Origin of the sequence: Paracoccus sediminicola, from assembly GCF_027912835.1 — a bacterium.
GTDB classification, from domain to species: Bacteria; Pseudomonadota; Alphaproteobacteria; order Rhodobacterales; family Rhodobacteraceae; genus Paracoccus; species Paracoccus sediminicola.
The window spans coordinates 3,040,047-3,095,142 of the sequence record NZ_CP115768.1 but is presented as its reverse complement, the minus strand read 5'-3'; the positions used below and the strand labels follow the sequence as shown (position 1 = coordinate 3,095,142).

Sequence of the window (55,096 nt, the reverse complement as noted above, 5' to 3'; positions counted from 1 at the left end):
GTTCCCCTACCCGTCGGGGCGCATCCATATGGGCCATGTCCGCAACTATGCGATGGGCGACGTGGTGGCGCGGTTCAAGCGCGCGCAGGGTTTTTCGGTGCTGCACCCGATGGGCTGGGACGCGTTCGGGATGCCGGCGGAAAACGCCGCGATGGAACAGGGCGGCCATCCGCGCGACTGGACCTATGGCAATATCGCAGCGATGAAGGACCAGTTGAAGCCGCTGGGTCTGTCGATCGACTGGTCCCGCGAATTCGCCACCTGCGATGACGATTACGTCGCGCAGCAACAGGCGCTGTTCCTCGATTTCCTCGAAGCCGGGCTGATCACACGCAAATCCGCTCAGGTGAACTGGGACCCGGTCGACATGACCGTGCTGGCCAATGAACAGGTGATCGACGGCAAGGGCTGGCGCTCGGGCGCGCCGGTCGAGCGGAAAGAGCTGACGCAGTGGTTCTTCCGCATCTCGGATTACTCCGAAGAGCTGCTCTCGGCGATTGACGGGCTGGAGGGCTGGCCGGAAAAGGTTCGGCTGATGCAGCGCAACTGGATCGGCAAATCGCGCGGCCTGCAATTCCGCTTCCACACCGTCGATGCGCCCGAGGATTTCGACGAGATCGAGGTCTACACCACCCGCCCCGACACGCTGATGGGCGCAAGCTTCATCGCGCTGTCGCCGGATCACCCGATGGCCCGCCATCTGGCCGAGGGCAATGCCGAGATCCGGGCCTTCATCGAGGACTGCCGCCGCATCGGCACCACCGAGGAAGCCATTGAAACCGCGCCGAAAATGGGCTTCGACACCGGGCTGAGCGTCGCCCATCCGCTTGATCCCGACTGGAAACTGCCGATCTGGATCGCGAATTTCGTGCTGATGGATTATGGCACCGGCGCGATTTTCGGTTCGCCCGCGCATGACGAGCGCGACCATGAATTCGCGACCAAATACGGCCTGCCGATTCGCGCCACCTTTGGCGAGAAGGGCATGGATCTCGCCGCCGCCGATGCGATGGTGGCAAAGGGCCCCTATGTGCCGCTGAAATCCGAAACCGTCAGCTATGTGCGCGGCTTCTCGGGCGCGGCGGAGCAGACCGGCGAGGAGGCCGTGACCGCCGCCATCGCCCATGCCGAGGAACAGGGCTATGGCGAGGGCGTCACCAAATATCGCCTGCGCGACTGGGGCATCTCGCGCCAGCGTTACTGGGGATGCCCGATCCCGGTCGTGCATTGCGCCAAATGCGGCACCGTCCCCGAGGCGAAAGAGAACCTGCCCGTCCTGCTGCCGCAGGATGTCAGCTTCGATCAGCCCGGCAACCCGCTGGACCGTCACCCCACATGGCGTCAGGCGACCTGCCCGCAATGCGGCGGCGCGGCCACGCGCGAAACCGACACGATGGACACGTTCGTCGATTCGAGCTGGTATTACGCGCGTTTCACTTCGCCCCACGCCTCGACACCGACCGACCGCGCCGATGCGGATTACTGGATGAATGTCGACCAGTATATCGGCGGGATCGAGCATGCGATTCTGCATCTGCTCTATTCCCGCTTCTTCGCCCGCGCGATGGTCAAGACCGGCCATTTGCCCCAACACGCGAAGGAACCCTTCGACGCGCTGTTCACGCAGGGCATGGTCACGCATGAGATCTACAAGACCGCCGACGCCAGGGGCCGCCCGGTCTATCACCTGCCCGAGGATGTGACCGACGGCAAGCTGGCCGATGGCACCGAGGTCGAGATCATCCCCTCGGCCAAGATGTCCAAATCCAAGAAGAACGTCGTCGATCCGGTGGATATCGTTGCCAATTTCGGCGCCGACACGGCGCGTTGGTTCATGCTGTCCGATTCACCGCCCGAACGCGACGTGGAATGGACAAGCGCCGGGGCCGAGGCGGCGTATAAATTCCTTGCCCGCGTCTGGCGGCTGGCCGATGAGGCACCCGAGGGCGGGGACGATCCCGACCTGACCCGCGCCGCGCATCGCGCCATTGCCGATGTGACGAAATCCATCGAAAGCTTTGCGTTCAACAAGGCCGTGGCGAAGCTCTATGAACTCGCCAACGCCATCGGCAAATCCAAAGCCGGTGGAGAGGCTCGTCGCGAGGTGCTGCGCATCATGGCGCAGCTGATGGCCCCGATGGTCCCGCATCTGGCCGAAGAAATCTGGGCCAGATCCGGCGGCACCGGCATGGTGGTGGATGCAGGCTGGCCCAAGGCCGACCCCGCTTTGCTGGTCGATGACACGGTGACCATGCCGATCCAGATCAACGGCAAGCGCCGGGCTGAGATCAGCGTTGCCAAGGACATGCCCAAGGAAGACATCGAATCGCTCGTCCTTGCAGATGAGACCGTGCAGAAATTCCTCGATGGGGCATCGCCGAAGAAGCTGATCGTTGTTCCGGGACGGATCGTCAATGTCGTGGCCTGACCCCCTCCGCCGCCTCGTGTCACGCGTCGCGGTGCTGGCCGGGATCGCGGCGCTCGCGGCCTGTGCGCTGACCCCGGCTTACGGCCCCGGCGGCAGCGGCACAGCCCTGCAGGGCCGCGTCGCCCTGCAAGAGGCCAACGACATCGACAGCTTCGCGTTGAACCGCCGGCTTTCGGAACGGCTCGGCCCCGAACAGGCGGCACGATACGAGCTGCAATACCGGCTGACCACGGCGGTCGTCGCACAGGCGATCAACGCCTCCGAGGTGGCGACGCGCTATTCTCTCAACGGGACCGCCGATTTCGTGCTGACCGACAGCGCCACCGGGGCGGCGATCACGCGCGGCCGGGCGTCCAGTTTCACCTCCTATTCCGCGACCGGCACCACCATCGCCACCACCACAGCGGAGCGCGACGCGCGCGAGCGTCTGATGGTGATGCTGGCCGACCAGATCGTGACCCGGCTGCTGGCCGGCTTCCCGCGCCAGCAATGATCCTGAAAGGCGCCGAGATCGGCCGCTATCTGGCCAAGCCGGACCCGACCCGTCCGGCATTGCTGATCTATGGGCAGGATGCCATGCGGGTGGCGCTGAAACGGGCCGAGGCCGTGGCCGCGCTGACCGGCCCCAACGCCGATGAGGAAATGCGGCTGACACGGCTCGCCGGCGGCGATCTGCGCAAGGATGCGGCGGCGCTGATGGATGCCGTCAAGGCGGTGGGATTCTTCCCCGGTCAGCGCGTGGTGCTGGTCGAGGACACGCCCGACGCCGCCGCCCCGGCCATTGCCGCGGCGCTCGAGGATTGGGCGCATGGCGACGCGGCGATCGTGGTGACGGCAGGCGGATTGGCGAAATCTTCGGCGCTGCGCAAGCTGTTCGAGCCGCATAAACAGGCGGTGGTCGCCCCGATCTATGACGATCCGCCCGGCGAAGAGGAGGTCTCGCGCTGGCTCAGGGAGGCCGGTCTGACCGAGATCGAACGCGAGGCGATGCGCGATCTGATGACGCTGTCACGCGCGCTGGATCCCGGCGATTTCCGGCAGACGGTCGAGAAGATCGGGCTTTACAAGCATGGCGACGACAGCGCGCTGACCAGCGCAGAGGTCGCGCTGATGGCGCCCTCCACCATCGACGCCGAGGTCGATGAGCTGATCGACGTGGTGGCCGAAGGCAATTCCGACCGCTTCGGGCAGATCATGCGCCGGATCGAAGGTCAGGGCATTGCGCCGGTCACGATCTGCATCGCCGCGCTGCGCCATTTCCGCGCCCTGCATGCCGCCAGCGCCGATCCGGGCGGCCCGCAGGCCGGCCTGTCCCGGCTGCGCCCGCCGGTCTTCGGGCCGCGCCGCGACCGCATGGCGCGGCAGGTGCAAAGCTGGGGGATGCGCAATCTCGAAGATGCGGTGCATCATCTGCTGGACACCGACCTGCAACTTCGCAGCTCGACCCGCGCGCCGCAGATGGCGCTGATGGAACGCGCGCTGATCCGGCTCGCGATGATGCCGCGCGGCGCGCGGTGAGGGCGACGGAATGAAGGGCGCGCTGGTCATCGGTGCGGGACCGGCAGGGCTGATGGCCGCCGAAGAGCTAGCCCGCGCCGGTCATCCCGTCACCGTGGCCGAAGCGATGCCGACTCCGGCGCGCAAATTTCTCATGGCCGGGAAATCCGGTCTGAACCTGACCCGCGACGAATCGTCGGATCGGTTCGCAGGCAACATCGCCCTCGGCGCCGGGGGCTGCCTGCCCCCGCACCCCCGGGGATATTTCGGTCAGGATGAACCGGAATTCGGCCCCGCCGACGCCATGCGCTGGGCGCGGGAGCTCGGGATCGAGCTGTTCACCGGCTCGACGGGGCGGGTCTTTCCGGTCGGTATGAAGGCCTCGCCACTGCTGCGCGCCTGGCTCGCCCGACTGCGCGCCATGGGTGTCGAGCTGCGCAGCCGCTGGCGCTGGCAAGGATTCGACGGCGATTCTCTGATTTTCGACACGGCGGAGGGGCGTCGGCTTCTGCGGCCCGAGGTGACGGTGCTGGCGCTCGGCGGGGCGAGCTGGCCCCGGCTCGGCTCGGATGGCGCCTGGACCGGCTGGCTGGCCGCGAAGGGTGTGGCAATCGCGCCATTCCGCCCGGCGAATATGGGGTTGCGGGTGAGCTGGTCTGATCAGATGCAGCGCCATTTCGGCCAGCCGGTAAAGGGCAGCGCGATCCGGGGGGGCGAGGCGATGAGCCGCGGTGAATGGGTGATTTCGCGCCACGGCATCGAGGGCGGCGGGATCTATGCCGTGGCCGCCGCGATCCGGGACGGCGCCGAGGCGCGGCTGGATCTCGCGCCCGACCTCGCAGCGGACCCGCTTGCCGCGCGTCTTGCGAAACCGCGCGGGAAGCTCTCCGTCGGCAACTGGCTGCGCCGGGTGCTGGGCGATCCGGTCAAGGTCGCGCTGCTGCTTGAATGGGGACGGCCCTTGCCAGAGAATGCGTCGGAGCTGGCCGCTCTCGTCAAGTCGCTGCCGATTCGCCATGAAGGGCCGATGGGTCTGGACCGGGCGATTTCCTCGGCCGGGGGGATCCGGCTCGATGCGCTGCACCCGTCCTTGCAGATCAGGGCGCTGCCCGGCATCTTCGCGGCGGGCGAGATGCTGGACTGGGAGGCGCCGACCGGCGGCTATCTGATCACCCATTGCCTCGGGAGCGGACGCCGTGCCGGGCGCGGGGCGGCGGCCTATCTGTCGCGGGCGGCCTGAAATGCGGGCCGCGCATGAAGCCGCGCCTGGTAATCGGTCAGCCAGCTTTCGGCGATGGGAAACTTCGCCGCATTCGCCCAGAACAGGCAATGGGTCAGGATGATGTCCGGCACGGTCATCACCTCGCCCATCAGATAGGGCCCGTCCCCGATGCGCTGGCTGAGCGTCTTCTGGCTGCGCTGAAACTCCCATCGCAGCGAATCCTTGATCCCTGAAACCCGCAGCTCGGCGGGGAGAACAAAGCTGTGCCGCGCCGCCGTCCACAGCACCGCGTCGAATTCATCCAGCAGGAATTGCGTCAGGCTGTCCTGCCGGGCGCGATCCCGGCTGCCTGCGGGGTGGGTCATCGCGCCGTGCCGGTCGGCGAGATACTGGATGATTGCCGTCGAATCGGTGATGGGGAGCCCGTCATCGACCAGAACGGGCACTTTCCCTGCCGGGTTGAAGGCCACCACACCCTCCGATCGCGGCGGCGCCGGATCGTGCTCGTAATCCTGTCCCAGCTCTTCCAGCATCCAGATTACCCGGAATGCTCTCGTGTCGGCGGCACCGATGACGCGATACATGCGCACCTCCCTGATTCACGCCACGCTAGGCGCATGTGTCCCCGGCGGCAAGGCGAGCCGGCGAAATCCGACAGATCTTGACGCCACGCCTCGCCCGCGCCAATCCTGCCGGGTCCGCCGGAGATCCGACATGTCCCAGTCATCCCACAAGCTCGTCACGCCGATTCTCATCGGCGGCTGCATCATCCTGCTGATCAATTTCTCGTTGCGCGCCAGCTTCGGCGTGTTCCAGATCCCGGTGCAGGAAAGCTATGGCTGGCTGCGGGCGGATTTTTCGCTGGCTATCGCCATCCAGAACCTCGCCTGGGGGATCGGACAGCCGATTTTTGGCGCGCTGGCTGAAAGATGGGGAGACCGCTGGGCCATCATCCTCGGCTCGGCGCTATATGCGATCGGCCTTGCCATGTCGGCGGTCGTCACAACGCCCGAGGCGATGCAGATGTGGGAAATCGCCGTCGGCTTCGGCATCGCCGGGACCGGCTTCGGCGTGATCCTGGCCGTGGTGGGACGCGCCGCCAGCGACGAGCACCGCAGCATGGCGCTGGGCATCGCGACCGCTGCCGGATCAGCCGGTCAGGTCGTCGGCGCCCCGCTGGCCGAAGCGCTTCTGTCGCTGATGGCATGGCAGAGCGTGTTCCTGACCTTTGCCGGCCTGTCGCTGACCATGATGCTGTTCCTGCCGTTGCTGGGGTCGGGCAAACCCGCCGCGCCGACCGAGCTGGAAGAAAGCATGGGCTCGGTGCTCAAGCGCGCCTTCCGCGATCCGTCCTATCTGATGATCTTCGCCGGGTTCTTCTCTTGCGGATATCAGCTTGCCTTCATCACCGCGCATTTCCCCGCGCTAGTGACCGAGATGTGCGGCCCGATCGCGCCCGGCTCGATGCTGCATTCCATCGGCATCACCACCACTTCGGCGCTGGGCGCATGGTCGATCTCGCTGATCGGGGCGGCGAATATCGCAGGCACCATCTTCGCAGGCTGGTTGGGCAATCGCTATTCGCGCAAATACCTGCTGGCCGGAATTTACACGCTGCGCACCCTGATCGCCGCTGCGTTCATCCTGACGCCGATCACACCCGGCACGGTGCTTCTGTTCAGCGTCGGCATGGGATCGCTCTGGCTGGCCACCGTGCCGCTGACCTCTGGTCTGGTCGCCTATATCTACGGGCTGCGCTATATGGGTACGCTTTACGGTTTCGTTTTCCTGTCTCACCAGCTCGGCTCGTTTCTCGGCGTCTGGCTGGGCGGCACGCTCTATGACCAGACCGGCGGCTATACGGTGGTCTGGTGGGTCGGCGTCGGCGTCGGCGCGTTCTCGGCGCTGATCCACCTGCCCGTGCGCGAGGCCCCCGCGCGCCTTCCCGCCACCGCCTGAGCGATCCGCTTCCTGCGACGCGGTTTCCGGAGCGCTCAGCCCGCCGGTTCCTTCCACTGGATCGTCATCTGAGTCTGCGTCACCCGCGCCGCCACCTTGCCATCCCCGCGCGTCACGACCACCTCCCAGATCTGGGTCGTCCCGCCGATATGCACTGGCGTCGCGGTCGCCCGCGCCGTGTCCCCGATGCGGATCGGGCGCAGGAAATTTACCTTGGATTCAAGGGTTACCGTGTTCTCGCCCTTCTTCAGATTCAGCGATGCCGCGGTCCCGCCGACATTATCCGTCAGCCCCAGAATCGCCCCGCCATGCATCACGCCGTTGCGATTCGACAGCGCCTTGGTCACCGGCAGAGCCATTACCACGCGGTCAAGCTCGGCCTCGACCATCTCCATTCCCAGCAATTTCGTGAATTCCGGCTGCCTTTCGGCGATCTGCGCAATGCGCTCAGCGTCGGTCATTTTCTGTCCTTACAATCACTTAGATAAGCGCATCCGGCCCATCGGACCCGCCGCAGAGACGCGCGGATCTTCCGCCGCCGGGGCCGGAATGGCAAGCGCGTATCCCCCTCGCCAAGGACGCCTGGCCGCGTTAATCAACGCAAATGCTCTGGGACACACTCGCACATATCCCCGCGACACAGTTCGCCACGTTCATCACCGGAGGTTTGCTTCTGAACCTCGCACCGGGCCAGGACGTGTTCTTCGCCTCTGCCTGCGGCATAAAGGGCGGCCCCCGTGCCGGAGCGGTGGCCGGGCTTGGTGTCGGCATCGGCGTGCTGTTCCACCTGACGCTGGCCACGATCGGTCTTGGCGCAGTGGTTGCAGCAAATCCCGGCCTGCTGGCTGCGATCAAATATATCGGCGCCGCCTACCTGTTGTTCCTCGCCTGGCAAAGCTGGAACGCCGCCGCGCAGGAACCGTCGCAACATGCCCCGGAAAACCTGTGGCGCATCCTGCGTCGCGGGGCGCTGTCGAACATCCTCAACCCCAAACCGGTGCTGTTCCTGCTGGCCTTCCTGCCGCAATTCACCCGCATCGAATACGGCCCCATCTGGCAGCAGATCCTCGGGCTGGGCCTGATCTTCGCCGCCACCGGCACGCTGGTCACCATCGGTTACGGCGTCGTCGCGGGCTGGCTCGGCCTGCGGCTTGGGCGGCGGCTCAGGCTCATGAACCGCATCGCGGCGGTGATCTTTGCCGGCCTCGCGCTGCGCATGGTCACCAAGTGAGCTTCACCTACGCGCCACCGGCCGATCCGCCCGAGATCCTGCATGACGATCACGAAATTCTCGTCGTCAACAAGCAGGCCGGACTGCTCTCGGTGCCGGGGCGCGGCCCCGACAAGGCCGACTGCCTGATCGAGCGGCTCCGCGGCGCCTTCCCGACCGTGCTGCTGGTGCACCGACTGGACATGGACACATCGGGGGTGATGGTTTTCGCGCTCACCCCGCATGCGCAGCGGCATTTGTCGCAACAGTTCGAGACGCGCCGGGTCAAGAAAACCTATATCGCCCGCGTGTGCGGCGAAGTCGGCGACAAGACCGGCACTGTCGAGCTGCCGCTGATCGTGGACTGGCCCAATCGCCCCCGGCAGAAGGTCGATTTCGAGGCCGGCCGTCCCGCACGAACCGACTGGCGCGTGGTCAAGGCGACGCCTGCCGAGACGCGGATCCGGCTCATGCCGGTGACCGGGCGCAGCCACCAGCTTCGCGTGCATATGGCCGAGACGGGCCATCCGATCCTGGGAGACCCGCTCTATGCGACGGGAGCGGCGGCGGACCATCCGCGGCTGATGCTCCATGCCGAGACCTTGCGCCTGCGCCATCCCGACAGCGGCGTGCAGCAGAGCTTTTCCGCCAAGCCGCCCTTCTGACGGGGCGAGCGCGAAATTCAGAACCGACCTGTGCACCGCCCGAGCCTCGGTCACGCGGGCCGGACGGGCCTCTGCCTCTGCCAGAATGTCGCGTATCCCCCGCATAGCTTGACTTTCCTGCCCCCCGGCACCATTCAGCCGAAGGATCACAGACCGAAGGGCGCAACATGGCGAAAGCGGAAAAGAAGGACGGGATCTGGGAAACGGTCAAGACCATTTTCTGGGCGCTCGTCATCGCGGGGATCTTCCGCACTCTGTTCTTCCAGCCCTTCTATATCCCCTCCGGCAGCATGAAGGACACGCTGCTGATCGGGGATTTCCTCTTCGTCAACAAGATGGCCTATGGCTATTCGCAATATTCCTGCCCCTTCTCGATGTGTCCGATCGAAGGCCGTATCCTCGGCTCTCAGCCCGAGCGGGGCGATGTGGTGGTGTTCCGTCACCCGACCCGTGGGGTGGACTATATCAAGCGCGTCGTCGGGCTGCCCGGCGATACGGTGCAGATGACCGAGGGCCGGCTGATCATTAATGGAGAGCCAGCGGAATATGAGAAAATGCCCGATTTCGTGGAGCCGCGCACCGCGCAGCGTGGCGGCACGGATCTGCCGCTCTGCACCGATCTTTCAACCCCGGAAGGCGGCCCCTGCCATAAGGAGCGTTTCACCGAAACCCTGCCCGGCGGCGAAGGCCACAGCGTACTGAACGCGATCGACGGGCTGACGCAGGACGACACGAAGCTGTTCACCGTCCCCGAGGGCGAATATTTCTTCGTCGGCGACAATCGCGACAACTCGCTGGATTCCCGCTTCAGCAAGTCGCGGGGCGGGCTCGGCTTCGTCGCCGATGAATATCTGATCGGGCGCGCGGACCGGGTGCTGTTCTCATCGGCGGGAAGATCGCTTCTCTACGTCTGGACCTGGCGTCCGGACCGCTTCTTCAAGGCAATTCGGTGAAGGTCTCGACCGAACTGCGCGAGTTCATGGCCCGGCTGGGGCATGACTTTGCGCGGCCCGAGCTGCTGATTCAGGCGCTGACCCACGGCTCGGTCGCCTCGCCGACACGGCCGCATAACCAGCGGCTCGAATTTCTCGGGGACCGGGTGCTGGGCCTGACCATGGCCGAGGCGCTTTATGCCGCCGACAGCGCCGCCAGCGAAGGCCAGCTCGCCCCGCGCTACAACGCGCTTGTCCGGGGCGAGACCTGCGCCGAGGTCGCCCGCCAGATCGGGCTGGGCGATGTGCTCAAGCTGGGCCGTTCGGAAATGATGTCGGGCGGACGCCGGAAAGAAGCACTGCTCGCCGACGCGATGGAGGCGGTGCTGGCGGCGATCTATCTCGATGCCGGGTTCGAAACCGCCCGCGCGGTGATCCTGCGCCACTGGTCGGACCGGCTCGACAGCGTCGAGGACGACGCCCGCGATGCCAAGACCGCGCTTCAGGAATGGGCGCAGGCCAATGGCATGTCCCCGCCCCACTACGAGGTCACGGGCCGCAAGGGCCCCGACCACGCCCCGGAATTCGAAATCACCGTGACGCTGGATGATGGACGCCACGCCGTATCGCGCGGCAAAGGCACCAAGCGCAGCATCGAACAGGAAGCCGCGCAGGCAATGCTGATGGAGATCGGGGGTTGAAAGGGCTGCGCTGCGGTGCACCAAAGCGCATCCTGCGACGTCCACTACCCCACCCGCACACCACAAAAATCCGTAGGGTGGGATTCCGCCAACCAACCCAACCGCTGCCTAACCCACACCCCCAAGCCGCCTATCGTCGCGGCGTCACCTCCGCAGGACACCAGCCATGACCGAACACCCCGCGACCCGCGCAGGCTTCATCGCCCTGATCGGCGAACCCAATGCCGGGAAATCCACCCTCCTGAACCGCATGGTCGGGGCCAAGGTCTCGATCGTCACCCACAAGGTGCAGACCACCCGCGCCCGCATCCGCGGCATCGCGATGGAGGGCGACGCGCAGCTTGTCTTCGTCGACACCCCCGGCATCTTCCGTCCGCGCCGCCGGCTCGACCGCTCGATGGTTGCTGCCGCATGGGGCGGGGTCTCGGACGCCGATGTCATCGTGCTGCTGATCGAGGCGCATCGCGGGCTGACCGATGGCGTGCAGCAGATCCTCGACCATCTGCGCGAAACGGCGGGCGACCGCCCCGTCGCGCTTGCCATCAACAAGATCGACCGGGTGAACCCCGAGGTGCTGCTGGCCCTGACACAGAAGATGAACGAGGCCTATGATTTCGCGCAGACCTTCATGATCTCGGCCCAGAAAGGGCGTGGCACCGACGATCTGCGCAAATGGCTGTCCGACGCCGTGCCCCCCGGCCCGTGGCTCTATCCCGAGGACCAGCTTGCCGATCTGCCGATGCGCATGATCGCCGCCGAGATCACCCGCGAAAAGCTGACACTCCGGCTGCATGAGGAACTGCCCTATCAGCTTACCGTGGAAACCGAAGCCTGGGAGGACCGCAAGGACGGCAGCGCAAAGATCGACCAGATCATCTATGTCGCCCGCGCCGGTCACAAGGGAATCGTGCTGGGCCACAAGGGCGAGACGATCAGCGCCGTCGGCAAGGCCGCCCGCGAGGAGCTGACCGAATTCCTGGGCCGCAAGGTGCATCTGTTCCTGACCGTGAAGGTCCGCGAGAACTGGCTGAACGAGGCCGAGCGTTTCACCGAGATGGGCCTTGATTTCGGCGATGGCTGAACGGCTCGCCGCGCATGTCTGGGTCGGGGCCTATCTGACCCGGCTGGGCCTCGCCGACATTCCCGCCTATGTGCTGCGCCACGGCGACGACACGGCGGGCGCGGTCATGGTCAAATGCGCGACGCTGGACGGCAATGCGACGCTCTGGCGGCGGGAATGGGATTTCGAGACCGACACCCGTCCCTGGACCCGCATCGCCACCGGCCCCGAGCCGGAAATCGATGCCACGATACACCGCGAAACCGGCTTCGACCCCGATCTCTGGGTGATCGAGATCGAAAGCCGCAACGGCCGTACCCTGTTGGACGAGCCCGGCCTTGGCTGAGGCCGGGCTTGCACCGTCCCGCGAGAGGCAGGCATGGGCTTTGCCGCCCGCATCGCCTAGGCTCCGGCCATGACCGGCAAGAACAGATCCGCCCAATCCCTCGGCATCGCCGCCATGTGCGCGGCGATGTTCATGCTGCCGATGGGCGACGCGCTGACCAAGCTCATCACCCGCGTGCTGCATCCAACCGATGTGACCGCGATCCGCTCGGTGATCCAGCTTGCCGCGCTGGGGCTTGCCGCGCTGGCGCTGCGGAAATTGCTGTCGGGGCGGTCCCTGTCCTGGCTGTCGCTTGCCTCGGGGCTGCTGAATGCGGTGATCTCGCTTTCGCTGATTACCGCGTTCAAGTTCATGCCCATCGCCACCGCCATCGCCATCTTCTTTGTCGAGCCGCTGCTGCTGACCATTCTCGCCGGTCCCTTTCTGGGCGAGCGTCCCGGCCCGCGCCGCTATGTCGCGGTGGCGGTCGGCATGATCGGCACGCTCATCATCCTGCGCCCGAATTTCTCCGAGTTCGGCTGGGTGGTGGCACTGCCGCTGATCGCCGCGCTCGCATTTGCCTTCAACATGATCGTCACCCGCAAGGCCACGCGGCACTCCTCGCCGCTGAGCTTCCAGATCGGCGCATCCCTGTTCGGCGCATCGGCGCTGGTCGCGATCTCGCTGCTGCAACCCGCAGAGGCGGTCGGCCCGCTCGCGGCGCTGTCCGCGGCGCCGGGATGGGTGCTGATCGGGCTGGTCGCCTCTGGCGCGCTTGCCGCGCTCTCTTTCCTGACTCTGACTTATGCCTTCGCGCAGGCCGAGGCGAGCGTGCTGGCGCCGTTCCAGTATCTGGAAATCCTCGGCGCGACACTTGTCGGCTATGTCGTCTTCGGAGACGGGCTGGACGGGCTGACCCTGCTCGGCACGCTGATCGTGCTTGGCTCGGGGCTTTACGTGATCCACCGAGAGCGCCGCGCCGAGCAGGACATCCGCATCACCCCCGCCCGCGCCGACCGCTGAGAGCGCGACGTTCAGCCAGAGGGAGAGCAGTGAGAGACCCCGCCCCCGTTGTTCCTCTCAGCGTGTCGGGATCGCCTTAAAATGTGACAAGTCAGCGCCTTTAGGCCCAAGGGGATACTGCATATCGTTCAGATATTAGCGACCGCGCCGCCCCCGGCAACTAACCCGCAATATCGCCAAGCGCCGCCGACCCCAGCGCAGCTGCACCAGCCCATGAAAAAGGCCGCCGAGGCGCATCGCCCCGGCGGCCCCTTTCGGCCATCGGTGGGCTTACTGCTGCTGAGAAACCTGCTCGCCCGCCTGCTCGACCAGCGAGGCAAGCTGCGCACACAGCGCGGCCTCGTCGGAGCCCTGCGCGGCGGCGGCGTCGGCGAGGGTCTGCTCAACGCCCATCGCGCTGACCGTGCCCTCCTGCCCCTTGGCATAGGCGGCATCGACCGCGTCCTGATCGGTAGCGGCGGGCATCATCGTGATCAGCTCGTTCTGGGTCTCGACGGCGGCGCCGTCGATATGCCCCTCGGCAACGCAATATTCCAGCACGCCGAGCTGGTTCTGGGCGGCGGACACCGCCATATCCGGGTCCTGCTGCGGCGCGGTCTCCTGCGCGGCGGCCAGCCCGGCGGTGAGCGCAAAGCCCAGTGCGAGAGCGGATGTCTTGAACATATCTTAACCTCTGCATTTCGGCGGCATCTGTGCCGTCGCGGTCATAGGTGCGCATTGCCGCCACAACATCAACCGCGCGCCGGTTCCTGAGTGATTTCCTGCCGATTTGCCGAAGCCTCATCGGCAAGACTCCCCCTGCCCTTTCCCGAGTGGCCGGGATAACAAGATCGTCATGGAACGCCGCCCTCAATATGCCGATTCGCCGAAAGGCTTCGCCTTCGCGCTTGCCGCCTACGGGATCTGGGGCTTCCTGCCGCTTTATATGAAGCTGCTTTCCGATATTCCGCCGGTCGAGGTCATCGCCCATCGGATCATCTGGTCGCTGCCGGTGGCCGGCGCAGTCCTTCTGGCGCAGCGGCGCACCGACGATATCCGCGCGGCCATTGCCAGGCCCCGGCTGCTTCTCATGGCGGCGCTGACGGCCTCGCTGGTGACGGTCAACTGGCTGATCTATGTCTGGTCGATCATCAACGATCACGCCCTCGAGGCAGCGCTCGGCTATTACATCAACCCGCTCTTTTCGGTGACGCTGGCCGCGTTGCTGCTTGGCGAAAGGCTCAGCCCGCTGCAACTGGCAGCGGTGGGTCTTGCGGCGCTGGCTGTCACCATCCTGACAGCCGAAACCGGCAGCCTCCCACTCGTTGCCGTCGGGCTGACCTTTTCCTGGGGCTTCTATGCGTTCTTCAAGCGATCCCTGCCGCTCGGACCCAATCAGGGTTTTACGCTAGAAGTGATGCTGCTCTGCCTGCCCGCCCTTGGCTATCTGGTCTGGCTGCATCTGAACGGCGGAGGCCATTTCGGCCGCTCCTGGAGCGCGTCGCTCCTGCTGATCGGCACCGGCCCGCTCACCGCGATCCCGCTGATGTGCTATGCGAATGGCGCCAAGCTGCTGCGCCTCTCGACCATCGGGATTATGCAATACATCACCCCGACAATGATCTTTTTCATCGCTGTCTGGCTGTTCGACGAACCGTTCGAGGGCGCCCAGCTGATCGCCTTCCCGCTGATCTGGGCGGCCCTGCTGATCTATTGCTATACGCTCATGCAATCGGCCCGCGCCCGTCGCCGCGCCGCGCAGTCCGAGGCTTCTCTGCGCCCCGAATAGGGCGAAGGGACATGGGCCTCAGGGCGTGAACCCGCCCGACACGGTCAGCACCGTCCCGGTCACGAAGGATGCCCTGTCCGAGGCCAGCCATAGCGCCGCCTCGGCCACGTCTTTCGGGCTGGCGATGCGGCCCAGAGGCGTCTGCGCCGCGACCTGTTTCGGGCGGTCTGGGTTGCCGCTGCGCTCGTGGATCGAGGTCTCTGCCGTGCCGACCCGGATCGCGTTGACCCGAATGCCTTCCGGACCCAGCTCCTTGCCAGCGCCGATGCTCAGCGATTCGACTGCCGCCTTGGTCGCGGCGTAGTGGACATATGTCCCCGGACTGCCCAGCACCGCCGCGATCGAGCCCATATTCACGATAGCCCCGCCCGCACCGCCCTGCGCGGTGGACATGCGCGGGATCGCCGCCTGCGTGCAGAAGATCACGCCATAGACATTGGCACGGAACGTGGCCTCCAGCGTCGCGGCGGGCAGATCCTCCAGCCGTCCGGTCTGCCCGATGATCCCGGCATTGTTGATCAGCGCGCGGGGCCGCCCAAGCTCGGCCTCGCAATGCGCGAACAGAGCCTCGGCGCTGGCCTCCTGCCCGATATCTCCCTGCACGGCGATGGCCCGCGCGCCCTGCGCCTTGCAATCCGCCACGACCTGCGCCGCGCCGGCCTCGTCGGAAAGATAGCTGATGCAGATGTCATGGCCCTCTGCCGCAAAGAGCCGCGCCGTCTCGGCGCCGATCCCCTTGCTGCCGCCTGTGATGATCGCGATCTGCCGCATGGCGCTGCCTCCTCATCTTCGCCGGGTCGCTGACCGCGATCATCGCGCGAACCCGCCGCGATGGCCAGAGCCACGCCGGTCTACGTCCAGTGTGCAGTCTGTGTACGCGCCGTGCGCAAGCTTCAGCCCGGTTCCGGCAGAGCCTCGATCAGCACGAAAGCCTGCGCCCAGGGGTGATCGTCGGTCAGGGTGACATGCACCACCGCCCGGTGCCCCGGTGGGGTCATCTTCGCCAGACGCGCCTCGGCCCAGCCCGTCAGATGCATGATCGGCTGGCCCGTGCGCAGATTGCTGACCGACATGTCCCGCCACGCAATCCCCATCGCCAGCCCGGTGCCAAGCGCCTTGGAACAGGCCTCCTTCGCCGCCCAACGCTTTGCCAGCGTCCCGGCCTCATCCTTTCGCCGCGCGGCCTTGGCCAGTTCGCGCTCGGTAAATACCCGGTTGCGGAAACGGTCGCCATGACGGTCCAGAACGCCCTGAATACGCTCGATATTCGCGAGATCGGTCCCGATGCCGAGGATCACGGAGCGGTCACCTCTGCCGTCACATCGCCGGTGGACTGGTTGATCGTCACGTTCAACGTGGCGGGCGCGCCCATGCCGGTTTCGGGACGGAATGTTTCAACCGGGATGTCCAGCACCAACCCGCGCGCCGGATCGTAATCGGCGCTGCGCCCCGCGAAATCGATATTGAAGAACCCGCTCGCCGCGCCACCCTCCGCGCGCGACAGCGAGACCAGCCGGCACTGACGGTCCCCGATCTCACTCAACGGCGGCGATAGCACCATCAGATGCACGGCAGCCGCCGCGGGTTCCAGCGTGTCGATCACCGCCACCCGCACATCTCCGTTGGCATAGACGGCCGTGTGATCCTCCCACGGCTCGGGCAGGCTCCGCGCGCTCACACGCGCGTCGCAGTCACCGACGCTCTGAGCGACAGCTGGCGAAGCCAGCAGCAGAAAAGCCAGCAGAATCCGCATCATGCGCGGGCCTCATTCATGCGGCGGCGCATTTCCCGGATCGCTTCGGGAAGGCCGATAAAGATGGATTCCGAGATCAGGAAATGTCCGATATTCAATTCCTTGATCTGCGGGATCGCAGCGATGGGGCCGACGGTGTCGAAGGTCAGCCCGTGACCGGCATGAACCTCCAGCCCGAGGCTCTCTGCAAGCGCCGCGCCATCGCGCAGGCCGTCCAACTCGGCGTCACGCTCGGCGATCCGGCCCTCGGTGTCGTAATCGCAATAGGCACCCGTATGCAGCTCGACCACCGCCGCCCCGATCCGCGCCGCGGCCCTGATCTGCGCCGGCTCATGGCCGATGAACAGCGACACCCGGCACCCCGCATCGCGCAGCGGCTCGATATAATGGCCGAGGGCGTTGTCATTGCCGGCCACATCCAGCCCGCCCTCGGTCGTGCGCTCTTCGCGTTTTTCGGGCACCAGACAGATCGCATGGGGCTTGTGGCGCAGCGCGATGGTCTGCATCTCGGCGGTCGCGGCCATTTCGAGGTTCAGCGGCAGGCGCAGCCCCTCCATCAGCGCGTCGATATCGGCGTCCGAGATATGCCGCCGATCCTCGCGCAGATGCGCGGTGATGCCGTCGGCGCCTGCCTCTTCGACCATCTGCGCGGCGCGCAGCGGGTCGGGCCAGGGCGTGCCACGCGCGTTGCGCACCGTAGCGACGTGGTCGATATTGACGCCAAGTCTCAGCATATCCGGCACCTCCTGCAGGGAATCTAGACCGGCACGGGCGGCGATGCGAGTCTCGTCGCCGTGATCCACCAGCTTTCATGCGCCGCGCCGATCCGATAGGCGGCCAGCCCGGCCGCCGCTGCATCCAGGAAGATCCCAAAGCAGCTTGCGCCAGAACCGGACATGCGGGCCAGCAGAGCCCCCTCGTCGCGCAATGCGCGCAGCACTGTAGCGATGCTGGGGCAAATTGCGATGGCGGGGTCTTGCAGATCGTTGCGGCAGGTCTCGAGATAGGCGATCAGACCCGCGAGATCGAAGCTGTCCGGCACGGGCGGCATGGGCGGATTGTCCCTCCGGTCCAGTGCCTTATAGACCTGCGGGGTCGAGACGGACTGCCGGGGATTCACCACGACCAGATGAAGCTCGGGCAGCGCGGGCAATGGGTCCAGCATCTCTCCGATGCCGCGCATCCGCGCGGGCCGTCCTGCAAGACAGACCGGCAGATCGGCACCAAGCCGCTCAGGCGCTTCCGGCAATGCCGCGCCCATCCGCGCCAGCCCGCGCAGAACCGCCGCCGCATCCGCAGAGCCGCCCCCAAGGCCAGAGGCCACGGGCAGGTTCTTGGTCAGCGTGATCGCGGCTTCGCGTCCCGCCATGCGCGCGGCACGCAGGCAGAGATTATCATCGTCCGAAAGACCCTTTGCAAAAGCCCCCTCGACGCTGAGCGAAAGCGGGCCGCCGGTTAGGGTTACAACGTCCCCGGCAGTGACAAAGATGACCAGCGAATCCAGCAGGTGATAGCCATCCGCGCGCTGACCTGTGACATGCAGGGTCAGGTTCAGCTTGGCCGGCGCGAATTCGGTTACGCTCATTCCTCTTCGGCCGTTGCCTCACCCTCTTCCCGGGCGTCCGGCGGCGGAGGCAGCGTGCCGCCATTGGCCGCTTCTTCATTCAGCACCGCATCCAGCCCGCGATCAAGCTTGGCGCGGATGCGGTGGGCATCGGCTTCGGTTTCCGGGTCGAGGCTGAGCGCGCGCTGCCACTGGATCTCGGCCTCGCGCTTGCGTCCGACCTTCCAGTAGATGTCCCCGAGATGGTCGTTGACCAGCGAGTCGTTGCTCATCATCGCGACGGCGCGTTCCTGCGGCGCCACGGCCTCCTGATAGCGGCCGAGCCGATACAGCACCCAGCCAAGCGAATCGAGGATATAGCCATCATCGGGCGACAGCTCGACAGCGCGTTCGATCAGACGCAGCGCCTCGTCCATGTTCTCGCCGCGATCGACGAAGGAATAGCCCAGGTAATTCAGCATCTGCGCATTATCTGGGCGGATTTCGAGCGCCGCGCGCAAATCCGCTTCGGCGCGATCGAACTGGTCGAGCCGCTCCAGCGCGATGGCGCGGGCATAAAGCGCGAACCAGACATCATCGGGGTTGTCGGTGCCGATCAGGGCGATGGCCTTGTCATAGGCGGGCAGCGCCTGGGCCCATTTCTCCTGCTGGCGCATCAGATCGCCGAGCGCGATCCAGCCCTCGGCCAGATCCGGTTGCGCGGCCGTCAGGGCAAGCGCGGCCTTTTCTGCATCGGCCACCCGATCGGCGCGGGCGAGGGCATCAATGCGCACCAACTCGGCGGTGGGACGCATCTCGCCCTGCTCGCGCAGCGCGTCGAATTCCGTCTCGGCGGCGTCATACTGGCCGAGCGATTGCAGCATCTGGGCGACCATAAGCCGGGCATCGGCCATGTCCGGCGCGATATAGCTGGCCAGCCTCGCATGGATCAGCGCCAGCGGGTTCGGATCGACATCGTTCGACAGCAGCGTGGCGAAGGTCAGAAACACCTGCGCGATACCGTCGCTCGGGGAGGAGACCACATCGAAGCGAATGTCTTCGCCATCGCGGAGCCGGGCTGCCAGATCGTCGACCACGCCATCGATCCCCATTCCCTCGAGCGGCTCCAGCACGGCAAGCGCATCGTCTCGACGGTCGAGCTGCGCCAGCACCTGCGCCTCAACGATGGCGGCCATGACATTGCTGTCCGGCCCATCGCTTTGAAGCAATTCGGCAGCGGTCTCGAAATCACCGACAAGAGCTTTTGCCAGGGCCATGTGGTAATCGACCAGGGCGGCGGTTCCGGGGATCTGCCGGATCCGTTCGAACGCCGCATCGGCATCCGAGGCACGCCCATCGCCGAGAAGCGCCCAGGCCCGCAGCATGCCGTCCAGCAACTGCTCGGAGCCATCGTCTTCCGAGGCGGCGCTACTGTCGAGCGCGTCGAGAAGCCCGGCCCAGTCCTCTTCTCCGGCGGCACGGGCCCGCTCGACCAGCTCGACGAGGCGCGAGCTCATGCCGGTGCCAGAGCTGTCGATCACCTCGTCGGCGACCTGAATGGCACGGTCGATCTGGCCCGATGCCATCAGCGACACGAGCGTGCTGTCATTGAGGTAAGGCGATTGCGGGTCCTGACGCAGCGCGCGCAGATAGTACTCGGCGGCGGCGTCGAAATCATTCTCGATGGCGGCGGTCCGGGCGGCCAGATACGGGCCGACCAGATCCTGTGTCAGCGGCGCGGGCGGCGTTTCCGGCTCTGCCTCCGGCGCGGTCATCGCCGGTGCGTCGCCGCCGCTATCCTGCGTTGCGCCCTCACCGTCCTGCACCCGGTCCGGCCGCGGCGGCGGCGGCGCGTCATCCTGTGCGAATGCGGGCTGCGCCGACGCCGTGGTGACCGGCAGGGCGATGAGGCAGGCAAGTGCCAGCGAGTGGATCAGTTTCATCAGCGCAGGTCCGATTTTGCGTGTCGGCCCGACCCTATAGAGGCCACCTCCGACACGCAACGCCACGCCCGCCAGCCGGCGGAGCCTTGCGATCACATATTCGGGTAGTTCGGCCCGTCTCCGCCCTGCGGCGTTGTCCAGACGATGTTCTGGCTGGGATCCTTGATGTCGCAGGTCTTGCAATGCACGCAGTTCTGGAAATTGATCTGGAACCGCGCATCGCCGCCTTCGCCGACCACCTCATACACGCCCGCGGGACAATAACGCTGCGCAGGCTCGGCATATTGCGGCAGGTTCACCTCGATCGGAATCGAAGGATCCTTCAGCTTGAGATGCGAGGGCTGCTGTTCCTCGTGATTGGTGAAGCTGAAGCTGACATTAGTCAACCGGTCGAAGCTCAGCTTGCCGTCGGGCTTCGGATAGTCGATTTTGGGGAAGTCCTCGGCCTTACCGGTTGCCTCGGCGTCGGTCTTGCCGTGTTTCCAGGTCCCCAGAGGGTTCCAGCCGGTCAGATTGGCCACCCACATGTCGAAACCGCCGAGCGAGAGCGAAGCCCACAGCCCCATTTTCGACCAAAGCGGCTTGACGTTGCGCACCTTCTTCAGATCGTCCGCGACCGGGCCCGAGCGGATATCTTCTTCATAGGCGGTCAGCTCATCGCCCTCACGGCCCTCGGCGATGGCGGCAGCGGCGGCATTTGCAGCCGCGATGCCCGACAGCATGGCATTATGGTTGCCCTTGATCCGCGGCACGTTCACCATCCCCGCCGAACATCCCAGCAACACACCGCCCGGGAAGGTCAGCTTGGGCAGGGATTGCCAGCCGCCTTCGGTAATGGCCCGCGCGCCATAGGCCACGCGTTTCCCGCCCTCCAGTAATTCAGCCACCATGGGATGATGCTTGAAACGCTGAAACTCCATATAGGGGTAGAGATGCGGGTTCTCGTAGTTCAGATGCACGACGAAGCCGATCAGCACCTGGTTATCCTCGAAATGATAGATGAACGAGCCGCCGCCCGCATTCTTGCCGAGCGGCCAGCCCATCGTGTGGGTGACGGTGCCGGCCTTGAATTTTTCGGGATCGACCTCCCAGATCTCTTTCATGCCGAGCCCGTATTTCTGCGGCTCATGTCCGTCCGACAGACCGTATTTCGCGATGGCCTGCTTCGAGAGCGAGCCGCGCACGCCTTCGGCCAGCATCACGTATTTGCCGCGAAGCTCCATGCCGGGTTCGTATTGCGGGCCGGGCGTGCCATCGGCGTTCAGCCCCATCTCGCCCGCGACCACCCCTGCCACACGCTCGCCATCCATCACGAAAGCAGAACAGGCCATGCCGGGGAAAACCTCTACGCCGAGTTCTTCCGCCTGTTCGGCCAGCCAGCGGGTCACATTGCCCATCGAGACGATATAATTGCCGTGATTGTTCATCAGCGGCGGCATCGGCCAGTTCGGCACCCGCATCTGACCGGATTCGCCGAGGATATAGAAATTATCCTTGGTTACCTCCTGCTTGACCGGCGCGCCCTTCTCTCTCCAGTCCGGGATGAGCGCATCCAACCCGGATGGGTCCAGCACCGCACCGGACAGGATATGCGCACCGATCTCGGAGCCTTTTTCCAGCACCACGACATTCAGCTCGGCGTCGATCTGCTTGAGCCGGATCGCCGCAGAGAGACCGGCCGGACCGCCCCCCACGATAACCACGTCGAAATCCATCGACTCGCGTTCGATCGTGCTGTCCTGTTCGGTCATTGGCTTGCCTCCGCTCGCATTATCCCAAGCATTTCTAGACGCTGCCGCCTGCCCCGGCAATCGTTACGCGACGGTGCAGCGGGATGTTAACGCAATCTTTGCAAAACTTGCGCCATGTTAAGCGAATGAGTCGGCGTTTTCAGCGACAGCCCGCCAGATCCCGCTTGTGTGACTTGCAATGCGGCGGAGGATGGGTGAACGCTGGAGCCAACGGAACCCCGCGCCCCTGCCATTTGTTTGGCGGGGGCGTTGTCCAACTTACCCGCGCGATCGCCGCGCACACGCATGAGAAGCAGGATAGACGATGGAAAAGATCCCGATGACCCGCGCCGGATACCAGCAACTCGACACCGAGCTGCGTGATCTCAAGGGCAATGAGCGCCCGGCGATCATCGCCGCCATCTCGGAAGCGCGCGAACATGGCGATCTGTCGGAGAATGCCGAATATCACTCGGCCCGCGAAAAGCAGAGCTTTATCGAAGGCCGCATTTCTGAGCTGGAGGGCGTTCTGTCGCGCGCCGAGGTGATCGACCCGGCCAGGCTGTCGGGCGGCATCAAATTCGGCGCGACAGTTGACCTGGTCGATGAGGATACCGACGAGGAAAAGACCTTTCAGATCGTCGGCGAGCACGAAGCCAATCTGGAGAAGGGGCTTCTGAACATGCGCTCTCCGCTGGCCCGTGCGCTGATTGGCAAGGAGGAAGGCGACAGCGTCGATGTGCAGACCCCGGGCGGGCTGCGCAGCTATGAAATTCTGAAGGTCCGCTTCGTGTGATGCCTGTTTGGCGCGGATATGGGAACGTTTCGGGCCGCGCGACGCTGATCGGTGCCGGGCTGACGGTGCTGTGGCTTTTCATGCTGCTGATCTTTTGGCTGACCGCCGGAGACGCCGGCAGCGGGCCGGGCCGTTGGGTTTCGGTGGTTGCCGCGCTGATGCCGCTGGGGCTGATCTGGCTGGCGGTCGGTCTGGCGCGCGCTGTCGATGAGCTGAGGGAGGAAGCCGTCTCGCTGCGGGCCGCGCTTGAGCACAGTGTTCTGCGCAAGGAGCCGCCGCGCAACGCAGCCGCGCAGGGGGTTTCTGCGCCCGCAGCCTCGCCCATGCCGCGCCCGGCCCAGACCGCACCCGCCCGGACCGTACCGCATCCGAGCCTGCCGCGCGCTGCTGCAACCGCCGCCGCGTCCGAGCCCGATCTGCGCCAGACGAGCCTCGGATTCGACGCCCCCGAGCCGGTCGAGCTGCCGACCCAGACGGTGATCCGTGCGCTGAATTTCCCCGATGGGCCGAATGACCGCGAGGCCGTTGCCGCGCTGCGCGACGCGCTGCGCGACCCCGATCATGCGCGACTGATCCGCAGCGCCCAGGATGTGGTCACCCTGCTGGCCGAGCGTGGGATCTATACCGACGATCTCGCGCCCGAGCCGACCGATGCCCGCGCCTGGCGCCGCTTTGCCGAGGGGCAGCGCGGTCAAGCCGTCTCGGGCGTCGGCACGGTACGCGACCCCGAGATCATCGAGGCCGCGACCGCAGCGATGCGGGCCGATGACGTCTTCCGCGACGCGGTGCATCACTTCCTCCGGCTCTTCGACCGGAGCGCGACGGCCCTGCTGCCAAGACTTTCCGATGACGAGATTTTCTGGATGGCCGACACCCGCTCGGCGCGGGCGTTCATGCTCATGGCACGAGCGTCGGGGCTGTTCGGGCAGGATGGCTGAGCGGCGCGGCGCAGGCAGGAAAACTCCGCGAAACCTATCGACTTGAACCCGGCGGCGGCGCGCTTATGGTGCGGGGGTAATCAGCACCCTGGCAACCCCATGACCGATGCCCCATCCCAACCCTCCCGCCGCGACCGCGCGCTGGAGGAATCCCGCGCCCGTGCGCTGGCGCGCAACCCGATGCAAAGCCTGCGGCATGGCGCGCTGCAATCCGCGCCCTTCATGCTGGTGCTTGGTCCGTTCGGGCTGCTGTTCGGGGTCGTGGCGACCGCTTCGGGGTTCGATCTGGCGCAGGTCATGGCCTTTACCATGCTGGTCCTGGCAGGCGCGGCGCAGTTCACCGCAGTGCAGCTTCTGACCGAGAACGCGCCGGTCTGGCTGGTGATCCTGTCCTCGCTGGCGGTCAATCTGCGCATGGCGATGTATTCCGCCTCGCTGGTGCCATGGCTGGGCAAGGCCTCACCGCTCAGCCGGGCTGCGGTGGCCTATGCGATCATCGACCAGAGCTATGTCCTGTCCATCGACCTCTATCAGCGCGTGCCAGGGCTGAGCGTCGCGCAGAGGCTCGGCTATTTCTTCGGCGTGGCCGCGGTGATGGTGCCGACATGGTTTCTGTGCACGCTGATCGGCGCGACGGCGGGGCGCGCCATCCCGGACAGCATTCCACTGGACTTTGCCGTGCCGATCACCTTCATAGCCATGATCGCACCCGCGCTGCGCAGCATTGCCCATGTGGCAGCGGCGGTTGTCGCGGTGGTCGTCTCGCTGGCGCTGACCGGGCTGCCCGCAGGGGTCGGGCCGATGATCGCCGCAGTTCTGGCGATGACCACCGGCGCGCTTGTCGAGACATGGATGATCCGCCGCAACGGAGGCCCGCATGGTTAACGATGCCGAAATCTGGTTTGTGATCCTCGTTGTGGGCGGCGGCACCTTCCTGCTGCGCTTCAGCTTTCTCGGCGCGATCGGAGATCGCCCGATGCCGGTCTGGGTGCTCCGGGTGCTGCGCTATACGGCGGTGGCGGTACTTCCCGCGCTTGCAGCGCCGCTGGTCATCTGGCCCGTCGCCACGGGCGGGCAGACCGATCCGGCGCGGCTGGCAGCGGGGGTGACGACGCTACTGATCGGCGTCACCACCCGCAATATCCTCGCCGCCATCATCGGCGGCGCGGCAGTGCTCAGCCTTGGGCTTTACCTGTCATAAGCCTCGATCGAGCCATCCTTCATGCGCAGAAGGTCGCCATGGACGAGGCGCGGATCGTTGTCGCGGAACTCCGTCGATTGGACACGCGGAAGGGTCCGGAACCATTCCCGCAGGCGGATCGGGCTGAACCCGCCCGGCGCGCCCTGAAAGCCGGGGACCGAGCCGAGCACATTCGACACGCCCACCGCGCAGAACGCCTTGTTCACCGCACCGTTGTTTTCTGCCGCGCGGATCGCCGCATCGGCCACCTCGCGCGTGACCGGCACCGTGTCGAGCGCGACATAGTAACGCTCACCGGGCAGGTCGCGGGCGTGATAATCGATGTAAACATTCCGCATCTCGGGCGTGATGCCATAGAGGACGTCATAACGCTCCGGCGCGCGGGGATGTTCGAAACTGCCGGCGGGATCGAAGATGATCTGCTGGCTGCCATTGATGAGCAGCGCCGAATGCCCGCCCTCGCCCCGATTGAGGCCGATCACCGTCATCAGCGAAATCGAGGGTTGCTCGGTCGAGCGATACTGGACCGCGCGCACGGCCTCGTCGCTGGCGAATTTGTTATCGGCACCGCACGCGGCCAGAAACAGCGGCAGCGCAAGCGCAATCAGAATGCGGCGCAGCATCAGACGTTCGTGAGCGCCAGGAAGATCAGCACCGCGATGGCCAGCACGCAGACCCAGGTCGAGAAGCGCACGAAGGCCCCGAACATCTTCTGATGTTCACGAATGTCCATCGTGCCATGTTCGTGATCGGTAACTTCGTTCTGTGCCATGGCCTGTGTCCCTCAACGCTGCCGGTTTGCGCCCTCCATAACCCATCGAAAGCGGGCTGTCACGCGGCAGAGCGCCACAGCACAGCACCGTGATCGTCGGTGCCGGCGCGCGTGATTCGCCCCGCTGCGGCGAGCCGGTTGAGATGGGCAACCGCCTCGACAAGGGCCAGCCCGAACTCGCCCGGACCGATGGGCCGCTTGAACAGGATCGGGAAGCAGCCGACAGCGGAAAGTGGGGTCTCGCGCAGCGCCTGCGTGATACGATCGAGGGCAGAGACATGGTTCTCGCGCATCTGTCCAAGCCTTAGCGGCAGCCCGGTAAAGGGCAGCTTGTGGCCGGGCAGCACGAGATGCCGGTCCTCGGCCAGTTCGGAAAAGCGCGCGCAGCTTTCCAGCCATTCGCCCACCGGATCGGCCTCGGGCTCGGTCGGATAGACGCCGAGATTGGGCGAGATACCGGGCAAGAGCTGATCGCCGCCAATGACCAGATCATCTTCCAGCGACCAGAAAGTCGCATGTTCGGGCGCATGGCCGTCACCGGTCACGACCCGCCAGCGGCGCTGTCCGAAGCTCAGTTCTTCGCCATGCTGAAGCCGCCGGTAGCCGAGCGGGATCGGGTGGACGACATCGGCGAAGTTGAACGGCCGTTCGGCCGCGCGCTGCGCCAGCATCTCGGGCGGCATCCCCGCAGCGCGCCAGAAGGAAAGCGATTGCGTCGGCGGGGCCTCCTGCTCATCCAGAACCAGCATCCGCGCCATGAGCCAGGCCGTGCGCGTCGTCCACAGCGCCGCGCCGTGATCGACGAACCAGCCCGCGAGGCCGAGATGATCGGGGTGATGATGCGTCGCGATCAGCCGCGTCACCGGCCGTCCGGCCAGCGGGCCATCGAGCAAGGTCTGCCAGATCGCGCGGCTGCGGCCCGTATCGAAGCCGGTATCCACCACGGTCCAGCCATCGCCGTCATCAAGCGCGTAGACATTGACATGATCCAGCTTCATCGGCAGCGGCAGCCGCATCCACAGCACGCCCGGCGCGACCTCGGTGGCGCTGCCAGTTGCAGGCGGATCGGCCCACGGATGCGCGACACCCGCCTTGATGCCAGCCGTCACCCCGCGCCTCACGCCAGACCGAGCGCCGTGTCGCTGATCGCCTTCAGATCGCCGAACCCGGCCTCTGCCTCTTCCAGATCGGCGCGGTAGCGGGGCAGGATGCGGTCGACATAGATCTTGGCCATAAGCCGCTCATCCTCACCCCCGCTCACCGCGGCCTTGAGGTGGTAATAGGCACCGAGAACCCGTGCGAAGGCCGAGAGATAGGGCACGGCGGCGGCGAAGCGGTCCTCCATATCCATCTCGACAAGCTGCGCGGTCGCCTCGGACAGGGTCTCGGCCGCGCCCCAGAGGCTTTCGATGCGGATCGGGCAGACCTTGCTGTTGGCGCGGGCCTCGTCCTGGATCTGTTCCAGCAGAGCCTGAGCGGCGGCGCCGCCATCCATCATCTTGCGCCCGACCAGGTCCATAGCCTGGATGCCGTTCGTGCCTTCATAGATCGGCGTGATGCGCACATCGCGCAGATATTGCGCAGCGCCGGTTTCCTCGACATAGCCCATCCCGCCATGCACCTGCACCGCCGTATCGGCCACGCGGCAACCGACATCGGTGCCGTAGGTCTTGGCGATCGGGGTCAGAAGTGCCGCGCGGGCGGCCCATTCCGCGTCGCCCGTCGCTTCGGCCATGTCCAGCGCAGTGGCGCAGGCGAGGCAGATCGCGCGGGCGGCAAAGATCTCGGCCCGCGAGGTGGCGAGCATCCTGCGCACATCTGGGTGGCGGATGATCGGGCCGAACTGTTCACGCTCGGCGGCATAGGCGACGGCCTTTTGCAACGCCGCCTCGGCGACGCCGACGCCTTGCACGCCGACGCCCAGACGAGCCGCGTTCATCATGGTGAACATGGCTGCCATACCGCCATGCTCCTTGCCGATCAGCCAACCCTTGGCGCCGGAATATTCCATCACGCAGGTCGGCGAGCCGTGAATGCCCAGCTTGTGTTCCAGGCTGACCACCTTGACGTTATTGGCCTTGCCCGGCTTGCCGTTTTCGTCGGGCAGGAATTTCGGCACCATGAACAGGCTGATACCCTTGGTGCCGTCGACCCCGTCGGGCAGACGCGCCAGGACGGCGTGGCAGGTGTTTTCGTTCACATCGCTGTCGCCCCAGGTGATATAGATCTTCTGCCCGGTGATCGAATAGCTGCCATCGCCATTCGGCTCGGCCTTGGTCTTGAGCGCACCGACATCGGAACCCGCCTGCGGCTCGGTCAGGTTCATGGTTCCGTTCCACTCGCCCGAGATCAGCTTGGGCAGATACAGCGCCTTCATTTCGTCATCGGCGTGATGTTCAAGCGCCTCGATCTGGCCCTGAGTCAGCAGCGGGTTGAGTTGCAGCGACAGGCAGGCCCCGGCCATGAATTCGCCGACCGCCATGTTCAGCGCCTGCGGCAGCCCGGCGCCGCCATATTCGGGATCAGCCGACAGCCCGATCCAGCCACCCTCGGCAATGGCGTTGAAGCCCTTGTCGAAGCCCGGAGACGAGCGCAGCACACCGTTTTCCAGCCGCGCCGGATGGGCGTCCCCCGCCTCGTTCAGCGGCGCAAGCACCTCTGACGCCATGCGACCTGCCTCGTTCAGGATCGCATCGACCATGTCGGGAGATGCCTCGGCATAGGTCTCGGTCGCCGCCACCTCGTTGAAGGGCACGACATTATTCAGAATGAAACGGATTTGATCGACGGGTGCGCGGTAAGCCATCTTCTACTCCGTCGCCGGCTTGCCGGCTTGGCATGCGGCGTCTATGCAAGGGTTTCGGTCGCACCAGATTACAAGGCGCGGCAATACCGGCAACCCGTCACCCTGAAAAACCCTGCGTAACAGCCTCGCCCGCCCCGTCATGAGCCCCGAAACCCGCCTGCTTGCCCCCGAGGCCGAACAGATTGCCTACGCGGCGATGATGCTGGCGCAAGGCCGACTGGTCGCCATGCCGACCGAAACGGTTTACGGGCTCGCAGCGGATGCCCGCAATGGGCAGGCCGTGGCCGGGATCTATGCGGCGAAGGGACGGCCCAGCTTCAACCCACTGATCGTCCATGCGCCCGACCTGGCAACCGCTGAGCGGATCGGGATCTTCGACGACGCGGCGCGGCGGCTGGCGGCGGCATTCTGGCCCGGAGCGCTGACGCTGGTGGTTCCGCTGCGCGGCGGTTCGGGCATCGCCTCGATCGTCACGGCCGGGCTCGATACGGTGGCGATCAGGGTGCCGGCGCATCCTGTGGCGCAGGACCTGCTGTATGCTTTTGGCGGTGTCGTCGCGGCCCCCTCGGCCAATCCCTCGGGGCGGATCAGCCCGACCACGGCGCAGCATGTGATGGACGGGCTCGGCGACAGGCTGGCAGCGATCATCGATGCCGGCCCCTGCCAGGTCGGGGTCGAATCGACGATCATCGGCCGGCAGGGCGGAAAGCATGTCCTGCTCCGACCCGGAGGGCTTCCAGCCGAAACCATCGCGGATTGTCTGGGCGAACCGCTCGCCTCACCGGCGGCGAATGCCGACCCGCAGCGTCCCGAGGCGCCGGGGATGCTCAGCAGCCATTACGCACCGGGCGCGCCTCTGCGCCTGAATGCCCGAGAGGCGGAGTCGGGCGAGTTCCTTATCGGTTTCGGGGATATTCCCGGCGACACCAGCCTCTCGGCCTCAGGCGATCTGGTCGAGGCCGCGTCAAGGCTGTTCGACGCGCTTCACCGCGCCGATGCGACAGGCCGTCCCATCGCGATGGCGCCGGTGCCGGATCACGGGCTGGGCCGGGCGATCAACGACAGGCTGCGCCGCGCGGCCGCGCCGCGCTGAGCGCCGCGCTCAGGCGCGTCCCGCCGCACCGGAAAGCGACAGCGGATCGACACCCAGCGACTGCAAAGCCCGCATCCAGATCTGGTCGGTCTCGCCAAAGGCATAATCCGGGTCCATCTCGCCGGTAAGCCAGCCATTCGCAAGGATTTCTTCATCGAGCTGCCCCGGCCCCCACCCGGCATAGCCAAGCGCCAACATCGCGCGCTCGGGGCCGCGCCCCTCGGCCAGCTCGACCAGAATGTCACGCGTTGTCGTCATCGCCAGACCGGAACCGATATCCATCGTGCCCTCACGCTCGGCCCCGGTCTGCGGGTGGATGAGAAAACCGCGCACCGGCTCGACCGGGCCACCGATGCGGACCGGCAGGTTCGGGGCAGGCGTTTCCGCTTCGATACCCAGCATCTCGAGCAGCTTGGCGAATTTCATATCCTGCATCGGCTTGTTCAGCACCACGCCCATCGCCCCATCTTCGGCATGTGCGCATATGAGCACCACGGAATGCGCGAATCGCGGATCGCCCATATCCGGCATCGCAATGAGGATCTTGCCGGTCAGCTCGCTGTCAGATGTCATGGATCCAGGCCTCCTGTCCCTCAAGATCGCCACCCGCCCCGGCTTTCGCAACCCCGTCTCGAAAAGGTGATTTAAGCGCCCCCTCAGGCTGCGCTAGACGGGGCGCATGAGAAAGCTACTTATGCTGAGCCTGCTGACAGCCCTGCCCGCGACCCTGGCCGCCGAGGATCTGCCGCAGGGGCTGAAATCCGCGGTCTTCCTGCCCGGCTGGATGGATCAGAACGGCAATCGCATCGCCGCGCTGGAACTGGTAATGGCGCCCGGCTGGAAGACCTATTGGCGCCAACCGGGCGAGACGGGGCTGCCGCCCGAATTCGACTGGCGCGGCAACAATATCGGCGCGGTCGAATTCCACTGGCCCGCGCCGGAGGTCATTCAATCGGACGGGACCCGGACACTCGGCTATCACGACCGGCTCGTGCTGCCCTTCACCGTCACACCCGAAACCCCGGGACGAGAAATCGGGATCTCGGCCGATATCCTTCTTGGGCTATGCGAAAATATCTGCATCCCGGCAGAATTATCGCTCAGCGCTCCTGCCGCAGATGAGGCGCCCGATCCGGTGATCCAGACGGCGCTGGCACAACAGCCCGACCCGTCGCCGGTTCAGCCGCCCTGCGTCATCGGCGAAATCGAGGACGGGATGACGCTGACCATGACCGTGCCGGAATGGGGCGCGGATCTGGCGGTCGAATATGCCGCGGATCGCGATGTCTGGGCCTCGACACCCGAATACAATGCCGAGGGCACAGAGATTTCCGTCGATTTCGTCGCTCCGAGCGGCAAGCCCTTTGCGTTCGAGCCCGGCGCGGTGATTACCACCATGCTCGGAGAAGATGGCGCGACCGAGTTCCGCGGCTGCGCCGCCGGACGAGGCTGAGCGCAGCGACGCCGCGCTACGCCGCCCTTTCAGACCCCCAGGCACCACCGCATGACCGCCTTCTGGGCGTGCAGACGGTTTTCCGCCTCGTCGAAGATCACCGAATGGGGGCCGTCCATCACCGCGCTCGTCGCCTCGTCATTGCGATGGGCGGGCAGGCAATGCATGAACAGCGCGTCGGGCTTGGCCTTCGACATCAGATCTTCATTGACCTGATAACCGCGAAGCTGGTTGTGCCGACGCTCCTTGGCGGATTCGGGGTCGTGCATGCTCACCCAGGTGTCGGTGACCACAAGATCGGCCCCGGCGACCGCCTTGTGCGGATCACGCTCGATCTCGGCCTTCACACCCTGGGCACGGGCGAATTCGAGCCATTCCGGCTCGGGGTCGAGCGGCTTCGGCCCGGTGAAGGTGAAATCGAAACCGAACTGTCCTGCCGCGTGCAGAAAGCTCGCGCAGACATTGTTGCCATCGCCCGACCACACCACCTTGCGCCCCGCAATCGGGCCGCGATGTTCCTCATAGGTCAGCACATCGGCCATGATCTGACAGGGATGGGTGCGATTGGTCAGCCCGTTGATGACCGGCACGGTGGCGTATTCGGCCATCTCCAGAAGCGTCGCCTCCTCGAAGGTGCGGATCACGATAAGATCGACATAGCGCGACAATACGCGGGCGGTGTCGGCGATGGTTTCGCCATGACCGAGCTGCATTTCCTTACCCGAGAGCAGCATGGTCTGCCCGCCCATCTGGCGCACGCCCACATCGAAGCTGACGCGGGTGCGGGTCGAAGGCTTCTCGAAGATCAGCGCCACCATGCGCCCGTTCAATGGCAGATCGTCATCGACGGTGCCCTTGGGGCGGCCGTTGCGGGCGGTCTTCATCGCCTGGGCATTGTCGATGATGGCGCGGAGATCATCCTTGCCGGTGCTATGGATATCGAGGAAGTGGTTCATCTGGCTGTCTTTCGGCGTCTCGGGCCAGCAAGCCCGGATCGGATCGCGGGGTCAAGAGGGGTTCTACCCCCCCCGCCACGCCCGCGGCGCGGCCCCCAAAGGATATGTGAGCACGAAGGATGGCGTTATCGTCGCCGAGTCATGACGCGCACGCAATTGCCTTCGGCATCGGGGCGAATTACGTCGCCCGTGAAGCCGGCATGCTGATAAGCGCCGATGGCGCGGCTGTTTTCCGGGGTCGGGTCGATGGCCAATGTCGAGACACGGCGCAACAGCATATCGCCCAGTTGCCGCAGCCAGCGGCCGCCATGTCCGAAGCCCTGCGGACCGCTGAAGAGATCGATCGCCACGCTGTCCGGCGGCAGCCCCGCAAAATGCGGCGCGGGCCAGCGTGCGGCGGGATAATGCTGCACATAGGCGATGGGCGCATCAGCGGCGGTGACGATTCGCAGGGCGATCCCGGGATCGGAGATATGTTCACGGATCTCGGCGATCTGCATATCGGCATTCTTCCACCAGCGGCTGACGGCCTCCTGACGCAACCAGTCCGCCAGCATGGGAAGATCGTCTTCCGCGACAACCTGAAACCCGTACTCAGCCATTCAGCGAGGCCGCGGCTTTATCGAGCCGGCTGACCGCTTCGGCGATGTCCTCATCGGTGATGTTCAGCGGTGGCAGCAGGCGAAGCGTATTATCCGCCGCCGCCACGGTCAGGATCTGCTGGCCATAGCCTGCCGCGACCAGCTCGCCCGGCGGCCGCTTGCATTTGAGACCCAGCATCAGCCCCTGTCCCCGCACCTCCTCGAAGATGTCCGGATAAGTGGCGACGAGCCCTTCCAGCTTCTGCCGCAACAGCGATGCCTTGCGGTTCACCTCGGCGAGGAAGGCTTGGTCCGACACGATCTCCATCACCTTCGCCCCGACGGCACAGCCCAGCGGATTGCCGCCATAGGTGGACCCGTGGGTGCCTGCGACCATCCCCGCCGCCGCCTCGCGGGTGGCGAGCACCGCGCCAAGAGGAAAGCCGCCGCCGATCCCCTTTGCCACCATCATGATATCGGGCGCGATTCCGGCATATTCATGGGCAAAGAGCCGCCCGGTCCGGCCCATGCCGCATTGCACCTCGTCAAGGATCAGCAATGTGCCGGTTTCGTCGCAGAGTTGCCGTATTTTGCGCAGTTCGGCATCGCCTAAAGGCCGGATGCCGCCTTCGCCCTGAATCGGTTCCAGCATGACGGCACATGTCTTGTCAGTGATCGCCGCTGCAAGTGCCTCGCTATCGCCCCAGGGAAGCTGGCAGAAACCGGGCATGAGCGGGCCAAATCCCGCCACCATCTTTTCCGACCCCGCCGCGGCGATGGCGCCTGTCGAGCGGCCGTGAAAGGCGCCGTCGAATGTCAGGATCTCGAAACGGTCCGGCTGGCCCTGATGGTCCCAGTATTTCCGCGCCATCTTGATGGCCAGCTCGGCGGCTTCGGTGCCGGAATTGGTGAAGAACACCGTATCGGCAAAGCTGTTCTCAACCAGCAGATCCGCCAGCCGCTCCTGCTCGGGGATGTGATAGAGATTCGAGACATGCCAGATCCGCTGCGCCTGTTCGGTCAGCGTGGCGACCAGCTCGGGATGGGCATGGCCGAGCACATTGACCGCGATCCCCGCGCCGAGATCCAGGTATCGCGTCCCGTCCTGTGCAACGGCCCAGGAACCCTCACCACGCTCGAACGAGAGCGGCGCGCGGTTATAGGTCGGCAGAACATGCGGGAATTCGGACATGGGATGGCTCCTTCGATTGGCCATGAACGCATTAGCAGATGGGATTTGCCCGTGTCACCGCCGGACATGCGGGATCGCGCCTCAGCGGCGTCGGGGACGGGCGTGATATGCGGTCCGGTCGATCATGCCCGTTTGAATGCGGCAAAACTGACCCGGCGGCAAGCGCTAATTTCGAAGCCAAGCCTACGGTGCCCGGCGATAGCGCCCTATCGCGGCCTCAGGGCTTCATCCGATAGCCGCTGCGCAGCAGGCAAAGCGCCAGCCCGCAAACCGCGAGCACCGAGCCGGCACAGACCGCGAAGCCCAGAACCGGGCTCGAATCGCTGACGCCGGTGAAGCCATAACGCGCGCCGTCAATAAGGTAGAAGATCGGGTTGGCGTGGCTGATTGCCCGGAACAGCGGCGGCAACGCCTCGATCGAGTAGAAGGTCCCGGAAAGAAAGCTCAGCGGGGTGACGATGAAATTCGTGATCGCCGCCATCTGATCGAATTTCTGCGCCATGATGCCGCCGATCATCCCCAGCCCGCCCATCAGCAGCGCACCGAGCAGGATGAACAGCGCCGCAACGACAGGATGATCGGGAAGCTGGCCGATCAACAACGCCATCCCTGACCCGATCACCAGCGAGACCAGCGCGGCGCGCGCAACGGCACCGGTAAGATAGCCCGCCAGGATCTCTCCGGCAGAGAGCGGCGGCATCAGCGTATCGATGATATTGCCCTGCATCTTCGAGGCAATGATGCTCGACGAAGTGTTCGCAAAGCTGTTCTGGATCACCGTCATCATCAGGATGCCGGGGCCAAGGAACACCAGATAGGGCAGTCCCATCACCTCACGGTCGCCGCGCCCGAGCGCAACGGAAAACACCACCACGAACAGCCCCGCCGTCATCAGCGGCGCAAAGATCGTCTGCTGCCAGACCGACATGAAGCGGCTGATCTCGCGCCCCGCCAGCGTGCGAAGCCCCAGCCAGTTGATCCGGCCGAAACGGCGGGCACCCATCGGGCGGCGGATGATCTGATCGATTTCTGTCATGGCTCGCTTCTTGAATTGACAGGCGTGGCGGGATATTTCTCGGTATTCCCGGTGTGACCGGGCATGTCTGGAATTGCAAGATGGGGCGGGCGACCGCCGGAAAGGCCTGAAATGTCCTGGACCGACGAGCGTGTCGAAACCCTCAAGCGGATGTGGTCCGAGGGCCAGTCCGCGAGCCAGATCGCGAAGGAGCTGGGCGGCGTCACGCGCAACGCGGTGATCGGCAAGGTTCACCGGCTGGGTCTGTCCAACCGTGACGAAGGCGAAGCCGAGGCGGCGCCCGCCGCCGAAGCCGCTGCGAAGGCCGGTGCCAAGCCGAAAGCCGCGCCGAAGGCCAAGGCGAAGCGCACGCCAGAGGCCGCGGCGCCCAAAACCAAGGCCAAGCCTGCGCCCGCCGCAGCACCCGAGCCCGAGCCCGAGGAAGAGCCCGCGACCCAATCCGCCGAGCCGCCTGCACAACCCAGCTTCAGCCCGCGCCGCCCGATCGTCCCGGCGGGCCAGCCCTTGCCGCCTCAGCCCTCGGCCAATGAGATCAGCCCCGAAGCGCTCGCGAATGTGCGCGAGGTCGAAAAGAAGGCACGGAAGCTTTCGCTGATGGAGCTGACCGAGCGAACCTGCAAATGGCCCATCGGCGATCCGGCGACCGAAAAGTTCTGGTTCTGCGGTCTGCCAAGCCAGGCCGGAAAACCCTATTGCGAGGCTCATGTCGGCGTCGCCTTCCAGCCGATGAGCTCTCGCCGAGACCGTCGCCGTTGATGCTCGGCTGGCTGGATCACGCAGAAACCGGAGGCGGCGCCGCCGCCCATGCGCTGATGCGGGATCTGGCGGCCCGGCTGTCGGCTTCTGGCGTGGCCGTGCGTGGCGCGCTCCAGACCAGCGAGACCGCCGCGGATGACTGCCATTGCGAGATGACCCTGCATATCTTGGGCGATGACGGGCCCGATGTGGTGATCTCTCAGGATCTCGGCGCAGAGGCGCGGGGTTGCCGGCTGGATAGCGGCGCGCTTGAACTCGCGGCGCAGAGGGTGCTCGACACCTTGCCGGATGCGGAGCTGCTGATCCTCAATAAATTCGGCAAGCAGGAGATTTTCGGGCGCGGGATGGTCGCGGTGATCGCCGCCGCGATGGATCGCGATTTGCCGGTGCTGATCTCGGTAGCGCCCCAACAGAAGGCGGAGTTTGCAGAATTTGCAGGCGAGCTTGCGACGAAAGTAAAGCCTGGCGATCTTGCCGCCTGGGCCGCGCGCGCGACTCAGCCTCGCGCGGCATGACCGGGCCGCGATGACCGAAATCGACGCGCGCGGACTGCTGTGCCCACTGCCGGTGCTGCGGCTGCGCAAGATGCTGTCCTCGCTTCCTGAAGGTGCGAAGGTAACGCTGATCGCAACGGACCGGATGGCGACAGTCGATGTGCCGCATTTCTGCGCCGAAGCAGGTCACACGCTGATCTCTGCCGAGGCGCAGCCCGATGGCAGCATCCGATTCGAGGTGCAGCGCGGCGCGGTCATGTCCTGCCGCGCCGGCACCTGAACATTCGCGCTATTGCGCATCGCCCCGGTCACGAGCCCGTCACCATGCCCATGCGCCAGCATCAGAGAGGCGAAGATATGGCGGTCCCGAATGGCGCGCTTGTGGGCGTCGTCGCGGTCGACGCTTTTTCGCTGAGGCCGCACATAAAGAACGTCCGAGTGGGCATCGAGATGGCGGGTAGTACCAGCGCTGACCGGCTTGACCTCGCGAACGGCATCGCCGAGCCCGGCCTCTTCCAGCCTGCGTCGCACATCATCCTCGGGGTCGACCATACTGGACGCGCCCACGCCGCCTCGCTGCCGGGCGACGGCTGCGCGCAGCACGCGCGGATCATCGCCCTCGGCGGAGATCATGCGGGGCTGCAACGTAGGGCCATAGGTCACGGCGACCGGATTGCCCTTTGTCGTTAGTCCTCGGGGGTCTCGGGCCGCCCGGCGATGGCCTGCACGGGCACCGCGACGCCGGGGCCGCAGGCGAGCGACGGATCGCGCTGCGTGGCCATCGGGGGCGAGGGCGCCACGTCGAATGTCTGCGGACGTGGTTCGGGGCGATAGTGCGGTGCCTCTGACGGCGCGGTGCGGTAGGTGATGGGTTGCTGGTCGCTCACCGGTCCTCCGGCCTTGCGTCCCGCCTTCCTGGGCGCGCGTCGGCGGGCGCTCAATCAGTTCGCGTCGCCCTGTGCCGGAGGCTGCACGCGATACACGGCGCAGTAAAGCGCCGGGACGAACAGCAAGGTGATGAGCGTCCCGACGATGATCCCGCCCATCATCGAAAACGCCATCGGCCCCCAAAAGACCTGCCGCGAAATCGGGATCAACGCCAGGCTCGCCGCCGCCGCGGTCAGCAGAATGGGCCGGGCGCGGCTGTCCGAGGCGTTGAACACCGCGTCCCACCGGCTCTGCCCCTTGGCGAGCAGGCTTTGCACCTCGTGGACAAGGATGATCGAGTTGCGGATCAGGATGCCGGCAAGTGCGAGGATCCCGAGGATCGCCACGAAACCCATTGGCACGCCAAAGCCCACCAGTACGATCACGACCCCGATCAGCCCCAGAGGCGCGGCGGAAAACACGATGGCCGACAGACGGAAGCTCTGCATCTGGGCCATGATCAGCACAGCCATGCTCAGCAGCATCAGCGGCACGACGGCGGCAATCGGCTCCTGGCTTTCGGCAGAGCTTTCGACAGTGCCGCCGATCTCGATGCCGATGGTTGGCGGAATGGTCTCCTGAAAGGCTGCGACACGTGGGGCCAGTTCCGACACCAGCGTTGCAGGTTGATCATCACCCGAGATGGCCGCCTTCACCGTCACCGTCGGCAAACCGTTGCGCTGCATGATAAGCGGCTGTTCAGTGCTGTATTCCAGCCTGGCGAGGCTGGCGAGCGGGATCGGCGTGCCGGTCGAGGTCGCGAATTGCAGATTGCGAAGCGTGTCGATCGAGCTTCGCTCATCCTCGGCGGCACGGATCACGACGTCGATCAGGAATTCGCCGTCCCGAAGCTGAGTCACCCTGCGGCCAGAAAACATCATCGCGAGCGCCTCGGCGATTCCCGCCGAACTGACACCGAGCCGCCGCGCCTGATCCTGAAGCACATGCAGCCGCACCACGCGGGCTGGCTCGTTCCAGTCCAGCACGATGCCCCGCAACCGGTTATCCTCGGCCAGAACCGCCGCAAGTTGCCGCGCGGCATCGCGGGTATCCTCGATATCCGGGCCGCTGACCCGATACTGGACTGGCTTGCCGACCGGCGGGCCGACCTCGAGATTCTTCACATAGATATTGGTCCCGGCGAATTCGGTCCGCGCCAGTTCCCGGATCCGCGCCTTGACCCGGTCGCGCGCATCCAGATCCGGCGTCTGGATGACCAGTTGACCCATATGCGGCCCCGCCGTGGGAATATCGAGCGCCAGCACGAAGCGCGGCGCGCCCATGCCCACATAGGACGTCCAGTCGCTGACATCCTCGTTATCGGCGAGATGCGCTTCCAGACGGTCCATCATGTCACGCGTCGCCGAAATCGAGGCGTTGTGGCGCAGCTCGATATCGACAAGCACTTCGGTCCGGTCCGAGCTTGGAAAGAATTGCTGCTCGACGAAGCGCATCCCCCAGATCGAGACTCCGAATGCCACAAGGGTAATCCCGATGGTCAACCACCTGAACCGCATCGCCCCCCGCAGCGCGCGATGAAACATTCGGCGCAGCCGACCCGGCGTACCGTCGTGGTGTTTCAGCTTCTTGGGAAGGAAGGCCACTCCCAGGATCGGTGCAAACAGCACCGCGACGACCCAGCTCACCACCAGCGAGACCGCGATCACCACGAAGAGCGAAAAGGTGAACTCACCCGCATCCGAGTTGTTCAGCCCGATGGGGATGAACCCGGCCACGGTCACCAACGTGCCGGTCAGCATCGGGAAGGCGATGGAGGTCCATGCGTAAGATGCGGCATCGCTCAGCGTCTCACCGATTTCCAGCCGCGAGATCATCGTCTCGATGGCGATCATCGCATCATCGACCAGCAGTCCGAGCGCGATGATGAGCGCGCCCAGAGAGACCCTCTGAAGCGTGATCCCGTAATACTCCATGACCACGAAGGTGATCGCCAGAACCAGAGGAATGGACATGGTCACCACCATCCCCGCGCGGAAGCCCAGGCTGATAAAGCTCACCAGCAGAACGATGCCCACCGCCTCTGCCAGGGCCTGCACGAAATGGCCGACCGCCTCTTCGACGACATGGGGCTGATCGGCGAATTTGGCCATTTCGATCCCGATGGGAAGATCCGCTGCCACATTCGCCATCAGCGTATCGACCTGATCGCCGAATTCGAGAATATTGCCGCCCTCTTTCATGCCGATCTGAAGCCCGACGGCGGGCTGGCCGTTATAGCGGAACAAGGATGAGGGCGGATCCTCGTAATCGCGTCGCACGCTGGCGACGTCGGCGAGGTTGAAGAAGCGGTCTCCGATGCGGAAATTCACGTCGGCGATGGCGCTGGAATCCATGAACTCGCCGTCGACCCGCACGAGGATCCGCTCTTCCCCGGACATGATCACGCCAGAAGGCGCGATGGCGTTCTGCCGGTTGACCGTGCTCATCACCTGCTCCTGGGTGAGCCCGAGCGCAGCCAGCCGCGACGGCGAGAATTCCAGATATATCTCCTCATCCTGTTCGCCGAGCAATTCGACCTTTCCGGCCAGTGGCAGCGCCCGCACCTGATCCCCGATCCGGTCCACGCGGTCGCGCAGCTCGCGCGGGGTGAAACCGTCCGCGGTGAAAGCGTAGATATTGCCGTAGACGTCGCCGAAATTGTCGTCGAAGCGGAAACCGGCGAATTCCTCGGGAAAATCCGGCCGGATATCGGCCATCATGTGCCGGACCCGCTTCCAGACCTCTGGCACATCGGGGCCCTTTGTCTCGGGGCCGAGCTCCACATAGACCACCGCCTGACCCGGCATGGTCACCGAGCGCGTAAACTTGAGTTCGTCCAGCTCCTCGAGCTTCTTCTCGATCCGCTTGGTGACCTGATCCAGCGTCTCATCTATCGAAGCGCCGGGCAAAGCGGCGCCGATCACCATCACCTTGATGGTGAAGTTGGGGTCTTCCTCGCGGCCAAGATTGCTGTAGGACAGCGCGCCGGCCAGCATCGACACGACCAGCAGGAACCAGACGAAGCTGCGATGCTTCAGCGCCCAGTCCGACAGGTTGAAGCCGCGCCGCCGCATCATGGGCGCACCGGCCGCCCAACGGCCTGACCGTCCGTCAGCGAGTTGACGCCGCGGATCACCACCTCTTCGCCGGGGATGAGACCCGATGTGATCTCGACATAACCGCTCATGCGGATGCCGGTCTCGACCGCGCGCCTGCTCACTGTCGCCATATCGCCGCTGCGCGACACCACCCAGACCGCCACATCTTCGCCATCTCCCGAAAGCGCGGTGACCGGCACCGACAGAAGCGTGCCCGCCTGCCCTGCGCGCTGCGCCCGGATCAGCGCGTTCAGCCGGAAATCCGCCTCATCCGCGATCTTCAGATGCAAACGCCTGGTGCGTGTGGCGGCATCGGCCATCGGGTCGATGCGCGTGACGGTCGCGGTGCTGCGCCGCTCGGGATCGGATTCGAGCCAGATCGTCATTTCGGTCCCTTTCGGCAACGCGCTCAGCGCCACCTCGGGCAGGTCGATCACCGCCTCGCGCGAGTCTATGTCAGAGAGCGTCAGCACCGGCGTTCCCGCATCGACCACCGCGCCTGCGTTTTCGAAGACGGCTGAAACCACCCCGTCAAACGGCGCGGTCAGCCGCGCAAATTCCTCGGCATCCTGCGCGCGGGCCAGCTCCGAACGCGCCTCCCGCAGCCTCGCCTCTGCGGATTTGAGACCCCGCTCAGCCTGTTCAAGCTGTGCGGTGGAAGCAACATTGCGCTGCGCCAGGTCGCGGGTCCGCGTGGCCGTGATCTGCGCGGTTTGCAGCGTCACCGTCGCGGTCTCGACAGCGGCCTCGGCGGCGCGGACATTATCCTGAAGGTCGTCCGGGGTCAGCTCTGCCAGAATATCCCCGGCGTCCACCCTGTCGCCGACATCTACGGGCCGCCCAGAAAGTCGCCCGAGCGTCTGAAACCCAAGGTCCACATCCGACACGGCTATGACGACACCCGGAAAGCTGCGCCGCTGAGAGGGCAGGTCCTCGACCACCACCGACACGACCGGCCGCGGCGGCTCGTCCTCATGCGTCGCTGCGTCGTCGTCATCGCCCTGCCCCCAATGCAGATCGAGGGCGCTTACCGGGGCGGAGGCAGCGAAAATCGCCGCCAGCAGGGCGAGGGCACGGATCACGGCGCGACCTCCGCCGCGACGACCCGCCGGCCCGGAAAGAGAAGCTGAGAGCCGTCGCCCACGACGATATCCCCCGCCGCGAGCCCCGCCGACAACAGCACTGTGCCATTGTCGAAACGCTCTACCTCGACCGGGGTAAGCGTTGCGATACCGTCTTCACCGACGCGCCAGACCGCCGGCGCGTCGCCGTCCGAATTCAGCGCCGTCCAGGGAATCTCGATGGCTGTCTCGCCGCTCAGATTAAGTGTGCCGCGCACCGAGGCACCGAGCAGGGAGAGATTTTCGGGCGCATCTTCAACGCTCGCGCGGATCAGGACCGATCCGGTGGCCGTATCCACCAGCGGGGCGATCTCGGTGATCCGGGCCATCATAGGGGCGGCCTCGAAATCGAGCATGCGCAGCGCGACGCTCTTGCCCATCGCTTCGTCCAGATGCGCCGCGTCCGGGGTCAGAAACACCGCCTCGATCCCGCGATCCGAGGCGAGCGACAGGATAGGCTGCGCCGCGCCCACAACCTGCCCCGCCTCACCCAGCTTGGCGGTGACCACCCCGTCGAACGGCGCGATCAGCCGCGTATCATCGAGCGAGCGCCGCGCCTTGTCGAGCGCGCTTTTCGCCTGTCGGGTGCGGGTCTCGGCGGCGCTCAATTCCTGGCGCGCCGCGTCGCGGGCGGCACGGGTGCCGACGCCGCGTTCCAGCATGGCGCTCGCCCGCTCGGAGGCCTGGCGTGCCTGTTCCTCGATCGCAGTGGCGGCGGCAAGGCTCGCCTCGGCTGCGTTCAGCGCCTGCTGCAGTTGCAGGGGGTCGATCCGCGCCAAAACCTCGCCCTTCGTGAATTCATCGCCTTCGGTAGCCAGAACGTCGAGGATACGCCCGCCCTCACCAAAGCCAAGCGCGACATTATCGAGCGCCTCCAGCGTGCCGGTCAGGCGAAGATCGGCGCCGACCTCGTGCGATGCCACTTCGATCAACTCGACGGGCAGCACGTCTTCGGCGCTCGCCGCGCGCGGGAACCCGAGGCTTGCGGCCACGAAATATGCGGCCAGGATCATGGCGGCAGTCTTATGCTGGACCAAAATATGTCCCTCCAACCATCACGTGCTGCATGCCCGAAAAGACAGGTCTTGAAAAGATCGGCAGGAGCGCCTTCCGTGACGTCAGCGGAACCTCGGCCAGCGCTGCCCAAAATTCCGGCAAGTCCTGCGACATGGCACGCTGGCGTCACGCCATTGTTTCACGGCGCGGATATCGTGCCGGTTGATTCCACAAGCCGTTTTGGATTTAGAGTTTTTTTAAGTGAGTTAATGCAACCATCTAGGCGAAAACCGAGTTCACTGACCACAAGATGTTGCACGTAAATGATCAGATCTCCATCGAGGAATGGGAGCTTGTCGAAAGCTTCACCCGGGCTCAGGGGCCCGGCGGTCAGAACGTGAACAAGGTCGAAACTGCGGTCGAGCTGCGTTTCGAGGCCGAGCGGTCGCCTCATCTCTCGGATACCGTCAAGCGTCGGCTGAAGCGGCTGGCGGGACGGCGCTGGACTCAGGACGGCGCGGTGGTGATCCTCGCGCAGGAAACCCGCAGCCAAGCGCGCAACCGCGATCTCGCGCGGCAGCGCCTTGCGGATCTGATCCGCCGGGCGACGATCGCGCCGAAGCGACGCATCCCGACCCGCCCGACCCTCGGCAGTCAGCGCCGGCGGCTGAAGGCGAAATCCGAGCGAGGCGCGGTGAAGGCGCTGCGCGGTCGCGTGGATCAAGGCGATGAATGACGTCTTTCGCGATGTGCTGGGCCGGATGCTGGGCCGGCGCCCTGCCGTGTTGCAGGTCGGCGCGGTATGTGTGCGCCCCTCGGATGGCCGTATCCTGCTGATCACCAGCCGCGGAACCGGCCGCTGGATCATCCCCAAGGGCTGGCCGATGACCGGGCGCAGCGCCGCGGCCGCCGCCATGCAGGAGGCCTGGGAAGAGGCCGGGGTGCGCGGCTCGGTTTCGGCACGACCATTGGGCCGCTATCGATACAACAAGCGCCATGATGGCATGCTGAGCGTCCCGATCGACGTTCAGGTTCACAGGGTTCAGGTCGACCGGCTGGAAGATGATTTTCCCGAGGCGGCTGAGCGTGAGCGCGGCTGGTTCTCGCCGCGCGAAGCGGCGGGTCACGTCTCTGAGGAAGAGCTCAGGGACATTCTGCTGGGTCTGCACCGCTGACCCCGTAGCGGCGTTCCCCGTCGAAGCTCGCTTGCTGTCGGCAGGGGATAACGTATGCTTGGCCGGATGCTGGAAATGGGTGAATATCGCGTCCTGGACAAGGATCTTGACCGGCTGAACAATGCCGAGGGTGCGGGCCGCGCGGCGGCGCGTCCGTTGCGGCGCCTGGGCATGATCATCGGTCTCGCCTCGCTGGCGGTGCTGGCGATGGCCCTGCTTGGGATCGGGCTGCCGGTTGAAGCGCCGCTCGTGGCGGGCTTTGCGGTGGCCCTTTATCTGGCGCTGAATATCGGGGCGAACGATGTTGCCAACTCGGTCGGCGCGGCGGTCGGAGGCCGGGTGCTTCCCGTGGGACTCGCCCTTGCCGCTGTGGCGACGGCGCAGCTTGCCGGGGCCCTGCTGGCGAGCGAGGCAGTCACCGCGACAATCGCGACCGAAATCATCGCCATAGGCGAGCTGGGGCCAGATGCGCATCCAGGTCAGATCATGGCCGCTTCGCTGATTGGCGCTGCGCTGTGGATCACGCTGGCGAACTGGGCGCGCGCGCCGGTCTCGACAACGCACAGCATAGTCGGCGCTCTGGCCGGGGCGGGGCTCGCGGGGATGGGAGCATCGTCGATCAACTGGCCCGTCGTGGGCAGCATCGCGCTGAGCTGGATCGCGGCACCGGTCATCTCGGCCGTGCTGGCGGCGGGCGTGTTGGCGCTGCTGCGCTGGCGTGTGCGCTTTGCCGATGATCTGCTGGCCGCGGCAAGGTTCTGGCTTCCGCTTCTCATCGGCCTCACCGGCACCATCTTCGGAGGTTATCTGCTGACCCTGGCAGAGGGGCCGTCCATCGGGCGGCTCGGCCTGTTCGCCTGCGCCGGTTTCGGCCTGATGGCAGCCTGCCTTTCGCGATGGCAGCTTGAGCGTCAGATCACCACCCATCTGGACAGCGGAGAGCCGATACAGAAATTGTCGCTGAAAAACCTGCTGACGGTGCCGCTGATTGTCGCCGCGTTATTGTCCGGCTTTGCGCATGGCGCGAATGACGTCGCCAATGTCGCCGGCCCGCTTTCGGTGCTGATGCACAGCGCACAGCCCGGCGTGCTGCCGATGTGGGCCGTCGCCCTTGCCGGGTTGGCGGTCGCGGCAGGCTCGCTGATCTTCGGGCGAAGGCTGGTGCGGATGGTCGGCTCGTCGATCACCCGGCTGAACGCGACGCGCGCCTTTTGCGCGGCGCTTGCCTCGGCGGCGACGGTGCTGGCCTGCTCGGCGCTGGGCCTGCCGGTGTCGACCACCCATTGCGCGGTGGGTGGGATCTTCGGCGTCGGCTTCTATCGTGAGTGGGAAGATCGGCTGCGCCGCAAATCCCGCAAGATCTTGCCGGTCGAAGAGGCGATGCGCCGGCGGCTCGTTCGGCGGAGCCATGTCTGGACAACGCTGGCTGCATGGGCGGTGACGATGCCCGGCGCCGCGTTGATGGCCGCGGCGGGATACGGGTTGTTGTCACTCGCCCATTAGCAGCTTTCACTGGCGAGAATCCGCCGTATATGATAGCTCATAAAGAGTGAGCGCGGCAAAAAGCGTAATGAGGCAGTGATGATTCGGGCAATGCGGGCCGCCCTGGCCCTGACCTTACTTGCAATTCTGGCCGCCTGCGGCGGTGGTAGCACACCCGATGCAGCGACGCCTCCGCGTTTTCTCAGCTATGACGGGCCGAAGGTCACGCAGGTGGTGGTGAACAAATCCGACCGGATGATGTTTCTGCTCTCTGATCGGACCGTGCTGAAAGCTTATCGCATCCATCTTGGGAACGAACCGGTTGGCACCAAGCAGTTCGAGGGAGACGGAAAGACCCCCGAAGGGATCTTTTTCATCGACCGCTTCAACCCGCGCAGCGCCTATCACCTGTCGGTCGGGATCAACTATCCGAGGCCGCAGGACGAAGCGCGCGCCATGGCGGTGGGCCGCAAGCCCGGGGGGGACATCTTCTTTCACGGGCGTGGGCCGGACGGGGCGGCAGCCAAGCGGGCCAACAAGGATGACTGGACTGCCGGCTGCATCGCACTCGAGGATTCAGAGATCGAAGAGATCTATGCGATGCTGGAAAAGGGCACGCAGGTCGTCATCAATCCCTGAGGCGCTGACGGGCTGACGGCAGCCCAGAATAAAAAAGCGAGCCCGCAATGCAGGCCCGCTTTCATGCTCCCTGGCAATCCACCCTTCAGGTGCCTGTCATTCCATCCCAGAAATGGCGCACCTTGTCGAAGAACCCGGCGGATTGCGGCGAGTTATTTGCCTTGATCTCTTCGAATTCGCGCAGCAGTTCGCGTTGCCGGGTCGTCAGGTTGACCGGAGTTTCCACAACAAGCTCGATCAGCATATCCCCGGGCTCGCCATGCGCGCGCGCACCATGGCGCAACGGCGGCATGCCCTTGCCGCGCAAGCGCATCTGACGGCCGGACTGGCTTCCCGCCGGCACCTTGACCCGGCTGCGGCCGCCGTCGATCGTCGGCACCTCGACCTCGCCACCGAGCGCTGCGGTGGTCATGCCGACCGGGACCTGACAGGCCAGCATCTTCCCGTCGCGCAGGAAAATTTCGTGTTCCTTGACGGTCACGAAAATATAGAGATCCCCTGACGGTCCGCCGCGAAGCCCGGCCTCACCCTCGCCTGCAAGACGGATGCGGGTGCCGGTCTCGACCCCGGCGGGGACCGAGACCTGAAGCGCGCGGCGGTTTTCAACCCGGCCCTCGCCATGGCAGGCGGTGCAGGGATTCTTGACCATCTGACCAGCGCCATTACAGGTCGGGCAGGTGCGTTCCACGGTAAAGAACCCCTGGCTGGCACGGACCTTCCCCATGCCGGAGCAGGTCGGGCAGGTCACAGGTTCGACAGCGCCCTCGGCCCCCGTGCCTTCGCACTCGGCGCAGGTCACCGAGCCGGGGACGTTGATCGTCTTTTGCAGACCCTCATAGGCCTCTTCCAGCGACACGCTGAGATTATAGCGCAGATCCTGACCGCGCGCCGCGCGCTGCCGACCGCCGCCCGGCCCGCCGCGGCCGCCCATGAAATCGCCGAAGAGATCCTCGAAAACATCTGCAAAGGCCGCGCCGAAATCGCCCTGACCGGGGCCGCCGCGACCAAATCCGCCGCCGAAATTGCCGCTGCCATCGAATGCGCCGTGACCGAAACGGTCATATGCCGCCTTTTTCTGCGGGTCCTTCAGGCAGTCATAGGCCTCGTTGACTTCCTTGAACCTGGCCTCGGAGGTCGGGTCCGATCCGTTCCGGTCGGGATGAAGCTCTTTCGCCTTGCGGCGATAGGCTTTCTTGATCTCATCCGCTTCGGCCCCTTTCGAGAGGCCGAGCGTCTCGTAATAGCAGCGTTTCGCCATGGCGTGTTCCTTACGCAGAGACCGGCCCGAACGGGACGCCCGGACCGGTCTCGTCGTTCATCCGCGCTTACTTGCGCTTGTCGTCGTCGAGATCCTCGAAATCGGCGTCGACGATATCGTCATCCACGTCACGCGGACCGTCCTCTGCCGGAGCCTCGTCCCCGCCTTCTTCGGATTGCGACTTATAGATCGCCTCGCCGAGCTTCATCGACGCATCCATGACATTCTGGATGCCGCCCTTGATCTTGCCGGCATCGTCGGTCTTCAGCGCGTCTTCCAAGGCATTCACCGCCAGCTCGATTGCCTCGACCGTGGATTCATCCACCTTGTCGCCGTGATCTTCCAGCGACTTCTTGGTCGAGTGGATGAGGCTTTCGGCCTGGTTCTTGACCTCGACGAGTTCGCGGCGGCCCTTATCGGCCTCGGCGTTGTCCTCGGCGTCTTTCACCATGCGCTCGATATCCTCATCGGACAGACCGCCCGATGCCTGGATGGTGATCTTCTGCTCCTTGCCGGTGCCCTTATCCTTGGCCGACACGTTCACGATGCCGTTGGCGTCGATGTCGAAGGTCACCTCGATCTGCGGCATACCGCGCGGGGCAGGGGGAATATCCTCGAGGTTGAACTGGCCGAGCAGCTTGTTGTCGGCAGCCATCTCACGCTCGCCTTGGAAGACCCGGATCGTCACGGCGCCCTGGTTGTCTTCGGCGGTCGAGAAGATCTGCGACTTCTTGGTCGGGATGGTGGTGTTGCGGTCGATCAGCCGCGTGAACACGCCGCCCAGCGTTTCGATCCCCAGCGACAGCGGGGTCACGTCCAGCAGAACCACGTCCTTCACGTCGCCTTGCAGCACACCGCCCTGGATCGCCGCGCCAAGCGCCACGACCTCATCGGGGTTCACGCCCTTATGAGGCTCCTTGCCGAAGAACTTGGTGACCTCTTCGATGACAAGCGGCATCCGGGTCTGACCGCCGACGAGGATCACCTCGTCAATGTCGGATTTCGAGACGCCGGCATCCTTCAGCGCGTCCTGGCAGGGTTTCATGGTCTTCTTGACCAGATCGCCGACCAGGCTGTCCAGCTTGGCGCGGGTCAGCTTGACGACCATGTGCAGCGGCGTGCCCGTATCCTTGTCCATCGAGATGAACGGCTGGTTGATCTCGGTCTGGGTCGAAGAGGACAGCTCGATCTTGGCCTTTTCCGCGGCCTCTTTCAGGCGCTGAAGGGCCATCTTGTCCTTGGTCAGATCGACACCGTGTTCCTTTTTGAACTCGTCAGCGAGATAGTTGACGATCCGCATGTCGAAATCTTCACCGCCAAGGAACGTGTCCCCGTTGGTCGATTTCACCTCGAACAGCCCGTCGTCGATTTCCAGAATGGTGATGTCGAAGGTGCCGCCGCCGAGGTCGTAAACCGCGATGGTCTTGCTGTCCTTCTTGTCCAGACCATAGGCCAGAGCGGCCGCGGTCGGTTCATTGATGATGCGCAGCACTTCGAGACCGGCGATCTTGCCGGCATCCTTCGTCGCCTGACGTTGTGCGTCGTTGAAATAGGCCGGGACGGTGATGACCGCCTGGCTGACCTCTTCACCCAGATAGGATTCAGCGGTTTCCTTCATCTTGCCGAGAATCATGGCGCTGATCTGCGCCGGTGAGTATTTCTCGCCCCGCGCTTCGACCCATGCATCGCCATTGCCGCCGTCGACAATGTCGTAGGGGACCAGCTTCTTGTCCTTCTCGACCGCTTCATCGCCGATGCGGCGCCCGATCAGACGCTTGACGGCGAAGATGGTGTTGGTGGGGTTGGTGACAGCCTGACGCTTGGCCGACTGGCCCACCAGGCGTTCGTTTTCGGTAAAGGCAACGATCGACGGCGTGGTGCGCGCACCTTCACTGTTTTCCACAACTTTCGGCTGGCTGCCGTCCATGATGGCGATACAGCTATTGGTGGTGCCCAGGTCGATCCCGATGACTTTAGACATATTTCAAACCTCTCTTCCGGCGATTTCGGCGGCCCCGGGTCCGTGAATGGCCCCCGCAGACCTGATCCCATTGTTTGACGTGCCGGCCAGCTGGCCGGTTCGAGGGCTATATAGGAAGGGCGAAAACGGGCTGCAAGAACTCCTGCCGGGCGGAATATGCCAGAATCGCGACAATTTCCCGAACCGCATCAAGGCGCAGCGCGGCTCAGCGACCGGCGGACCAGCTCAGCGAAACCTGATTGCGGGTGAAAAACTCGCCCATCAGACCGATCATGGCCAAGGCCAGCGAAACATAGATCGGATAGCTGATGCTGGAATTATGCGGGGTGTAGTTCACGAAGGCAAAACCGCGCGTCTGATCGATGACATGAAAGAGCGGGTTCCAGTCGAACATGTTCAACATCATCGGCGGTAGCGTGTTGGCAACGACCATCTTTCCCGACGAGATCATGTTCAGCCGCCGATAGAACTGGCTGAGCATCGCCACCGCCTGCGGCCACCACGGCATCAAGGCCCGGAACAGCATCCCGATGCAGCAGCCCGAGAACCAGGCCAGCAGGAACAGGCCAATGCAGGGATAGAGGGATTCGATGTTCAGCGGCTCGATGAATTTATTGGTCAGCAGCAACAGCACCGCGCAGGCCAGCACCTGCTGATACAGCGCGGCGAGCGCGCTTGCCGTGATCCCGATCGCCGTGTTCATCGGCGCGTGCTTCATCAGGGCGGAAACCGGGCCCTCCGCCGACAGGACCGCCTGTATCGCCATATTATGCGTCATGAACATGAAGATGCCGGTCATGATATAGACGATGAAATTGCCGCGGATCGGCGACTCGCGGATCCCGATCACGTAGAAGATCAGGAAGAACACCGCGACCATGATCATCGCGCGCAGAACCGTCATCATCAGACCGGCGACCGCGTTGCGGTTGGTCTTGCGCAGCTTGTAGACGGTCATGTGATAGATCAGCGCGATGGTCGTCAGCGCGGCCTGGAACATATTCCTGGTCTGACGCTGCTCGAACATGTTCCGCCCTCTCTGGCAGGGCGGCTTGCCCTGCCTCCGGTGACACATCATAAGGAGAGCAAAGCGCCTGCACAATCGGTCAGGGCATTGATGATGAATCGAGATAGGGGCGAGGATATGGAATTCGACAAGCTCACCTCCGTGATGCGGCAGCTGGCTCTGGAGGCCGGCGAGAAGATCATGGAGATCTATAACTCCGACGATTTCGAGGTCCGCTCGAAATCCGACGACTCGCCCGTGACAGAGGCTGACGAGGCGGCTGATGCTCTGATCTCGCGGGGGCTGCGGGAAGCGTTTCCCGATATCCCCCTGGTCACCGAGGAGCAGGCGGAAAGTCATGAACAGACAGTGCGGAGCTTTCTGATCGTCGATCCGCTGGATGGCACCAAGGAATTCGTGCAGCGGCGTGGCGATTTCACCGTCAATATCGCCTATGTCGAGGATGGGGTGCCCGTGCGCGGGGTGGTCTACGCTCCGGCCAAGCAGCGGCTGTTCTATACCACCGGCGACGGGCGCTCGGTCGAGGAAACCGGCAGCTTCGGGTCAGAGCCTGGCGAGACCGCACCGATCGGGGTCAATCCGATGCCCGATAATCGCGGGCTGATGGTGGTGGCGTCGAAATCCCATCGCGACGCAGCGACCGATGCCTATATCGGGCGCTATAAAACGCGCGACATGACCTCGGCGGGTTCCTCGCTGAAATTCTGTCTCGTGGCGACCGGAGAAGCGGATCTTTATCCGCGTCTCGGCCGGACGATGGAATGGGACACCGCAGCGGGCGACGCTGTGCTGCGCGGCGCGGGCGGTGAGGTCGTGCGTTTCGATGACCACACCCCGCTCGGCTATGGCAAGCCGGGTTTCGAGAACCCGTTCTTCATCGCCTATGCGCCGGGCGTGCTGTTGGTGAAAGAAGAGGGCTAATGTCCGTCCTGATCGTGATCCCGGCGCGCTACGCCTCGACCCGCTATCCCGGCAAGCCGCTGGCAGAATTGCGTGGCGCCACGGGCGAAAGCGCCTCGCTGATCGCACGAAGCTGGCAGGCCGCCACCGGGGTTAAAGGGGTGGACCGCGTGGTGGTGGCCACCGATGACGACCGCATCCGCGATGCCGCAGAAGGCTTTGGCGCCGAGGTGGTGATGACCTCGGAAACCTGCCGCAACGGCACCGAGCGCTGCGCCGAAGCGGTCGCCAATCTGGGCCTCTCGCCCGAGATCGTGGTCAATCTTCAGGGCGACGCGCCGCTGACCCCAGCATGGTTCATCGAAGATCTCATCGCCGGGCTGCGCGCCGATGAACAGGCGGGGGTAGCGACGCCGGTGCTGCGCTGCTCGGGCCAGATGCGCGCCGATCTGCTGGCCGACCGCGCCGCGGGACGTGTTGGCGGCACCACCGCGGTTTTCGGCACCGAGATGCAGGGGCTTTATTTCTCGAAAGAGGTGATCCCCTTCGCCGGCCGCGATTACGAACCGGACGAGCCCACCCCGGTCTTTCATCATGTCGGTGTCTATGCGTATCGCCCGGATGCGCTCGCGGCCTATCCCGGCTGGCCGGAAGGGCGGCTCGAAAAGCTGGAAGGGCTTGAGCAGCTGCGCTTCCTGGAAAACGGGCGCCGCCTGCTCTGCGTCGAGGTCGAGGCGCGCGGGCGTCAGTTCTGGGAACTGAACAACCCCGAAGACATCCCGCGCATCGAGGCCATGTTGCGGGAGATGGGTCAGGCGTGAGCCTGCCGCGAACGAGTCTGGTCGTGGTCTCGCAGGGGCGGCCCGAACATCTGCGACACTGCCTGACGGCGCTGAGCTACCAGAACCATCCCGATTTCGAGATCATTCTCGTGGCAGATCAAGCGGGTCTGGTACAGCGCCAGGACCTTGCCATAAAGCGGCTGCAATGCGACGTCCCGAACATCTCGGTCGCGCGCAATCTTGGGGTCGCCGCAGCCGCCGGGGACATCATTGCCTTCATCGACGACGACGCAGTGGCCGAGCCGAACTGGCTGGCACGGCTGAGCGCCGCCTTTGCCCGGCCCGAGATCATCGCCGCCACCGGCTGGACCCGGGACCGCGACGGTTTCAGCTGGCAGGCGCGCAGCCATCGGATCACGCCGGCGGGGCAGCCGCGCAATCTGCCGCCGCTGGCATCGCCGGAGGCATTGCCGGTGGAAGATGGTACGCCGGTCAGCACGCTCGGCACGAATTGCGCGTTCCGCGCCGATGCGCTGCGCAGGATCGGCGGGTTCGACCCGGTCTTTTCCTATCACCTCGATGAGTCGGACGTGAACCTGCGTCTGGCCGCAGCCTTTCCCACCGCGCTCACAGCCATCATTCCCGACGCTCAGGTGATCCATCTGCGCGGCGGGAGCCCAACGCGCCACGACAACCGCGCCCCGCGTGACTTGCGGCAGGAGGGACGTTCGGCAGCGCTCTTTGCGCGGCGCCATCATGGCGGGCTGCTCGCGCCCGACGCGGAGGCGCGTGCGCGGCGGCGGATCTTGCGTCATATGCTGGACGGGCGGATTGACCCGCTGGGGGTGCGTGGCCTTCTGGCAACGCTCAGCGCCGGCCACGCCGATGGAATGTCCGCACCGCTTCCCGATCCGCCCGATCCGATGCGCGGCGCGGGCTCGGCCTTTCTGCCCGTGTCCCTGCCCGAGCGGCGCCACATCGCGCTTGGCGGCTGGCACTGGCAGGCGCAAGACCTTCGGCAGCGGGCGCATGCCGCGATTCAGGCAGGCAACGTTGTCAGCTTGGTGCTGCTCAGCCCGACAGTCATCCCGCATCGTCTGCGCCTCACATCGTCCGGCTGGTTCGAACAGCTTGGCGGGGTGTGGGGACGCGCTGAACCGGACGAGCCGACGATGAGATTTGCGCGGTTTCCCGCCCGGCTCGCGGCAGAGCTGGAATCGGCGGAAAACCGTCGGAACCTATCGCTTTCGGCATTCGTTTGAGGCGGTGCTTGTCGACTCGGTCGTCTTGCAACTAAAACAGCAATTAAACTGTCTCTGATTTTGATGGAGAAACACGTCATGAGTCGCAAGGTCACCAAGGCTATTTTCCCGGTCGCAGGATTGGGCACGCGCTTTCTGCCCGCAACAAAGTCTATTCCCAAGGAAATCATGACCTTGGTCGACAGACCGCTTATCCAATATGCAATTGACGAAGCGCGCGCCGCCGGAATTGAGGAATTTATTTTCGTTACTTCGCGCGGAAAAGGCGCGCTTGAAGATTATTTCGATCACGCGCATGAGCTGGAAGCGACGCTGAAACGCACGAACAAACTCGAACTGCTGGAAGAGCTTCGCGCGACCAACATGCAGTCCGGCGCGATTGCCTATGTCCGCCAGCACAAGGCCATGGGGCTTGGACATGCGGTCTGGTGCGCCCGCCGTCTGGTGCAGGACGACGAACCCGTCGCCGTGATCCTGACCGATGACGTCATCATGGGCGAGCCGCCCTGCCTCCAGCAGATGATCGAGGCCCATGCCGAGACCGGCGGCACCATGGTCGCCACGATGGAGGTCCCGACCGAGAAGACCAAGTCCTACGGCGTCCTCGACGTCTCAGAGGATATGGGCGCTATCGTCAAGGCGAAGGGCCTGGTCGAGAAACCCAAGGAGAACCCGCCGTCGAACCTCGCTGTGATCGGCCGGTACATCCTGGCACCGACAGTGCTGCAAAACCTCAACAAGCTTCGCGAAGGCGCGGGCGGAGAGATCCAGCTGACCGACGCCATCGCCGATGAGATCACCGCCGGGCGCGATGTGTTCGGCCTGCGCTTCCGTGGTCAGCGTTACGATTGCGGCTCGAAAGGCGGTTTCCTGCAAGCCACCGTGGCCTATGGGCTGGAGCGGGACGATCTGCGTGAAGAGTTCCTCGATTACCTGAACGAGGTCATCTCGCTTCAGCGCGCGGCCGAGTAATGCGCGATACAGTATTGGTCACCGGCGGTGCCGGTTATATCGGCTCGCATGCGTGCAAGGCTCTGAGGGCTGCCGGTTTTACGCCGGTGACCTATGACAGCCTCGTCACCGGCTGGCGGGACGCGGTGAAGTTCGGTCCGTTCGAAGAAGGCGACCTCATGGACCGCGCCCGGCTGGACGAGGTGTTCGCGAAACACAAGCCCGTCGCGGTGATGCATTTCGCGGCGCTGAGCCAGGTCGGTGAGGCGATGTCGCAGCCTGGCAAGTACTGGCGCGGCAATGTCTGCGCCTCGCTGAACCTGATCGAGGCAACGCTCGCCGCCGGGGTCAAGACCTTCGTGTTCAGTTCGACCTGCGCGACCTATGGCGATCATGACGGTGTCGTGCTGGATGAGACCACGCCGCAGCTTCCGCTGAATGCCTATGGTGCCTCGAAGCGCGCCATTGAGGACATGCTGAAGGATTTTGCCGCCTCTGACGGGCTGAATAGCGTGATCTTTCGGTATTTCAACGTCGCGGGCGCCGACCCAGACACCGAGGTCGGTGAATTCCATCAGCCGGAGACCCATCTCGTTCCGCTGATCCTCGACGCGGTGGACGGAAAGCGGCCCGCGCTGACCATACACGGCACGGATTATCCGACCGAGGACGGCACCTGCATCCGTGACTATGTGCATGTGATGGATCTGGTCGACGCGCATGTGCAGGGGCTGGAATGGCAGCGCGCAGGCAATGGTCCGCAGAATGGCGGGACCGAGGTGTTCTGCCTTGGCACCGGAGACGGGTTCTCGGTCCGCGAGGTTGTCGCGGCCGCAGGGAATGTGACCAACCGCCCGGTCCCGATGGAGGACGGCCCCCGGCGTGCGGGCGACGCGGTCAAGCTGGTCTCTGGCAGCAAGAAAGCCGGCGACATCCTTGGCTGGACCCCGGACCGATCGACCATGCCGCAGATGATCCGCGACGCCTGGCGCTGGCATCAGAACGGCGGATATGAGGGCTGAGCCGCCGCTCGTTCTCGATATTTCCAGGCTGGTCTCGCGCATTGGCACCGGACCGCTGACCGGTATCGACCGGGTCGAGGCGGCCTGGCTGCGTCATATCGCCGAGCGTCCGCATCTTCTTCTCTGCCGCGTGGCACGCGGTCAGGCGCTTTTGCCGCCAGAGGCCGGGCATGCGGTGCTGCGCTGGCTGGAGGGCGACAATTCAGGCATGGTCGCGCAGAGCGGATGGCGGGAACGCATGGCGGGGCATCGCGGGCCGCGCGGGCGCGCCGCCACCGCATTGCGGCGTATGGCGCTCTGTGTCACCGGGTCGGGCGGACGCGGTCTTTTGCACCGGATCGAGCAGCAACTTCCCGGAGCCGCCTATCTCAATCTGGGGCATAGCAATCTGCGGCCCGCCCTTCTGCGCAACCTCAAGGGGCTGCGCCGGGCGGTGATGATACATGACACGATCCCGCTGTCGCATCCCGAGTTCACCCGCGAGGATCAGTCCGCAGCCTTTCGCGACAAATTCATGGCGGCGATCACGCTTGCCGATCTGGTGATTGCGATTTCCGATGCGACGCGGTCAGAGATCGAGCTGTGGCGCCGCCGGCTTGCCATCACCCGTTCCCCCGAGATCATAACCGCCCATATCGGCAC

58 protein-coding genes and 1 pseudogene (2 of these 59 only partly in view) are annotated in these 55,096 nt (G+C 65.1%); 32 read left to right on the top strand and 27 right to left on the bottom strand.

What is annotated here, in order from left to right:
- The 4 genes in view from leuS to PAF18_RS15165 are tightly spaced (at most 10 nt apart) and all read left to right on the top strand, a layout consistent with a single transcriptional unit that may run on beyond the window.
- Positions 1-2,428, top strand: the 3' portion of a protein-coding gene (leuS, locus tag PAF18_RS15180; protein WP_271116526.1) for a leucine--tRNA ligase. Its footprint begins 110 nt before the window's first position; 2,428 of the gene's 2,538 nt are visible here — the last part of the coding sequence; the start codon falls outside the window, past its left edge; it ends in the stop codon at positions 2,426-2,428.
- Entirely contained in the window at positions 2,415-2,921 is a 507-nt protein-coding gene (gene lptE / locus PAF18_RS15175; protein ID WP_271116525.1) for an LPS assembly lipoprotein LptE, read from the top strand. The genes leuS and lptE overlap by 14 nt, the downstream gene beginning before the upstream one ends.
- On the top strand, positions 2,918-3,946 hold the full coding sequence (holA, locus tag PAF18_RS15170) for a DNA polymerase III subunit delta (protein WP_271116524.1): 1,029 nt from the start codon (positions 2,918-2,920) through the stop codon (positions 3,944-3,946). The genes lptE and holA overlap by 4 nt, the downstream gene beginning before the upstream one ends.
- 10 nt (positions 3,947-3,956) lie before the next feature.
- Positions 3,957-5,165, top strand: a complete 1,209-nt coding sequence (locus tag PAF18_RS15165; RefSeq protein WP_271116523.1) for a BaiN/RdsA family NAD(P)/FAD-dependent oxidoreductase — start codon at positions 3,957-3,959, stop codon at positions 5,163-5,165.
- On the opposite strand, the gene PAF18_RS15160 is transcribed toward PAF18_RS15165, so the two are convergent.
- Positions 5,144-5,731, bottom strand: a complete 588-nt coding sequence (locus tag PAF18_RS15160; RefSeq protein WP_271116522.1) for a glutathione S-transferase family protein — start codon at positions 5,729-5,731, stop codon at positions 5,144-5,146. The two genes, PAF18_RS15165 and PAF18_RS15160, sit on opposite strands and share 22 nt — an antisense overlap.
- Before the next feature lie 130 nt (positions 5,732-5,861).
- Here PAF18_RS15160 and PAF18_RS15155 point away from each other — a divergent pair, with 130 nt between their 5' ends.
- Positions 5,862-7,106: an MFS transporter gene (locus PAF18_RS15155; protein WP_271116521.1), complete on the top strand. Its 1,245-nt coding sequence runs from the start codon at positions 5,862-5,864 to the stop codon at positions 7,104-7,106.
- A 35-nt stretch (positions 7,107-7,141) separates the two neighbouring features.
- On the opposite strand, the gene PAF18_RS15150 is transcribed toward PAF18_RS15155, so the two are convergent.
- Entirely contained in the window at positions 7,142-7,567 is a 426-nt protein-coding gene (locus PAF18_RS15150) for a PaaI family thioesterase (RefSeq protein WP_271116520.1), read from the bottom strand.
- A 143-nt stretch (positions 7,568-7,710) separates the two neighbouring features.
- Between PAF18_RS15150 and PAF18_RS15145 the strand changes: the two genes are divergently transcribed.
- The 7 genes from PAF18_RS15145 (at position 7,711) to PAF18_RS15115 (ending at position 13,022) form a co-directional block, all read left to right on the top strand.
- Complete coding sequence (locus PAF18_RS15145; protein ID WP_271116519.1) at positions 7,711-8,337, top strand: LysE family translocator; 627 nt, start codon at positions 7,711-7,713, stop codon at positions 8,335-8,337.
- On the top strand, positions 8,334-8,981 hold the full coding sequence (locus PAF18_RS15140) for an RluA family pseudouridine synthase (RefSeq protein WP_271116518.1): 648 nt from the start codon (positions 8,334-8,336) through the stop codon (positions 8,979-8,981). The genes PAF18_RS15145 and PAF18_RS15140 overlap by 4 nt, the downstream gene beginning before the upstream one ends.
- A gap of 167 nt (positions 8,982-9,148) precedes the next feature.
- Entirely contained in the window at positions 9,149-9,934 is a 786-nt protein-coding gene (lepB, locus tag PAF18_RS15135; protein WP_271116517.1) for a signal peptidase I, read from the top strand.
- Positions 9,931-10,614: a ribonuclease III gene (rnc, locus tag PAF18_RS15130; protein WP_271116516.1), complete on the top strand. Its 684-nt coding sequence runs from the start codon at positions 9,931-9,933 to the stop codon at positions 10,612-10,614. The genes lepB and rnc overlap by 4 nt, the downstream gene beginning before the upstream one ends.
- 166 nt (positions 10,615-10,780) lie before the next feature.
- A complete protein-coding gene (era, locus tag PAF18_RS15125; RefSeq protein ID WP_271116515.1) occupies positions 10,781-11,695 on the top strand; it encodes a GTPase Era in 915 nt (304 codons plus the stop codon).
- Entirely contained in the window at positions 11,688-12,020 is a 333-nt protein-coding gene (locus PAF18_RS15120) for a DUF1491 family protein (RefSeq protein WP_271116514.1), read from the top strand. Before era ends, PAF18_RS15120 begins: the two co-directional genes overlap by 8 nt.
- 69 nt (positions 12,021-12,089) lie before the next feature.
- Positions 12,090-13,022, top strand: a complete 933-nt coding sequence (locus PAF18_RS15115) for a DMT family transporter (protein ID WP_271116513.1) — start codon at positions 12,090-12,092, stop codon at positions 13,020-13,022.
- 270 nt (positions 13,023-13,292) lie between these two features.
- Here the strand turns inward: PAF18_RS15115 and PAF18_RS15110 are convergent, their stop codons facing one another.
- Positions 13,293-13,685 carry a pore-forming ESAT-6 family protein gene (locus tag PAF18_RS15110; RefSeq protein ID WP_271116512.1) on the bottom strand — a complete coding sequence of 131 codons (393 nt, stop codon included), beginning with the start codon at positions 13,683-13,685 and terminating at the stop codon, positions 13,293-13,295.
- A gap of 172 nt (positions 13,686-13,857) precedes the next feature.
- On the opposite strand from PAF18_RS15110, the gene rarD reads away from it, so the two are divergent.
- Entirely contained in the window at positions 13,858-14,790 is a 933-nt protein-coding gene (gene rarD / locus PAF18_RS15105) for an EamA family transporter RarD (RefSeq protein WP_271116511.1), read from the top strand.
- A gap of 18 nt (positions 14,791-14,808) precedes the next feature.
- Here rarD and PAF18_RS15100 read toward each other — a convergent pair whose 3' ends face one another.
- The 7 genes from PAF18_RS15100 to PAF18_RS15070 form a co-directional block, all read right to left on the bottom strand.
- The gene (locus PAF18_RS15100; RefSeq protein ID WP_271116510.1) at positions 14,809-15,561 is read right to left on the bottom strand and encodes an SDR family oxidoreductase; all 753 of its coding nucleotides are present in this window, start codon (positions 15,559-15,561) and stop codon (positions 14,809-14,811) included.
- A gap of 122 nt (positions 15,562-15,683) precedes the next feature.
- Positions 15,684-16,088, bottom strand: coding sequence for a holo-ACP synthase (gene acpS, locus PAF18_RS15095; protein ID WP_271116509.1), 405 nt, complete (start codon positions 16,086-16,088; stop codon positions 15,684-15,686).
- Entirely contained in the window at positions 16,085-16,546 is a 462-nt protein-coding gene (locus PAF18_RS15090; RefSeq protein WP_271116508.1) for a hypothetical protein, read from the bottom strand. Before PAF18_RS15090 ends, acpS begins: the two co-directional genes overlap by 4 nt.
- A complete protein-coding gene (locus tag PAF18_RS15085) occupies positions 16,543-17,277 on the bottom strand; it encodes a pyridoxine 5'-phosphate synthase (protein WP_271116507.1) in 735 nt (244 codons plus the stop codon). The genes PAF18_RS15090 and PAF18_RS15085 overlap by 4 nt, the downstream gene beginning before the upstream one ends.
- Positions 17,278-17,300: 23 nt before the next feature.
- Complete coding sequence (locus tag PAF18_RS15080) at positions 17,301-18,128, bottom strand: 4-(cytidine 5'-diphospho)-2-C-methyl-D-erythritol kinase (RefSeq protein ID WP_271116506.1); 828 nt, start codon at positions 18,126-18,128, stop codon at positions 17,301-17,303.
- Positions 18,125-20,029, bottom strand: coding sequence for a tetratricopeptide repeat protein (locus PAF18_RS15075; protein ID WP_271116505.1), 1,905 nt, complete (start codon positions 20,027-20,029; stop codon positions 18,125-18,127). The genes PAF18_RS15080 and PAF18_RS15075 overlap by 4 nt, the downstream gene beginning before the upstream one ends.
- A 92-nt stretch (positions 20,030-20,121) precedes the next feature.
- Positions 20,122-21,780 (bottom strand): electron transfer flavoprotein-ubiquinone oxidoreductase, encoded by a 1,659-nt coding sequence (locus PAF18_RS15070; RefSeq protein ID WP_271116504.1) that lies wholly within the window; start codon positions 21,778-21,780, stop codon positions 20,122-20,124.
- A gap of 304 nt (positions 21,781-22,084) precedes the next feature.
- On the opposite strand from PAF18_RS15070, the gene greA reads away from it, so the two are divergent.
- The 4 genes from greA to PAF18_RS15050 all read left to right on the top strand — a co-directional run bounded on the left by greA (position 22,085) and on the right by PAF18_RS15050 (position 24,694).
- Positions 22,085-22,555, top strand: a complete 471-nt coding sequence (greA, locus tag PAF18_RS15065) for a transcription elongation factor GreA (RefSeq protein WP_271116503.1) — start codon at positions 22,085-22,087, stop codon at positions 22,553-22,555.
- The gene (locus tag PAF18_RS15060; RefSeq protein ID WP_271116502.1) at positions 22,555-23,493 is read left to right on the top strand and encodes a hypothetical protein; all 939 of its coding nucleotides are present in this window, start codon (positions 22,555-22,557) and stop codon (positions 23,491-23,493) included. Before greA ends, PAF18_RS15060 begins: the two co-directional genes overlap by 1 nt.
- A gap of 99 nt (positions 23,494-23,592) precedes the next feature.
- Positions 23,593-24,378: an AzlC family ABC transporter permease gene (locus PAF18_RS15055; protein ID WP_271116501.1), complete on the top strand. Its 786-nt coding sequence runs from the start codon at positions 23,593-23,595 to the stop codon at positions 24,376-24,378.
- Positions 24,371-24,694, top strand: a complete 324-nt coding sequence (locus PAF18_RS15050) for an AzlD domain-containing protein (protein WP_271116500.1) — start codon at positions 24,371-24,373, stop codon at positions 24,692-24,694. Before PAF18_RS15055 ends, PAF18_RS15050 begins: the two co-directional genes overlap by 8 nt.
- Here PAF18_RS15050 and PAF18_RS15045 read toward each other — a convergent pair.
- Genes PAF18_RS15045 through PAF18_RS15030 form a run of 4 tightly spaced genes read right to left on the bottom strand, consistent with a single transcriptional unit; the run spans position 24,682 to position 28,272 of the window.
- On the bottom strand, positions 24,682-25,317 hold the full coding sequence (locus PAF18_RS15045) for a hypothetical protein (protein ID WP_271116499.1): 636 nt from the start codon (positions 25,315-25,317) through the stop codon (positions 24,682-24,684). The two genes, PAF18_RS15050 and PAF18_RS15045, sit on opposite strands and share 13 nt — an antisense overlap.
- Positions 25,317-25,466: an aa3-type cytochrome c oxidase subunit IV gene (locus PAF18_RS15040; RefSeq protein ID WP_271116498.1), complete on the bottom strand. Its 150-nt coding sequence runs from the start codon at positions 25,464-25,466 to the stop codon at positions 25,317-25,319. Before PAF18_RS15040 ends, PAF18_RS15045 begins: the two co-directional genes overlap by 1 nt.
- A 59-nt stretch (positions 25,467-25,525) precedes the next feature.
- Positions 25,526-26,563 carry an MBL fold metallo-hydrolase gene (locus PAF18_RS15035; RefSeq protein WP_434802264.1) on the bottom strand — a complete coding sequence of 346 codons (1,038 nt, stop codon included), beginning with the start codon at positions 26,561-26,563 and terminating at the stop codon, positions 25,526-25,528.
- A gap of 20 nt (positions 26,564-26,583) precedes the next feature.
- Positions 26,584-28,272 carry an acyl-CoA dehydrogenase gene (locus PAF18_RS15030; protein ID WP_271116496.1) on the bottom strand — a complete coding sequence of 563 codons (1,689 nt, stop codon included), beginning with the start codon at positions 28,270-28,272 and terminating at the stop codon, positions 26,584-26,586.
- 139 nt (positions 28,273-28,411) lie between these two features.
- Between PAF18_RS15030 and PAF18_RS15025 the strand changes: the two genes are divergently transcribed.
- Positions 28,412-29,365 (top strand): L-threonylcarbamoyladenylate synthase, encoded by a 954-nt coding sequence (locus PAF18_RS15025; protein WP_271116495.1) that lies wholly within the window; start codon positions 28,412-28,414, stop codon positions 29,363-29,365.
- A 9-nt stretch (positions 29,366-29,374) separates the two neighbouring features.
- Here the strand turns inward: PAF18_RS15025 and PAF18_RS15020 are convergent, their stop codons facing one another.
- Complete coding sequence (locus PAF18_RS15020; RefSeq protein WP_271116494.1) at positions 29,375-29,938, bottom strand: YqgE/AlgH family protein; 564 nt, start codon at positions 29,936-29,938, stop codon at positions 29,375-29,377.
- 106 nt (positions 29,939-30,044) lie between these two features.
- On the opposite strand from PAF18_RS15020, the gene PAF18_RS15015 reads away from it, so the two are divergent.
- Positions 30,045-30,818, top strand: a complete 774-nt coding sequence (locus tag PAF18_RS15015; RefSeq protein WP_271116493.1) for a protein-disulfide reductase DsbD domain-containing protein — start codon at positions 30,045-30,047, stop codon at positions 30,816-30,818.
- Positions 30,819-30,847: 29 nt separating this feature from the next.
- On the opposite strand, the gene argF is transcribed toward PAF18_RS15015, so the two are convergent.
- From argF to PAF18_RS14995, 4 genes are all read right to left on the bottom strand, one after another.
- Positions 30,848-31,774 carry an ornithine carbamoyltransferase gene (gene argF / locus PAF18_RS15010; RefSeq protein ID WP_271116492.1) on the bottom strand — a complete coding sequence of 309 codons (927 nt, stop codon included), beginning with the start codon at positions 31,772-31,774 and terminating at the stop codon, positions 30,848-30,850.
- A gap of 125 nt (positions 31,775-31,899) precedes the next feature.
- Positions 31,900-32,376 (bottom strand): GNAT family N-acetyltransferase, encoded by a 477-nt coding sequence (locus tag PAF18_RS15005; protein WP_271116491.1) that lies wholly within the window; start codon positions 32,374-32,376, stop codon positions 31,900-31,902.
- Entirely contained in the window at positions 32,369-33,547 is a 1,179-nt protein-coding gene (locus PAF18_RS15000) for an aspartate aminotransferase family protein (RefSeq protein ID WP_271116490.1), read from the bottom strand. Before PAF18_RS15000 ends, PAF18_RS15005 begins: the two co-directional genes overlap by 8 nt.
- Positions 33,548-33,764: 217 nt before the next feature.
- On the bottom strand, positions 33,765-34,583 hold the full coding sequence (locus tag PAF18_RS14995; protein WP_271116489.1) for an ABC transporter permease: 819 nt from the start codon (positions 34,581-34,583) through the stop codon (positions 33,765-33,767).
- A gap of 111 nt (positions 34,584-34,694) precedes the next feature.
- On the opposite strand from PAF18_RS14995, the gene PAF18_RS14990 reads away from it, so the two are divergent.
- The 3 genes from PAF18_RS14990 to PAF18_RS14980 are packed head-to-tail and all read left to right on the top strand — an operon-like array spanning position 34,695 to position 36,113.
- Positions 34,695-35,339, top strand: a complete 645-nt coding sequence (locus tag PAF18_RS14990; RefSeq protein WP_271116488.1) for a GcrA family cell cycle regulator — start codon at positions 34,695-34,697, stop codon at positions 35,337-35,339.
- Positions 35,339-35,854, top strand: a complete 516-nt coding sequence (locus PAF18_RS14985) for a DUF2478 domain-containing protein (protein ID WP_271116487.1) — start codon at positions 35,339-35,341, stop codon at positions 35,852-35,854. Before PAF18_RS14990 ends, PAF18_RS14985 begins: the two co-directional genes overlap by 1 nt.
- A gap of 10 nt (positions 35,855-35,864) precedes the next feature.
- Positions 35,865-36,113: a sulfurtransferase TusA family protein gene (locus PAF18_RS14980; protein WP_271116486.1), complete on the top strand. Its 249-nt coding sequence runs from the start codon at positions 35,865-35,867 to the stop codon at positions 36,111-36,113.
- Here the strand turns inward: PAF18_RS14980 and PAF18_RS14975 are convergent.
- From PAF18_RS14975 to PAF18_RS14955, 5 genes and pseudogenes are all read right to left on the bottom strand, one after another.
- Positions 36,113-36,475 (bottom strand): annotated as a pseudogene (locus PAF18_RS14975) (phosphate acyltransferase); the annotation flags it as partial. The gene PAF18_RS14980 and the pseudogene PAF18_RS14975 sit on opposite strands and share 1 nt — an antisense overlap.
- Before the next feature lie 44 nt (positions 36,476-36,519).
- Positions 36,520-36,720 (bottom strand): hypothetical protein, encoded by a 201-nt coding sequence (locus PAF18_RS14970; RefSeq protein WP_271116485.1) that lies wholly within the window; start codon positions 36,718-36,720, stop codon positions 36,520-36,522.
- Between the two features lie 54 nt (positions 36,721-36,774).
- Positions 36,775-39,837, bottom strand: a complete 3,063-nt coding sequence (locus tag PAF18_RS14965) for an efflux RND transporter permease subunit (RefSeq protein WP_353620669.1) — start codon at positions 39,835-39,837, stop codon at positions 36,775-36,777.
- Positions 39,834-40,940: an efflux RND transporter periplasmic adaptor subunit gene (locus PAF18_RS14960; RefSeq protein ID WP_271116484.1), complete on the bottom strand. Its 1,107-nt coding sequence runs from the start codon at positions 40,938-40,940 to the stop codon at positions 39,834-39,836. The genes PAF18_RS14965 and PAF18_RS14960 overlap by 4 nt, the downstream gene beginning before the upstream one ends.
- Positions 40,937-41,992 carry an efflux RND transporter periplasmic adaptor subunit gene (locus PAF18_RS14955; RefSeq protein ID WP_271116483.1) on the bottom strand — a complete coding sequence of 352 codons (1,056 nt, stop codon included), beginning with the start codon at positions 41,990-41,992 and terminating at the stop codon, positions 40,937-40,939. The genes PAF18_RS14960 and PAF18_RS14955 overlap by 4 nt, the downstream gene beginning before the upstream one ends.
- A gap of 293 nt (positions 41,993-42,285) precedes the next feature.
- On the opposite strand from PAF18_RS14955, the gene arfB reads away from it, so the two are divergent.
- From arfB to PAF18_RS14935, 4 genes are all read left to right on the top strand, one after another.
- Positions 42,286-42,711, top strand: a complete 426-nt coding sequence (gene arfB, locus PAF18_RS14950) for an alternative ribosome rescue aminoacyl-tRNA hydrolase ArfB (RefSeq protein ID WP_271116482.1) — start codon at positions 42,286-42,288, stop codon at positions 42,709-42,711.
- Entirely contained in the window at positions 42,704-43,150 is a 447-nt protein-coding gene (locus PAF18_RS14945; protein WP_271116481.1) for an NUDIX hydrolase, read from the top strand. The genes arfB and PAF18_RS14945 overlap by 8 nt, the downstream gene beginning before the upstream one ends.
- A gap of 75 nt (positions 43,151-43,225) precedes the next feature.
- Positions 43,226-44,653, top strand: coding sequence for an inorganic phosphate transporter (locus PAF18_RS14940; protein ID WP_271116480.1), 1,428 nt, complete (start codon positions 43,226-43,228; stop codon positions 44,651-44,653).
- Between the two features lie 78 nt (positions 44,654-44,731).
- On the top strand, positions 44,732-45,271 hold the full coding sequence (locus PAF18_RS14935) for a L,D-transpeptidase family protein (protein ID WP_271116479.1): 540 nt from the start codon (positions 44,732-44,734) through the stop codon (positions 45,269-45,271).
- Positions 45,272-45,356: 85 nt separating this feature from the next.
- Here PAF18_RS14935 and dnaJ read toward each other — a convergent pair whose 3' ends face one another.
- From dnaJ to PAF18_RS14920, 3 genes are all read right to left on the bottom strand, one after another.
- Complete coding sequence (dnaJ, locus tag PAF18_RS14930; RefSeq protein WP_271116478.1) at positions 45,357-46,529, bottom strand: molecular chaperone DnaJ; 1,173 nt, start codon at positions 46,527-46,529, stop codon at positions 45,357-45,359.
- 67 nt (positions 46,530-46,596) lie between these two features.
- On the bottom strand, positions 46,597-48,510 hold the full coding sequence (gene dnaK, locus PAF18_RS14925) for a molecular chaperone DnaK (protein ID WP_271116477.1): 1,914 nt from the start codon (positions 48,508-48,510) through the stop codon (positions 46,597-46,599).
- Between the two features lie 205 nt (positions 48,511-48,715).
- Positions 48,716-49,537: an ABC transporter permease gene (locus tag PAF18_RS14920; protein ID WP_271116476.1), complete on the bottom strand. Its 822-nt coding sequence runs from the start codon at positions 49,535-49,537 to the stop codon at positions 48,716-48,718.
- A 117-nt stretch (positions 49,538-49,654) separates the two neighbouring features.
- Here PAF18_RS14920 and cysQ point away from each other — a divergent pair, with 117 nt between their 5' ends.
- The 6 genes from cysQ to PAF18_RS14890 form a co-directional block, all read left to right on the top strand.
- The gene (gene cysQ, locus PAF18_RS14915; protein ID WP_271118151.1) at positions 49,655-50,458 is read left to right on the top strand and encodes a 3'(2'),5'-bisphosphate nucleotidase CysQ; all 804 of its coding nucleotides are present in this window, start codon (positions 49,655-49,657) and stop codon (positions 50,456-50,458) included.
- Entirely contained in the window at positions 50,458-51,258 is an 801-nt protein-coding gene (locus tag PAF18_RS14910; protein WP_271116475.1) for a 3-deoxy-manno-octulosonate cytidylyltransferase, read from the top strand. The genes cysQ and PAF18_RS14910 overlap by 1 nt, the downstream gene beginning before the upstream one ends.
- Positions 51,255-52,481, top strand: coding sequence for a glycosyltransferase family 2 protein (locus PAF18_RS14905; protein ID WP_271116474.1), 1,227 nt, complete (start codon positions 51,255-51,257; stop codon positions 52,479-52,481). The genes PAF18_RS14910 and PAF18_RS14905 overlap by 4 nt, the downstream gene beginning before the upstream one ends.
- Positions 52,482-52,559: 78 nt before the next feature.
- A complete protein-coding gene (locus PAF18_RS14900; RefSeq protein WP_271116473.1) occupies positions 52,560-53,453 on the top strand; it encodes a UTP--glucose-1-phosphate uridylyltransferase in 894 nt (297 codons plus the stop codon).
- Positions 53,453-54,454 carry a UDP-glucose 4-epimerase GalE gene (gene galE, locus PAF18_RS14895; protein WP_271116472.1) on the top strand — a complete coding sequence of 334 codons (1,002 nt, stop codon included), beginning with the start codon at positions 53,453-53,455 and terminating at the stop codon, positions 54,452-54,454. Before PAF18_RS14900 ends, galE begins: the two co-directional genes overlap by 1 nt.
- On the top strand, positions 54,444-55,096 hold the 5' portion of the coding sequence (locus PAF18_RS14890; protein WP_271116471.1) for a glycosyltransferase family 4 protein. The gene runs 577 nt beyond the window's last position; only the first 653 of its 1,230 coding nucleotides appear in the window; its start codon is at positions 54,444-54,446; its stop codon lies beyond the right edge, outside the window. Before galE ends, PAF18_RS14890 begins: the two co-directional genes overlap by 11 nt.

Coding starts and splice junctions, on each gene's coding strand:
- era (WP_271116515.1), top strand. CDS start 10,781: ATGACCGAACACCCCGCGACCCGCGCAGGCTTCATCGCCCTGATCGGC.
- rarD (WP_271116511.1), top strand. CDS start 13,858: ATGGAACGCCGCCCTCAATATGCCGATTCGCCGAAAGGCTTCGCCTTC.
- dnaJ (WP_271116478.1), bottom strand. CDS start 46,529: ATGGCGAAACGCTGCTATTACGAGACGCTCGGCCTCTCGAAAGGGGCC.
- PAF18_RS15045 (WP_271116499.1), bottom strand. CDS start 25,317: ATGCTGCGCCGCATTCTGATTGCGCTTGCGCTGCCGCTGTTTCTGGCC.
- cysQ (WP_271118151.1), top strand. CDS start 49,655: ATGGAATTCGACAAGCTCACCTCCGTGATGCGGCAGCTGGCTCTGGAG.
- PAF18_RS15040 (WP_271116498.1), bottom strand. CDS start 25,466: ATGGCACAGAACGAAGTTACCGATCACGAACATGGCACGATGGACATT.
- PAF18_RS15050 (WP_271116500.1), top strand. CDS start 24,371: ATGGTTAACGATGCCGAAATCTGGTTTGTGATCCTCGTTGTGGGCGGC.
- arfB (WP_271116482.1), top strand. CDS start 42,286: ATGTTGCACGTAAATGATCAGATCTCCATCGAGGAATGGGAGCTTGTC.
- PAF18_RS15085 (WP_271116507.1), bottom strand. CDS start 17,277: ATGCTGAGACTTGGCGTCAATATCGACCACGTCGCTACGGTGCGCAAC.
- PAF18_RS14980 (WP_271116486.1), top strand. CDS start 35,865: ATGACCGAAATCGACGCGCGCGGACTGCTGTGCCCACTGCCGGTGCTG.
- holA (WP_271116524.1), top strand. CDS start 2,918: ATGATCCTGAAAGGCGCCGAGATCGGCCGCTATCTGGCCAAGCCGGAC.
- PAF18_RS15000 (WP_271116490.1), bottom strand. CDS start 33,547: ATGTCCGAATTCCCGCATGTTCTGCCGACCTATAACCGCGCGCCGCTC.
- PAF18_RS14940 (WP_271116480.1), top strand. CDS start 43,226: ATGGGTGAATATCGCGTCCTGGACAAGGATCTTGACCGGCTGAACAAT.
- PAF18_RS15030 (WP_271116496.1), bottom strand. CDS start 28,272: ATGGCTTACCGCGCACCCGTCGATCAAATCCGTTTCATTCTGAATAAT.
- PAF18_RS15155 (WP_271116521.1), top strand. CDS start 5,862: ATGTCCCAGTCATCCCACAAGCTCGTCACGCCGATTCTCATCGGCGGC.
- PAF18_RS15020 (WP_271116494.1), bottom strand. CDS start 29,938: ATGACATCTGACAGCGAGCTGACCGGCAAGATCCTCATTGCGATGCCG.
- PAF18_RS15080 (WP_271116506.1), bottom strand. CDS start 18,128: ATGAGCGTAACCGAATTCGCGCCGGCCAAGCTGAACCTGACCCTGCAT.
- galE (WP_271116472.1), top strand. CDS start 53,453: ATGCGCGATACAGTATTGGTCACCGGCGGTGCCGGTTATATCGGCTCG.
- PAF18_RS15070 (WP_271116504.1), bottom strand. CDS start 21,780: ATGACCGAACAGGACAGCACGATCGAACGCGAGTCGATGGATTTCGAC.
- PAF18_RS14910 (WP_271116475.1), top strand. CDS start 50,458: ATGTCCGTCCTGATCGTGATCCCGGCGCGCTACGCCTCGACCCGCTAT.
- PAF18_RS15100 (WP_271116510.1), bottom strand. CDS start 15,561: ATGCGGCAGATCGCGATCATCACAGGCGGCAGCAAGGGGATCGGCGCC.
- PAF18_RS15115 (WP_271116513.1), top strand. CDS start 12,090: ATGACCGGCAAGAACAGATCCGCCCAATCCCTCGGCATCGCCGCCATG.
- greA (WP_271116503.1), top strand. CDS start 22,085: ATGGAAAAGATCCCGATGACCCGCGCCGGATACCAGCAACTCGACACC.
- lepB (WP_271116517.1), top strand. CDS start 9,149: ATGGCGAAAGCGGAAAAGAAGGACGGGATCTGGGAAACGGTCAAGACC.
- PAF18_RS14935 (WP_271116479.1), top strand. CDS start 44,732: ATGATTCGGGCAATGCGGGCCGCCCTGGCCCTGACCTTACTTGCAATT.
- PAF18_RS15150 (WP_271116520.1), bottom strand. CDS start 7,567: ATGACCGACGCTGAGCGCATTGCGCAGATCGCCGAAAGGCAGCCGGAA.
- PAF18_RS14985 (WP_271116487.1), top strand. CDS start 35,339: ATGCTCGGCTGGCTGGATCACGCAGAAACCGGAGGCGGCGCCGCCGCC.
- PAF18_RS15055 (WP_271116501.1), top strand. CDS start 23,593: ATGACCGATGCCCCATCCCAACCCTCCCGCCGCGACCGCGCGCTGGAG.
- PAF18_RS15165 (WP_271116523.1), top strand. CDS start 3,957: ATGAAGGGCGCGCTGGTCATCGGTGCGGGACCGGCAGGGCTGATGGCC.
- PAF18_RS15060 (WP_271116502.1), top strand. CDS start 22,555: ATGCCTGTTTGGCGCGGATATGGGAACGTTTCGGGCCGCGCGACGCTG.
- PAF18_RS14920 (WP_271116476.1), bottom strand. CDS start 49,537: ATGTTCGAGCAGCGTCAGACCAGGAATATGTTCCAGGCCGCGCTGACG.
- lptE (WP_271116525.1), top strand. CDS start 2,415: ATGTCGTGGCCTGACCCCCTCCGCCGCCTCGTGTCACGCGTCGCGGTG.
- dnaK (WP_271116477.1), bottom strand. CDS start 48,510: ATGTCTAAAGTCATCGGGATCGACCTGGGCACCACCAATAGCTGTATC.
- PAF18_RS15145 (WP_271116519.1), top strand. CDS start 7,711: ATGCTCTGGGACACACTCGCACATATCCCCGCGACACAGTTCGCCACG.
- PAF18_RS14900 (WP_271116473.1), top strand. CDS start 52,560: ATGAGTCGCAAGGTCACCAAGGCTATTTTCCCGGTCGCAGGATTGGGC.
- PAF18_RS15075 (WP_271116505.1), bottom strand. CDS start 20,029: ATGAAACTGATCCACTCGCTGGCACTTGCCTGCCTCATCGCCCTGCCG.
- PAF18_RS15120 (WP_271116514.1), top strand. CDS start 11,688: ATGGCTGAACGGCTCGCCGCGCATGTCTGGGTCGGGGCCTATCTGACC.
- PAF18_RS15005 (WP_271116491.1), bottom strand. CDS start 32,376: ATGGCTGAGTACGGGTTTCAGGTTGTCGCGGAAGACGATCTTCCCATG.
- PAF18_RS15110 (WP_271116512.1), bottom strand. CDS start 13,685: ATGTTCAAGACATCCGCTCTCGCACTGGGCTTTGCGCTCACCGCCGGG.
- argF (WP_271116492.1), bottom strand. CDS start 31,774: ATGAACCACTTCCTCGATATCCATAGCACCGGCAAGGATGATCTCCGC.
- PAF18_RS15025 (WP_271116495.1), top strand. CDS start 28,412: ATGAGCCCCGAAACCCGCCTGCTTGCCCCCGAGGCCGAACAGATTGCC.
- PAF18_RS14995 (WP_271116489.1), bottom strand. CDS start 34,583: ATGACAGAAATCGATCAGATCATCCGCCGCCCGATGGGTGCCCGCCGT.
- PAF18_RS15015 (WP_271116493.1), top strand. CDS start 30,045: ATGAGAAAGCTACTTATGCTGAGCCTGCTGACAGCCCTGCCCGCGACC.
- PAF18_RS14990 (WP_271116488.1), top strand. CDS start 34,695: ATGTCCTGGACCGACGAGCGTGTCGAAACCCTCAAGCGGATGTGGTCC.
- PAF18_RS15160 (WP_271116522.1), bottom strand. CDS start 5,731: ATGTATCGCGTCATCGGTGCCGCCGACACGAGAGCATTCCGGGTAATC.
- PAF18_RS14955 (WP_271116483.1), bottom strand. CDS start 41,992: ATGATCCTGGCCGCATATTTCGTGGCCGCAAGCCTCGGGTTCCCGCGC.
- PAF18_RS15090 (WP_271116508.1), bottom strand. CDS start 16,546: ATGATGCGGATTCTGCTGGCTTTTCTGCTGCTGGCTTCGCCAGCTGTC.
- PAF18_RS14965 (WP_353620669.1), bottom strand. CDS start 39,837: ATGATGCGGCGGCGCGGCTTCAACCTGTCGGACTGGGCGCTGAAGCAT.
- PAF18_RS14945 (WP_271116481.1), top strand. CDS start 42,704: ATGAATGACGTCTTTCGCGATGTGCTGGGCCGGATGCTGGGCCGGCGC.